Origin of the sequence: Pseudomonas sp. CYM-20-01 (genome assembly GCF_023169845.1) — a bacterium.
Lineage (GTDB): Bacteria > Pseudomonadota > Gammaproteobacteria > Pseudomonadales > Pseudomonadaceae > Aquipseudomonas > Aquipseudomonas azotoformans.
This window is the reverse complement of the sequence record NZ_AP025169.1, coordinates 5094736-5151220: the sequence shown is the minus strand read 5'-3', so window position 1 is coordinate 5151220 and position 56485 is coordinate 5094736. Positions and strand designations below refer to the sequence as shown.

The window sequence follows — 56485 nt, the reverse complement described above, 5'->3', positions numbered from 1 at the left end:
GGCGCGTGCCGAGGCCCTCATTGACCGCATCTACCACCGCCGCAGGTTTGATCCGCAAACCCAGGCCTGGGTCCAGGCGTTTGCCCGCAGTGCCTTGAGGACTATCGGCAAGCAACTGATTGTCCGCCCGTCAACCTACGCTCCCCTGGATCGTGACAAGCATGCCGTGTTGATCCTCGACCATGGTGATGGGGAGTTTTCGCCCTATGATCCGGGCAGCCAGGGCGCCGGCGTGCAGCAGGGTGGCGCGCATGCGTTTTTCCGGGTGCTACTGAGCCAACTCTCCGATCACGATCGCGCCCGGTTCGGCGCCGATATGCCCGCGGCCATCACTGGGTTTCGTCATCAAGTGGCCCAGGCGATGCTGCGCAATCGTGCACCGCAAGGCACGTTCTACCCGGTGCTGCGCGACATCGCGCAGTACGCGAGTGACGTCGACACCCGGCGCATTGCACCCGAGCCCGATGCCTTGGGGTTGTACTCTCTGGAGTCGGACCGCTATTTGTTCATCGATAGCCAATATTTCAAAGTGACCCAGGAGGATCAAACCCGCCCCTGGTGCATCCGCCATCCGGCCCTGGACGACGCGTATGCGCCGCTGCTGAGCCATAACGGCGCGGGCGCGTGGCGGCATGAATGGGAGAACCCGCTGACCTGGAACGGGCATAAACCCTTTTACCGCCTGGGTCCCAGGTTTCGCACATTGACCCCCGATGCCATCGACAAGGTCCAGCAGATCAGCGGCGTGACGCCGGACATACTGCGCAAGGTGCATATGCGCAGCGAACCGCCGCCGGTGCTTTTGGTGGAGACGTTCGAACGCTTGAATATCTTTGAGCGGGTCAAGCAAGGACTGGAGATGGGGTCGGAGTTTATTGTCCAGGTGCTTGATGAAATAACCCCCGACAGTGCCGATGCGCTGGTCGGGCTGCCTGGGGCTGCACGTGAAGACCAGGTCACGGCTCTGCAAGCCAAGGTGAAGATGGAAAAACTGCAGATGCATGCTCAGTTTTTTGATGTGCTGCGCCTCAAGCATCAACAGTCTGAAGACCCCCTGGCTCAGCTGATACTGCGCCAGTTCCCTGGGTTGACGGTGGGGATAGCACAGGACTGGGTACAGCATGCCACGCCGTCGGACCTGGCGCGCTTGAGGGAAGGGCGGGTACCTGCCTCCCTGCTGCAAGAGGCGCGCTGGTGGACCCGCTGGTTGCGCGTCTGCCGCGCCTTGGAAGGCGTGCACCTTTCCCCATTGGCGAATGATGACAGCTCACGGTTGATGCTGCATGAGATGGCTCGTCGTGAGGGATGGCCAGCCCATCTGCGAGTCGAGATCTGGGACGCCCATCGGATGATCGACAGCGTTGGTCCGCCTGATGGGGCTCTGCGGCGAGTGTTGAAGCCGAACGCGGGCCAATACCAAGCGTACTCCCCGCGACCTAGTGACGGCTTGCAGACTGTGGGCGCTCGGGCGCCGTTTCTGGAAGCCTTGCTCAGCGCATTACCATCTGCCGAGCGACAGACGTTGGGCTACACCCATATGGGCGGGGTGGCTGAGTTGAGGGCGGAGATAGGCAGCCGGCTTAGTGGCGACTGGCCGGGCATACAAGCGATTCTCAAGATGCAGCGTGTACCCGAAACGAGCGTGTCAAAGCGCCTGGCAGACGGGCGTGTGGGGTATCCGTTGAGTGGTGGTACCGAGTTGGGGCCGGTGGACCGCCAACAAGTGGCCCGCATGCGCGAGTTGTTTCCTGACAGGACGGACCGAGAAGTCTTCGAGATGCTGGAGAATATCAGTGACTCCGTGGCCCAACGTGAGGAGGCTATCGACTTCAAGTTCAGGGAGCGGGGGCGTATGAATCGGATGCTGGATCACTGGTGTCGCCAGGGAGAGGCGGCGGACACCCTCAGGCGAAATGAAGTCGCTGAGCGGATTCGGCGTTGCTGGCGTAAAGAAGTCTCCACACGAGGCGTAGACTTCGAGCTCAATCTGGATGATTTGCAGGTCAGTGACCTACCGCCATTAGGTGCTCTTATGGCACATGTCCAATTGATGAGTTTAAGGAATAATCAACTGGCAAGCTTGCCGACTCACTTCCTCAGGTGTTTCCCGAGCGTGCGCTGGCTGTGTGCGAGTGGCAATCGTCTGGAGCGCCTGCCCTCAGGTTTGAATTACCTACCCTATCTAGTGAAGCTGGATCTTGCTGACAATCGGCTCAAGTTCAACCTGGGTGACGTAATCGCCCTATCCGAATTGACTCAACTGACAAGCCTTGATTTGTCCGACAACCCGCTTAGGTTGGGCAAGCGGCTCAATCTTTATCCGCTGAAGCATTTGCGGGTATTGAAAATGCGGAACACGCAACTTGAGAACCTTCCACAGGGTGCCGTCACCTTGCGTCACCTGAGGGTGTTCGACCTTCGCGATAACCGTATATCCATACTTACCAGCAGTGATCTGTTTATTTTCCCCCATGTCAGTCGTGCGATGAATCTACGCGGAAATCCACTTTCGGACGGAACGCTGCAAATGATACGCCGCCTGCGCGAGCAGCCTGATCGATCGGATATCCACTTTGGACTCGGCCCACAACATCTATCGCAGGCGGACCGTTGGCTGGCGGTGCTGCCATTGCAGGAGGTAGCTGCGCGTCACGAACTCTGGGGCTTTATGCAATCACAACCGCGATTCGAGAATTTTTTCTCACTGTTGGCATTTGTGAGTAATGACCCCAATTTTACGTCGGTCGGCTATCGGGCTTTTAGAGAAGACCTGACTGCGCGAGTCTGGTCATTGATCGAGCGTGCGGAGGTAAACCGTTCGCTGGCTAATTTCATGGCCGAACAAGTGTATGAAATGGACTACGGTAGGGATGGATGGGTGCTGGCGCTGAACCGTTTGGAGCTCAGGTTTCAAGCCGTCGAACTATTTTTGAGTGGAGGCAATGGAAGTGGTGCGTCTCTCATCCACTGTCTTCGTACCTTGAAGCGGCTGGACACTATCACGGAGATAGTGGTGAAGGTATTACCGTCCCAATCTCCCAGAGCGGCAGGCAACCGTATGTTGGCTTTCGCAATTTCGTTGGCCCAGGAATTGGAATTGCAACTTCCGTTGAAGGAACGCTTGGACAGAGAGTTGACCGTCAGCACAGCGGAGGTCGCTGCTATGCATCAAAGAGTGCTGATGGAGGAGGCGCAGGCGTTGTGGCCGTCGCCCTTGCTGGATAAGGAAGAGACGCTTTGGAGAGCCTTTCTGGAACATAAGTACCGAGGGCGCTTTAAGGAGACGATTGACTATCAGCGTTATGAGCATCGGATGAATGATGCAATGGATAGGCAGGAAAGCGGGGCGCTCAGCGAAGGTGAGTATCTACGGGAGGTGGGCGGGCTACTGGCGGCAAGGAATCAGGAAGAAGAGACGCTGTTTACCCAGTTGACCGAGGAAGAATGGAGCGCCTTCCTGGCTGCTTATTCTATTGGGCAATAAGCACCACACTTTGCGTGATATGGCCCGCCAGCCTTTCCCGGTATGATGTGCGCCCCGCAGTCTGGATTGCGAATACGCCATGACCTTGCAGTACCCTACAATCGCCGATTGCGTCGGCAACACGCCCCTGGTCCGCTTGCAACGCATGGCGGGTGAAACCAGTAATACCCTGCTGCTCAAGCTCGAAGGGAATAACCCGGCCGGTTCCGTGAAGGACCGCCCGGCGCTGTCGATGATCACCCGCGCCGAGTTGCGCGGGCAGATCAAGCCCGGCGACACGCTGATCGAGGCCACCTCGGGTAACACCGGGATCGCCCTGGCCATGGCCGCCGCGATCAAGGGCTACAAGATGATCCTGATCATGCCCGACAACGGCAGCGCCGAGCGCAAGGCGGCGATGACGGCCTATGGCGCCCAGTTGGTGCTGGTCACCCAGGAAGAAGGCATGGAAGGCGCGCGCGACCTCGCCGAGCGCATGGCCGCCGAAGGCCGTGGCCTGGTGCTGGACCAGTTCGCCAATGGCGACAACCCCGAGGCGCACTACACCAGCACCGGCCCGGAAATCTGGCGCCAGACCCAGGGCACCATCACCCACTTCGTCAGCTCCATGGGCACCACCGGCACCATCATGGGCAACTCGCGCTACCTCAAGGAGCAGAACCCGGCGATCCAGATCGTCGGCCTGCAACCGATGGAAGGTTCGGCCATCCCGGGGATCCGCCGTTGGCCCGAGGAGTATCTGCCGAAGATCTACAACGCCACGCGTGTGGACCGCATCATCGACATGGCCCAGCGCGAGGCCGAAGACACCACCCGCCGCCTGGCGCGTGAAGAAGGCATCTTCTGCGGCGTGTCTTCCGGTGGCGCGGTGGCGGGCATGTTGCGCCTGTCCAAAGAAGTGGAAAACGCGGTGATCGTCGCGATCATCTGTGACCGAGGCGACCGCTACCTGTCGACCGGCATCTTCGACGAACCCAACTGATGGCCAAGCACGAGAGAGGCCTGCGCTTCCAACCGACGGGCGGCAGCCGGGCCCCGCAGATTCCGGTGGGCAAGAAACAACGCCTGACCATCGAGCGCCTGGCCAATGATGGCCGTGGCATCGTGTTCTTCGAGGGCCGCACCTGGTTTGTGAACGGCGCGCTGGCTGGCGAAGAAGTCGAGGCGCGAGTGCTGGGTGCCCACGGCAAAATCGTCGAGGCACGCACCGAGCGCGTCTTCAAGGCCAGCGAACTGCGTCGCCCGGCACCGTGCGCGCACGTTGGTCGTTGTGGCGGTTGCAGCGTGCAGCACCTGCCCCACACCGAACAGCTTGCCCTGAAACAGCGCATGCTCGCCGAGCAACTGTCCCGCGTGGCCGGTGTCGAACCGCAAGAGTGGGCCGCGCCGTTGAGCGGGCCGGAATTCGGCTACCGTCGCCGCGCCCGCGTGGCGGTGCGTTGGGATGCCAAGGCGAAACACCTGGACGTCGGTTTTCGCGCCGTGGCCAGCCAGGACATCGTCGCCATCGATGATTGCCCGGTGCTGGTACAGGCCTTGCAACCGATCATGCAGCGCCTGCCGAACATGCTGCGCCGCCTGAGCAAACCCCAGGCCCTGGGGCATGTGGAATTGTTCAGCGGTACATGCGTTGCGGTGTTGCTGCGGCATATGGCGCCGTTGTCCGAAGCGGACCTGCAGGTGTTGAGAGAATTCTGCACTTTCCATGAGGCTCAATTGTGGCTGCATGGCGAGGGCCAGCCGGAGCCGGTCGACACCGATGCTGTGTTGGGCTTTCAACTGGAACAGTGGAATCTGGAGCTGGCTTACCGGCCAGGAGACTTCGTGCAGGTCAACGCCGGCGTCAACGCGGCGATGGTCGCCCAGGCCCTCGAATGGCTGGCGCCACAACCCGACGAACGGGTGCTGGACCTGTTTTGCGGCCTGGGCAATTTCGCCCTGCCACTGGCGCGCCAGGTGCGTGAAGTGGTGGCGGTGGAAGGTGTGCAGACCATGGTGGACCGGGCGGCCGTGAATGCCGTCAGCAACGATTTGCATAATGCGCAGTTTTTTCAGGCCGATTTGTCCCAGCCTTTGATTGACGCAGAATGGGCCAAACAGGGCTTTTCTGCGGTACTCTTGGACCCACCCCGTGACGGTGCCCTGGAGGTTGTGCGCAAGCTTGCGACCTTGGGCGCCAAGCGTCTGGTGTATGTGTCCTGCAACCCGGCCACGCTGGCGCGGGACACGGTTGAGTTGGTCAAGCAAGGCTACCGGCTAAAACGTGCCGGGATCCTCGACATGTTTCCGCAAACCGCGCATGTCGAGGCCATGGCGTTATTTGAAGCGGGCTAGGATGCCCGTTTAATCCGACTGGCCTGCGTTCTCCAGGGCCTGTGATCTGCCAGGGAGTTCGCAGTAAACGTCGGCGATGATTTTGGCGCATCGAAGGTGCGTCGTAGGGAAGGTAAGCAAGATGGTACAGGTGAGAGCACACCAGCCGATCAACACCGACGGCAGTATCAATCTCGAGGCATGGCTGGACCATGCCATCAGTGTCGACCCGGCACTGGACCGTGAAGCCTTGAAAGCCGCCTGCGAGTTCGCTCGTGAGTCCGAGCAGCAAGACAATGCGGCCAAGAACCTGTGGGCCGAAGGCACTTCCAGCTTTCGCACCGGGTTGGAGATCGCCGAGATCCTCGCCGATCTCAAGCTGGACCAGGATTCGCTGATCGCCGCCGTGCTCTATCGCGGCGTGCGTGAAGGGCATATCCCGTTGCCCACCGTCAGCCAGCGTTTCGGCACCGTGGTGGCCAAGCTGATCGACGGCGTGCTGCGCATGGCCGCGATCAGCGCCAGCCTCAGCCCGCGCCAGTCCATGGTGCTGGGCACCCAGGGCCAGGTCGAGAACCTGCGCAAGATGCTGGTGGCGATGGTCGATGACGTGCGCGTCGCCCTGATCAAGCTGGCCGAGCGTACTTGCGCGATCCGTGCGGTGAAGACCGCCGACGACGAGAAGCGCAACCGCGTCGCCCGCGAGGTCTTCGACATCTATGCGCCGCTGGCGCACCGCCTGGGCATCGGCCATATCAAGTGGGAGCTGGAAGACTTGTCCTTCCGCTACCTCGAACCCGATCAATACAAACAGATTGCCACGTTGCTGCATGAGCGGCGGCTCGACCGCGAGCGCTTTATCGCCGACGTGATGAACCAGCTGCGCTCCGAATTGCAGGCCACCGGCGTCGAAGCCGACATCAGCGGCCGCGCCAAACACATCTATTCCATCTGGCGCAAAATGCAGCGCAAGGGCCTGGCCTTCAGCCAGATCTACGACGTGCGTGCGGTGCGCGTGCTGGTGCCGGAAATGCGCGACTGCTACACCGCGCTGGGCATCGTCCACACCCTGTGGCGGCACATCCCCAAGGAGTTCGACGACTACATCGCCAACCCCAAGGAAAACGGCTATCGCTCGTTGCACACGGCGGTGATCGGCCCCGAGGGCAAGGTGCTGGAAGTGCAGATCCGCACCCACGCCATGCACGAAGAGGCCGAGCTGGGTGTATGTGCGCACTGGCGCTACAAGGGCACCGACGTAAAGGCGGGGTCCAACCAGTACGAAGAGAAAATCTCCTGGCTGCGCCAAGTACTGGAATGGCACGAAGAACTCGGCGACATCGGCGGCCTGGCCGAACAGCTGCGCGTGGATATCGAGCCGGACCGGGTCTATATCTTCACTCCGGACGGCCATGCCATCGACTTGCCCAAGGGCGCCACGCCGCTGGACTTCGCCTACCGCGTGCACACCGAGATCGGCCACAACTGCCGGGGCGCCAAGATCAACGGGCGCATCGTGCCCCTCAACTACAGCCTGCAGACCGGTGAACAGGTCGAGATCATCACCAGCAAGCACGGTACGCCGAGCCGCGACTGGCTGAACCCGAACCTGGGCTACATCACCACGTCGCGGGCGCGGGCGAAGATCGTCCACTGGTTCAAATTGCAGGCGCGCGACCAGAACGTCGCGGCCGGTAAAACCTTGCTCGAGCGCGAACTGGCGCGCCTGGGCCTGCCCCAGGTGGACTTCGACAAGCTGGCCGAAAAGGCCAACATGAAGATCGCCGAAGACATGTTTGCCGCCCTCGGTGCCGGCGATTTGCGCCTGGCCCAACTGGTCAACCTGGCCCAGCAACTGGTCGAGCCGGAACGCGGCAGCGAACAGCTGGAACTGATCCCACGCAAGGCCACCGGCTACAAGCCCGGCAAGCGTGGCGATATCCAGATCCAGGGCGTGGGCAACCTGATGACCCAAATTGCCGGCTGCTGCCAGCCGCTGCCGGGGGACGCCATCGTCGGCTATATCACCCAGGGCCGCGGCGTGAGCATTCACCGCCAGGATTGCGCCTCGGTGCTGCAACTGGGCGGGCGTGAGCCGGAGCGGATCATCCAGGTCAGTTGGGGGCCGGTGCCGGTGCTCACTTACCCGGTGGACATCGTCATCCGTGCCTACGACCGTTCCGGGTTGCTGCGTGACGTGTCGCAGGTGCTGCTCAATGAGCGGATCAACGTGCTGGCGGTCAATACCCGCTCGAACAAAGAGGACAACACCGCGCTGATGTCCCTGACCATCGAGATTCCGGGGTTGGACGCACTGGGGCGGTTGCTGGGGCGGATTTCCCAGTTGCCGAATATCATCGAGACGCGGCGTAACCGTACCCCATGATGTATTCGCTCGAAGACCTGCTGCACCTGATGAACCGCCTGCGGCACCCGCAATACGGGTGCCCGTGGGACATCAAGCAAACCTACGCCACCATCGTCCCGCACACGTTGGAAGAGGCCTACGAAGTCGCCGATGCCATCGAGCGCGGCGACTTCGATCACCTGCAGGGTGAGCTGGGCGACCTGTTGTTCCAGGTGGTGTATTACAGCCAGTTGGCGCGAGAAGAAGGGCGCTTCGAATTCGCCGGGGTGATCGACAGCATCACGCGCAAGCTGATCCGTCGTCATCCCCACGTGTTTCCCACCGGCGACCTGTATGCGCCGCTGGATATCCCACAGCTGAGTGAAGAACAGGTCAAAGAGCGCTGGGAGCAGATCAAGGCTGAGGAGCGTGCGGAAAAGTCCGACGCGCCGGAGCAACTCTCCCTGCTGGATGACGTGCCCACGGCGCTGCCGTCCCTGTCCCGCGCCGCCAAATTGCAGAAGCGCGCCAGCCAGGTTGGCTTCGATTGGCCGTCGGCCCTGCCGGTGGTGGATAACGTGCGCGAAGAGCTCGATGAAGTGCTCGAAGCCATGGCCGACAACGATTCTGCGGCGATTGCCGATGAGGTCGGTGATCTGCTGTTCGCGGCGGTCAACCTGGCCCGTCACCTCAAGGTCGACCCGGAAACCGCGCTGCGTGGCGCCAATGCCAAGTTCGAGCGACGCTTCCGATTTATCGAACAGGCATTGCGCGATACGCACCAATCCATAGAAGATTGCACCCTCGAAACGATGGACGCCCTGTGGGGCGAAGCCAAACGTCAGGAAAAGAATGTGTCCAGCTGCGGTTGAGCAGTTGCCTAAGTGAGTAAGCACCATGAGCCTTTCCCTTCGCGACCAGTTGCTCAAAGCAGGTCTGGTCAACCAAAAGCAGGCCAAGCAGGTCGGCAAAGAGAAACAGAAACAGCAGCGCCTGGTTCATAAAGGCCAGATCGAGGCAGACGACACCCAGGCCCGCCTGGCGGCTGAAGCGCAGGCCGAGAAGGTCAAGCGCGACCAGGAACTGAACCGCCAGCAGCAGGAAAAAGCCGAGGCCAAGGCCCGCACGGCCCAGGTCAAGCAACTGATCGAGACCTCGCGCCTGCCCAAGCTGACCACCGAGGACTATTACAACTTCGTGGACGACAAGAAGGTCAAGCGCCTGTCGGTCAACACGCTGATGCGCAACAAGCTGAGCAACGGCTCCCTGGCGATCGTGCACCACGGCGGCGGTTATGAGGTGATCCCGCGTGAAGCGGCGCTGAAAATCCAGGAGCGCGCACCGGAGCGTATCGTCCAGCTCAATATCCTGACGGAAAGCCAGGTGCCGGATGAGGATGATCCGTACGCCGCCTACCAGATCCCGGATGACCTGATGTGGTAAGGCTGCAGCCTTAATTGTAGTGAGCAGGCTTGTTGTGGCGAGCGGGCTTGCCACAGGGTACTCATCGCCTGTTCTACCTAAAGACCTTGAAAGGGCCGACCCTGAAAACCAAACGCCGCATTCTCCCAGAAAGAATGCGGCGTTTTTAGTGGGGCGGCTTCGCCACCCAGTGCGGGGCAAGCCCGCTCACTACAAGGTATCTTCAGGAGCTTTCTGACTGGCGTCTCATCTCAAGGGCTTCGAGCTCGTTTTTATAATTATGAGCGTCGCTCTCGTTGTGAAACATGCCGACCAACAGGTCTTGCTGGTGTACATCCCAGATGTGAATCCCATGGCCCAGTGCTTCGTGGGACATATGTTCGTCGTCGCGTTCAGTTACTTTTACAGTCATCTGCTTGCTCCAATCTCTGGTGGATCTGCGGCAAGTCGTCGCAGGCCTTTGTTATATGATTTGTTAGCTTGCTAAGTAAACCGACTTTTCGCGCAACAATTCATTGCGGTAAATGCAACAGTGCTGCAGCCCGCGAAAACCGCGACATTGCGCCGCAGGGCCCTGAGTTTTATGACAAAAGTTTCATGTTCGTGTCAGGCGAAACCCAATCGACAGGCGAAAAAAAGCCCCGCATTCGCGAGGCTCTCTGTTCCAGCTACCGATCAGCTACCTTTGACAGCCTTACCGTCAACGGTGCCGTCCTGCAGCATGATGTTGTATTCCTTGCCGTCGGTTTCTACCTGGCGCAGGGCAACCAGAATGCCGCCCTGGTCCTTGGCAAACCACATCTGGGTGATGCGCTTGCTCTGCGTCGGGTCACGCACGCGCTCGACCTTGATCGCGTCGATGGAGCCGACCTTGGTCTGGACCTTTTCCGGGCCGATCACGCGGAAGTCGTAGGTGTCGACGTCGGTGCCTTCGACCACGTTGTAGCTCATGCTCTTCTTGCCGGCAGCCACGTCGCGCTGCAGGGCCAACTGGTAGGTCGACTTGTCGAGCATGCCGCTTTGCAGGGGCACGTTGACCGGGTCTTTGTTTTCAAACCCGGTGACTTTCTTGGCGGTCTGGTCGAAGTCCAGATTGATCTTCTTCGCCTTGCCCAGGCCACCGCGTTCGAAGGTGTAGCTCTTCGGTTGCAGGGTGTCCTTGTCAAACAGGATCACGCTGGTTTCGGTGAGGCTGGCGATCATCATGGAAGCCTTGAAATTCAAGGTCCAGGAGCCGTCGCCGTTCTTGGCCAGGCTGCGTTCGGCCGAACCACTCATGGGCAACTGTTTCCAGTCGGCGGTGTAGCTGACGGAGAAGGGGTGAAGGTCTGCTGCTTGCACGGCTGGCAAGGCGAACAGCGCAAAAGCGAAGAGCAAGGCGCGACGCATAAAATCTCCTAGGTTCGAATCAAGTGGCCGCTGGCCGCGAGTAACTGACCGTCCAATAATGCACCCTGGTCACCAAGAATCAACCGCCCCTCGGCAAACCAGCGAACGGCCAGCGGGTAAATCCTGTGTTCCTGGGTGTGAACCCGTTGCGCAAGCGTCTGCGCCGAGTCGTCAGACTCTACCGGAACCACTGCCTGTACGACCAGAGGCCCGCCATCGAGTTCCTCGGTGACAAAGTGCACGCTGCAGCCATGCTCGCGGTCGCCGGCCTCGAGCGCACGCTGGTGCGTGTGCATGCCTTTGTACTTGGGCAGCAGGGAAGGGTGGATATTCAACAGGCGCCCGGCGTAATGCCGCACGAAGTCAGCGCTGAGGATGCGCATGAAGCCGGCGAGTACCACGAGCTTGGGGTTGAAGGCGTCGATCAGTTCGATCAAGGCGCGGTCGAAGGCCTCACGGCCCTCGAACGCCTTGTGATCCAGGGAGCGGGTGTCGATACCCGCGTCCCTGGCGCGTTGCAGGCCGTAGGCGTCGCTGCGGTTGGAGATCACCGCAGCAATGCGCACCGGGTTGTCGCCGGTGCGCGTGCTGTCGATCAGGGCCTGCAAGTTACTGCCGGTGCCGGAGAGCAGCACCACGACATCACAGGTCTGAGACATTAATGAGCCTTGAGGTTCTTCAGCTCAACCTGAGCCGCGCCTTCGGCAGCGGTGGCGATCTGGCCGATGACCCAAGGCTGCTCGCCGGCTTCGCGCAGTACGTTCAGCGCGGTTTCAACGTGCTCCTGAGCCACGCAGATGACCATGCCGACGCCGCAGTTCAACACGCGGTGCATTTCGGTTTCGTCGACGTTGCCTTTCTCTTGCAACCAGTCGAATACCGCAGGACGCTGCCAGCTGGCGACGTCAACGATGGCCTGGGCGCCTTTTGGCAGAACGCGCGGGATATTGTCCAGCAGGCCGCCGCCAGTGATGTGGGCCATGGCCTTGACTGCGCCGGTGTCCTTGATCAGCTTGAGCAGTGGCTTGACGTAGATGCGGGTCGGGGCCATCAGCAAATCAGTCAGCGGCTTGCCGTCGAGCTGGGTGTTCTCGATCTCGGCACCGGACACTTCGATGATCTTGCGGATCAGCGAGTAACCGTTGGAGTGCGGGCCGGAGGACGGCAGGGCCAGCAGGGCGTCACCGGCAGCAACTTTGGAGCCGTCGATGATCTCGGCTTTTTCCACGACGCCGACGCAGAAGCCGGCCAGGTCGTAGTCTTCGCCTTCGTACATGCCTGGCATTTCAGCGGTTTCACCGCCGACCAGGGAGCAACCCGACAGTTCGCAACCGGCACCGATACCGGTGACCACTTGTGCCGCGGTGTCCACGTTCAGCTTGCCGGTGGCGTAGTAGTCGAGGAAGAACAACGGCTCGGCGCCGCACACCACCAGGTCGTTGACGCACATGGCAACCAGGTCGATGCCGATGGTGTCGTGTTTGTTCAGGTTCAGTGCCAGGCGCAGCTTGGTGCCCACGCCGTCGGTGCCGGATACCAGGACAGGCTGCTTGTAGCCGGCCGGGATTTCGCAGAGGGCGCCAAAACCGCCCAGGCCGCCCATGACTTCGGGGCGCGCAGTGCGCTTGGCGACGCTCTTGATGCGTTCGACCAATGCTTCACCGGCGTCGATGTCTACACCGGCGTCCTTGTAGCTCAGGGAGGGTTGCTTGCTCATGATCCAGGCCTTTAGGGGGGATTCAGGGGTAACGACCGAGCGGGCAGGCGCTTTTGGTAAAAGGCCCAGCCGGTGACGGTCTGCGAAGGCGCGCGATTTTATCAGGCTTGAGGGGCAGCGGCCATCCTCGGGCCGACGGGCAGGGCCATATAGGTAAAAAAAGCCGGTTAAAAAATGCTGATGGCCCCTGCCATGGCGCGTATTAAGGTATAGCCTTTAAACCGCTATCGTTATGACAGTACAAAAACTGCCAGGACCCTGTGAATGTTTTACCGGTCGCTGTGGTCACAGCCTTGCCAAGCCGAGTTCACGCGGTCTGTTCCAGCCGCTAAATTTGTCGTTCGGGAATCTTTCATGCGTTTGTTCAAGTTCTTCTTTGTAGGCTGTTTGTCGTTGGTCAGCCTGGCGAGTCATGCCGAAACCCTCAATGGCCTTTATCAAGTACTCGAGCCCGTCAGCAGTCAGTCGCCGCAAGAGCGCGACCAGGCGACCCAGCGCGCCGTGCAGACCCTGGTGATCCGCTTGACCGGCGACGCCAAGGCCGCCGATGGCCCGGGCCTGGCGGCCGTTCGCAAGGACCCGCAACAAATCATCAGCCAGTACGGCTACGACGCTGGCCCGCCGGAAAGCCTGCAAGTGGATTTCGACCCGGTGAGCACCGATCGCGTGCTGCGGGAAGCGGGCCTGTCGATCTGGGGCAGCAATCGGCCGTCGATCCTTGGCTGGTGGCTGAACGACTCCACCGAAGGCAGCAGCCTGGTGGGCGATGGCCAGACCGTTGCCCAGGCGCTGCGCCGTGCCGCGCAACACAGAGGCCTGCCGTTGCGCCTGCCGCTGGGTGACCTGGATGAACAGGTGGTCGCCACCGCACCGAATCTGGAAAGTGCCGACGCCACACCGCTGCGCGCTGCCTCCGAGCGTTACGGCGCCGACGCCTTGCTGGCGGTGCATGCGCGTCAGGAAGGCAGCCAGTGGCAGGCCAAATGGCGTCTGTGGCTGGGCGACAAAAGTGAGCAAGGCACGGCGCAAGGGCCCGACACCGGCGCCGTGGCCGATGCGGTGATGCTGGCGGTCAGCCAGAAGCTGGCGCCGCGCTTTGCGGTCAAGCCCGGCGTGAGCACCGAACAATTGCTGGAAGTGCAGGGCATGACCCTTGAGCGTTATGCCGCGCTGGGTCATCTGCTGGAGCCTTTCGGCGGTCAGCCGCAGTTAGTGGATGGCAATCGCATCGTGTACCGCGTCAATGGCAGTGCCGATCAGTTGCGTACTCAGTTGAGCCTGGCCAGGTTGCAGGAAATTCCTGCGGGTGAAGCACCGGTCCAGCAACCCGTGGCGGAGGGTGCGCAGCCTGCTGCTGCCCCAGAACCTCAGGCGCAACTGCGTTTTCGTTGGTAGTAGTTTTCTTCTTTATATAGATGGAGTGGTTTATGGCGGATACGCGTCGTTGGGTGTGGCTTGGCGGGTTTGTCCTGCTGTGCGTTTTTGTGTTCCTGCTGCATTCGATCCTGACGCCGTTCCTGGTCGCGTTGCTGCTGGCTTACCTGTTCGATCCGGTGGTGGATCGTCTGGAGAAGGCCGGGTTGTCGCGGACCTGGGGCGTGGTGGCGGTGTTCGCCCTGTTTACCTTGATCATCACGGCGTTGGTGCTGGTGTTGGTGCCGATGCTGGCCAAGCAGTTGTTCCGCTTGTATGAGCTGGCGCCGCAGATGCTCGATTGGCTGCAGCACACGGCGATGCCATGGGCCCAGGCCAAGCTGGGGCTGGCGGATGGCTTCTGGAAGTTCGACAAGGTCAAGGCGGCCATCAGCGAACATATGGGCCAGACCACCGACATCGTCGGGGTCATCCTCAGCCAGGCGACTGCGTCCAGCCTGGCGCTGATCGGCTGGCTGACCAACCTCGTGCTGATCCCGGTGGTGGCGTTCTACTTGCTGCGCGACTGGGACATCATGATGGCCAAGATCCGCAGCCTGCTGCCGCGCAACCGTGAGGAACGCATTGTTTCACTGGCTGAGGAATGCCATGAGGTGCTCGGCGCCTTCGTGCGCGGGCAGTTGCTGGTGATGCTGGCCCTGGGGATCATCTACGCGGCCGGCTTGATGGCTATCGGCCTGGAACTGGGCCTGTTGATCGGCCTGATCGCCGGCCTGGCCGCGATCGTACCTTATATGGGCTTTGTGATTGGGATCGGCGCGGCGCTGGTCGCGGGCTTGTTCCAGTTTGGCGGCGACCTGTACCCGATGCTGGGGATCGTGGCCGTATTCATGGTCGGCCAGGCCCTTGAAGGCATGGTGCTGACGCCGTTGCTGGTCGGGGATCGGATTGGCCTGCATCCGGTGGCGGTGATCTTTGCGATCCTGGCGGGCGGTGAGCTGTTCGGCTTCACCGGTATCCTGCTGGCATTGCCGGTGGCGGCGGTGATCATGGTGCTGGTGCGCCATGTGCACGATCTGTACAAGGATTCGGATGCGTATACGGGGGTTGAAGATCCCGACTTGTAACCCTTTCTTCACAAACCCGGCCAACGCCGGGTTTGTCTTTTCTGGGAGCGGTCCGTCAAACAATCTGCACAAATCCAACAAGTTAACGCAAACCTTTGATTTTGCTTGGGGTCTGTTGCATTGTGCGCCCGGCGTCACGGGTATAAACTTTGCAAACTTTACACAGAGGCCACTAACGGTTCGTTTGGAGCCGTTCAGTCAGCATGAAACCGATTCAGCTGCCCTTGGGTGTGCGTCTGCGTGACGACGCCACCTTCATCAACTACTACCCAGGCGCCAATGCCGCTGCACTCGGCTATGTCGAGCGGCTCTGCGAAGCCGACGCCGGGTGGACCGAAAGCCTGATCTACCTGTGGGGCAAGCACGGCGTAGGGCGTACCCACCTGTTGCAGGCCGCGTGCCTGCGGTTCGAGCAGATGGGCGAACCGGCGGTGTACCTGCCGTTGGCCGAGTTGATGGACCGCGGTATCGGCATCTTCGACCATCTTGAGCAATACGAACTGGTGTGCCTGGACGATCTGCAAGCGATCGCCGGCAAAGCGGAATGGGAAGAAGCGCTGTTTCACCTGTTCAACCGCTTGCGTGACAGCGGTCGGCGCCTGTTGATTGCCGCGTCGACTTCGCCCCGCGAGTTGCCGATCAAGCTGGCCGACCTCAAGTCGCGCATGACCCTGGCGCTGATCTTCCAGATGCGCCCGCTGTCCGACGAAGACAAATTGCGTGCCCTGCAACTGCGCGCATCCCGTCGCGGCCTGCACCTCACCGACGAGGTCGGGCACTTTATCCTTACTCGAGGCACCCGCAGCATGAGCGCATTGTTCGATCTGCTCGAACAGCTCGATCAGGCCTCCTTGCAGGCCCAGCGCAAGCTGACCATCCCCTTCCTCAAAGAAACCCTCGGCTGGTAGCTAGCCCGCTGTTTTCGCGGCTTTCGGCAAATTACAGGCGCCAGAAAACCTGCGTTTGAGCCGGTTTGGCCACGCAAAAGGCAGGTACAGGGTGTTAAGGGCTTAGATGTCATAGTCCAAACAAGAAGTCACATAGACCACGATTGAATTTGCAAATCGATGTGATAGAAGGCATAGTCTCGACTTCTTTACATATCAGCCACGGTCGTGCCCATGCTAAATCGCTTCGCACCCCTCGTGCCCCTCGCACTCGTTACCCTGTTGTTTGGTTGCGCCTCCCACCCTCAGCAGGTGGCAGATCAGCAAAAACCACAGGTTCAAAATCAGGCAAAATTCGTTGCTGCTCAATCTGCCTCTGTTTATGAGGAAGAAGTTGCAACGGAAAAGGAACTGGCCGACTTCGCCGGCAACAAGCCTTACCAGCTTCCAGTCCTGGCCGACAGCATCCTCGAACGCGGCATGTCCCTGATCGGTACCCGTTACCGTTTCGGTGGTACCTCTGAAGCCGGTTTCGACTGCAGCGGTTTCATCGGCTATCTGTTTCGCGAAGAAGCCGGCATGAACCTGCCGCGCTCCACCCGTGAAATGATCAACGTGAATGCACCGTTGGTCGCACGCAACAACCTCAAGCCCGGTGATCTGCTTTTCTTCAGTACGGCAGGCCGTGGTCGTGTCAGCCACGCCGGTATCTACTTGGGCGATAACCAGTTTATCCACTCCAGCAGCCGCCGCAGTGGTGGTGTCCGGGTCGATAACCTGGGTGACAGCTACTGGAGCAAAACCTTCATCGAAGCCAAGCGTGCACTCGCCATGGCCCCGACGACGGTTACCGCTAGCAAGTAAACTTAAAGTGATACTTGAAGTTTGACGTGTAAGCGCTAGAATCCCTGGATATTGTTGTAATCCGTTCGCGCGAGCTTTGCTTGCGCGTTCTGGTTTTCAGCGTTCGGCAGCGAAAGCCGCATCCAGACCAGGATTGTTCTGCACATGTCGACCTCGGCCCGCCTTATTCTCATTGTCTGCGCCGCGCTCCTCAGCGCCTGCGCAAGCCGCACACCGCCGCCCGCTCCCGTAGCGGTGAAGCCCAAGCCGGTGTTCAACTATTCCACCCAGAATTTCTCGCCTGCGGCCGAAGACGTACTCTTCCGGGCGCTGGGCCTGGTCGGCACGCCTTATCGTTGGGGTGGCAATACGCCGGACTCCGGGTTTGATTGCAGTGGCCTGATCGGGTTTGTCTTCCGCGATGCCGCCGGGATTTCCCTGCCGCGTACCACCCGCGAGCTGATCGTAATGCGCGCGCAGGACGTCAGCGAGCAGAACCTGCAGACCGGTGACCTGCTGTTCTTCGCCACCGGTGGCGGTTCCCAGGTCAGCCACGCCGGGATCTACGTGGGTGAAGGGCGCTTTGTGCATGCGCCACAAACCGGCGGTACGGTGAAGCTGGATACACTGTCCAAGGCCTATTGGCAGAATGCCTACCTGAGCGCCAAGCGCGTGTTGCCGGGCAACCTGGCACGCAATCCTTAGCGCCAGACTCGAATCAAAATGTGGGAGGGAGCTTGCCCCCGATAGCAGTGTGTCAGCTAACGATCAATGGGCTGATCCACCGCCATCGGGGGCAAGCCCCCTCCCACAGTTGTTTTGTGGCAGCTTCAAGTACAGGTGAGGCAGTTGCTTTAATTGACGCTCCACCCCCAACCTACTACCCTTCGCCGCTTGTTCCAGGTGCTCTGTGACCCACGGGTCGACGGAGTGAAACAGGGAAGCCGGTGAGTGAGCGCACTTCTACACAGTGCCGCCTCGATTCCGGCGCTGCCCCCGCAACGGTAAATGAGTCAAGACGCTGCTTTTTGCCACTGTATCGCCTGCGATATGGGAAGGCGCAGCGTTGGCCTGCCTTCAACCCGCACACCACTCATGAGCCCGGAGACCGGCCTGCAACATCCAACAGCATCACGGTGGGCGATGCTTGGCTGTCTGTTGTTCTTTTTTTCCTGCCCGCCGTTTTTGTCCAGCCCCAACGGAGAGCTGCCATGACCGATTCCCCCGACCGCGACGAACGCCACCTGGCGCGCATGCTGCGCAAAAAAGCCGTGATCGACGAGCGCATCGCCAACTCCCCCAACGAATGCGGCCTGCTGCTGGTGCTGACCGGCAATGGCAAAGGCAAGAGTAGCTCCGCGTTCGGCATGTTGGCCCGAGCCATGGGCCATGGCATGCAGTGTGGTGTGGTGCAGTTCATCAAGGGGCGTAACAGCACCGGTGAAGAACTGTTCTTCCGCCGCTTCCCCGAGCAAGTGCGTTTCCATGTGATGGGCGAAGGTTTCACCTGGGAAACCCAGGACCGCCAGCGCGACATCGCCGCCGCCGAAGCCGCCTGGGCGGTCTCCCGCGAATTGCTGCAAGACCCCTCCATCGGCCTGGTGGTGCTGGACGAGCTGAACATCGCGCTCAAGCACGGCTACCTTGACCTGGACCAGGTCCTCAGCGACCTGCAAGCCCGTCCCCCGATGCAACACGTGGTGGTCACCGGCCGTGGCGCCAAGCCCGAGTTGATCGAAATGGGCGACACCGTCACCGACATGGGCATGCTCAAGCACGCGTTCCAGGCCGGTATCAAGGCACAGAAGGGCGTCGAACTTTGAATCAGCCCCGTCATTGCCCTGCCGTATTGATCGCCGCTCCGGCGTCCGGCCAGGGCAAAACCACCGTCACCGCCGCGCTTGCCCGTTTGCATCGCAACCTGGGGCGCAAGGTGCGCGTGTTCAAATGCGGCCCGGACTTCCTCGACCCAATGATTCACGAGCGCGCCAGCGGTGCGCCGGTGTATCAGTTGGATATGTGGATGGTGGGCGAGCAGGAAAGTCGCCGTTTGCTCTGGGAAGCGGCGGGGGAGGCAGACCTGATCCTGATCGAAGGCGTGATGGGCCTGTTCGACGGCACACCGTCCAGCGCCGATCTGGCGCGGCACTTCGGCGTGCCGGTGCTGGGGGTGATCGACGGCACGGCCATGGCGCAGACCTTCGGTGCGTTGGCATTGGGCCTGGCGCGCTATCAGCCGGACTTGCCATTCGCTGGCGTACTGGCCAACCGGGTCGGCACCCTGCGTCATGCGCAACTGCTCGAAGGCAGCCTCACCGAGGGCCTGCGCTGGTATGGCGCGTTGTCACGCGAGACCGGTATCGAACTGCCCAGTCGCCACCTCGGCCTGGTGCAGGCCAGCGAACTGAATGACCTGGATGTGCGCCTGGACGCTGCCGCCCAAGCCCTGGGCAGCAGTTGCGAAGTCGCCTTGCCGCCACCGGTGACATTTGCTGCGCCGCAAGTGATCGAGGCCGAACCCTTGCTCAACGGCGTGCGCATTGCCGTGGCCCGCGATGAGGCCTTCGCTTTTACCTACGGTGCAAGTCTCGACCTGCTGCGCGCGATGGGCGCTGAGCTGGTGTTCTTCTCGCCGATTCACGATAGCCAGTTGCCCGACGCCGACAGCCTCTACCTGCCCGGCGGCTACCCGGAATTGCACCACCAGGCGCTGTCGGAAAATACCCCGATGCTCGACGCCATTCGCGCTCACCACGCGGCCGGCAAACCCTTGCTTGCCGAATGCGGCGGCATGCTCTACCTGCTGGACTCGCTGACCGATGTCGACGGCGTCCGCGCCGAACTGCTTGGCCTGCTCCAGGGCGACGCGGTGATGCAAAAGAAACTGGCGGCCCTGGCCCTGCAAAGCGTCGAATTGCCGGAAGGCACCCTGCGTGGCCATACCTATCACCATTCCCTGACCACCACTGAATGGCAGCCGATCGCCCGTGGCCTGAGCCCCAACGGCGGGCGCGGTGCCGAGGCGGTATACCGGCAGGGGCGGATGACGGCGTCCTACGTACATTTCTATTTCCCATCCAATCCCCAGGCGGTGGCCGCATTGTTTGCGCCCGATTCAGCACTATGACTGACAACGCCTTCCCCGAGGCCGACCGCCAGGCTGTCTACCGTGCCATCGCCGAACGCCGCGACATGCGCCACTTCAGCGGCGGTACGGTCGCCCCGCAATTGCTCCACCGCCTGCTCCAGGCCGCACACCAGGCGCCCAGCGTCGGCCTGATGCAGCCCTGGCGCTTTGTCCGCATCAGCGACCGCCAGCTGCGTGGGCAGATTCAACAATTGGTGGAAGAAGAACGCGTACGCACTGCCGAAGCCCTGGGCGAGCGCTCCGATGAGTTCATGAAGCTCAAGGTCGAAGGCATTCACGACTGCGCCGAAGTGCTGGTGGCGGCGTTGATGGACGATCGCGAGCGGCACATCTTCGGGCGTCGCACCCTGCCGGAAATGGACATGGCGTCATTGTCCTGTGCTATCCAGAATTTGTGGCTGGCGGCGCGGGTCGAAGGCCTGGGCATGGGCTGGGTCTCGTTGTTCGAACCGCAGGCGCTGGCCGATCTGCTGGGTTTTCCGCCCGGCGCGAAACCCCTGGCCGTGCTGTGCCTGGGACCAGTGGCCGAGTTCTACCCGGCACCGATGTTGCAGCTCGAAGGCTGGACCGAACCACGGCCGTTGAGTGACATGTTGTATGAGAATGCGTGGGGAGTGAGTCAATGAGTGTGGCCTTGCTGTGTGTCGCTGCAGTCGCGCTGGATGCGCTGCTGGGCGAACCCAGGCGCTGGCATCCGCTGGTGGCGTTCGGCAATTTCGCCGGGCGCATCGAGCAGCGTTTCAATACCGGTGGCCGTGGCTGGCGCAGCCATGGCGTGACCGCGTGGTTTATCGCCGTGGTGCCGCTGACGCTGCTGGCCACGGCCTTGTCGTGGGCGCCGTACATCGGCTGGGTGCTGGAGATCCTGGCGTTGTACTGCGCCCTCGGCATGCGCAGCCTCGGCGAGCATGTGATTCCGGTGGCCCAGGCGCTGCGCAGTGATGACCTGGAGGAGGCGCGCAACCGCGTGAGCTACCTGGTCAGCCGCCAGACCAGCGAGCTGGACCGCACCGAAGTTGCCCGTGCCGCTACCGAATCGGTGCTGGAGAACGGCAGCGATGCTGTGTTCGCTGCGATTTTCTGGTTTGTGGTGGCCGGTGTGCCGGGCGTGGTGCTTTACCGCCTGAGCAACACCCTCGACGCCATGTGGGGTTATCGCAACGAGCGCTTTGAGCGCTTCGGTTGGGCGGCGGCAAAAATCGACGACGTGCTGAACTACATTCCCGCACGCCTGGTGGCGTTGACCTACGCGCTGCTGGGCAAGACGCGCCTGGCGCTTAAATGCTGGCGGATCCAAGGCCCGACCTGGGACAGCCCCAACGCCGGTCCGGTCATGGCCGCGGGTGCCGGCGCCCTGGGCGTGGAGTTGGGCGGTGCCGCGATCTATCACGGTGAAGTGCACCATCGTCCGCAACTGGGCGAAGGCCCGGCGGCGGATGCCGATTCCATCGACCGGGGCTGGCAACTGGTGCAGCGCGGCGTATGGTTGTGGCTGCTGATCCTATGCGCGGGGGCGCAATTCTATGCTTGAGCACGGTGGCCGGTTGCGCAAGGCCGCGATTCAATACGGGATAGCCGAAGCCGACTGGCTCGACCTGTCCAGCGGCCTCGCGCCCTGGCCTTGGCCGATCCCCGAGATCCCGTTGCGCGCGTGGGCGCGCCTGCCGGAAACCGACGACGGCCTGGAGCAGGCCGCCAGCGAATACTATGGCGCTGCGCATCTGTTGCCGGTGCCGGGTTCCCAGGCGGCGATCCAGTTGCTGCCGCGGCTGCGTCGCGCGGGCAAGGTCGGCGTGCTGTCGCCGTGCTATGCCGAACACGCCGAAGCCTGGCGCCGTGCCGGTTACGTGGTGCGCGAAGTGCAGGAGCAGGAAGTCGACTTCTTCCTGGATGGCCTCGACGTACTAGTGGTGGTCAACCCCAATAATCCGACCGGCCTGAGCCTGAGCCCGCAACGCTTGCTGGATTGGCACTCGCGGCTGGCCCAGCGCGGCGGCTGGTTGGTGGTGGACGAAGCCTTCATGGACGTGACCCCGCAACTGAGCCTGGCCAGCCAGGCGCATCAGGTCGGTTTGATCGTGCTGCGCTCGTTCGGCAAATTCTTCGGCCTGGCCGGCGTGCGACTGGGTTTTGTGTTGGCCGAGCGCAAGTTGCTCAAGTTGCTCGCCGAGCAGGTCGGCCCCTGGGCGGTCAGCGGGCCGACGCGGGTGCTGGGCCAAGTGTGCCTGCGCGACACGGCCGGGCATGCGCTGCAACGCACGCGTTGTGTCGAGGCGGGCCAGCGTTTGTTCGCGTTGCTGGAGCGCCACGGTTTTCCACCCCACGGTGGCTGCGCGCTGTTCCAATGGCTGATCACGCCCCACGCTGAGCGTTTGCACGAATTCATGGCCCAGCGCGGCATTCTGCTGCGCCTGTTCGTCCACGACAGCAGCCTGCGTTTCGGCCTGCCCGACACCGAGGCCGACTGGCAGCGCCTCGACGAAGCCCTGGCCGCCTATAAGGACGCAACATGAGTACGCTGATGGTGCAGGGCACCACCTCCGATGCCGGCAAGAGCACGCTGGTGACCGCATTGTGCCGCTGGCTGGTACGCCAGGGCGTGGCCGTGGTGCCGTTCAAACCGCAGAACATGGCGCTCAACAGCGCCGTGACCGCCGAAGGTGGTGAGATCGGCCGCGCCCAGGCAGTACAGGCCCAGGCCGCCAACCTGGCACCCCATACCGACATGAACCCGGTGCTGCTCAAGCCCAACAGCGACACCGGCTCCCAAGTGATCATCCACGGCCGTGCCGTGACCACCATGAACGCAGTGGCCTATCACGACTACAAAGCCATCGCGATGCAGGCGGTGCTGGCCTCCCATGCGCGGTTGAGCCAGGCCTATCCCGTGGTCATGGTGGAAGGCGCTGGCTCCCCGGCGGAAATCAACCTGCGTGCCAATGACATCGCCAATATGGGCTTCGCCGAGGCGGTGGATTGCCCGGTGTTGCTGATCGCCGATATCAATCGCGGTGGGGTATTCGCCCATCTGGTTGGCACCCTGGAGCTGCTGTCACCCACGGAGCAGGCGCGGGTCAAGGGCTTCATCATCAACCGTTTTCGCGGTGACATCGCGCTGTTGCAGCCGGGCCTGGACTGGTTGGAAGCGCGCACCGGCAAACCGGTGGTGGGCGTGTTGCCCTACGTGATGGACCTGCACCTCGAAGCGGAGGACGGTATCGACCAACGCCAGATCGACAAGGCGGCCCAGGTGCTCAAGGTGGTGGTGCCGGTGTTGCCGCGCATCAGCAACCACACGGATTTCGACCCGCTGCGCCTGCACCCCCAGGTGGATTTGCAATTCATTGGTCCGGGCCAGTCGATCCCGGCCGCCGACCTGATCATCCTGCCCGGCTCGAAAAGTGTGCGCAGCGACCTGGCCTATCTGCGTGCCAACGGTTGGGACACCGCCGTGGCGCGTCACTTGCGCTATGGCGGCAAGGTGCTCGGCATTTGTGGCGGCTTGCAGATGCTCGGCGAGCAAGTGCACGACCCGTTGGGCCTGGAAGGGCTTGCCGGTTCCAGTGATGGCCTGGGGCTGCTGGCGTTCAGCACCACGCTGGAAGAAGAGAAGCAATTGCGCAATGTGCGCGGGCGTTTGTTGTTGGAGAATGCCGAGGTCAGCGGTTATGAGATCCATGCGGGCGTGACCTGCGGCGATGCTTTGTCGAATGCCGCCGTGCTGCTGGATGATGGCCGCAGCGATGGCGCACAAAGTGCCGATGGGCAAATTCTTGGCACCTACTTGCATGGCTTGTTTGAAAGCCCGGCCGCGTGCAGCGCCCTGTTGCGCTGGGCCGGTTTGCAGGACGTGCAGGAAGTGGATTACCACGCCCTGCGCGAGCGCGATATCGAGCGCCTGGCGGACTTGGTGGAGAACCACTTGGATACTGAGTTGTTACGCAAACTATGTGGGATTTGACAGTGAGCGAATGCGCTGAGTATTCAACTGCTGCACTGCAACCCAAAGGTGGGAGGGGGCTTGCCCCCGATGGCGGTGTGTCAGTAGCCAATGGGCTGACTGGCGCCACGCCATCGGGAGCAAGCTCCCTCCCACAGGGAACCGTGCCAGCTTCGAGGGTCCCACTGGCCAAACGAGGTGTTATGTCATGCTCCAACTGATCCTCGGTGGCGCCCGTTCCGGCAAAAGCCGCCTCGCCGAAAAGCTCGCCACTGACAGCGGTTTGCCCGTCACGTACATCGCCACCAGCCAACCTTTGGATGGCGAGATGAACGAGCGCGTCGCCCTGCATCGCCAGCGTCGCCCCAACCATTGGGGGCTGATCGAAGAACCCGTCGAACTGGCGCGTGTACTGCGTGAAAACGCAGCAACCGAGCGCTGTCTGCTGGTGGATTGCCTGACCTTGTGGCTCACCAATCTGCTGATGCTTGAGGACTCGGATCGTCTGGCCGCCGAGCGCGATCAACTGCTGGAAACCCTGGCCGCGCTGCCGGGTGAAATCATTTTTGTCAGCAACGAGACCGGTCTGGGTGTCGTGCCGCTGGGCGAATTGACTCGCCGCTATGTGGATGAAGCCGGTTGGCTGCATCAAGCCTTGGCCGAGCGGTGTCAGCGTGTTGTCCTGACCGTCGCCGGCCTGCCCCTGACTTTGAAAGGTACTGCGTTATGACTGACACCTGGTGGCTCAACCCGTGCAAGGCGATTGACACTCAAGCGTACGAACATGCCCTGGCACGCCAGCAGCAACTGACCAAACCGGCCGGCTCCCTCGGCCAGTTGGAAGCGCTGGCGGTGCAATTGGCCGGCTTGCAGGGCCAGGTCAAACCGTCGGTGGACTCGCTGTGGATCGCCATCTTCGCCGGTGACCATGGCGTAGTTGCCGAAGGCGTGTCGGCGTTTCCCCAGGAAGTCACCGGGCAGATGCTGCACAACTTCGTCAGCGGTGGCGCGGCCATCAGCGTATTGGCGCGGCAGTTGGACGCCCAGTTGGAAGTGGTCGACCTCGGCACGGTGACCCCGTCCCTGGACCTTCCCGGTGTGCGGCACCTGAATATCGGCGCGGGCACCGCCAACTTCGTCAACGGCCCGGCCATGACCCAGGCACAGGGGCAACTCGCCCTGCAAGCCGGTCGTGACAGTGCGCGGCGTGCGTTGGCAGGTGGTGCACAGCTGTTTATCGGCGGCGAGATGGGCATCGGCAACACCACCGCCGCCAGTGCGCTGGCGTGTGCCTTGCTCGACTGCCAGGTCAGTGACCTGACGGGGCCAGGCACCGGCTTGAATGCCCAGGGCGTAAGCCACAAAGTGGCCGTGATCGAACGCGCACTGGCGTTGCATGCCGCTCAGCGCGGTGATGCCTTGCAGACCCTGTTCAATCTCGGCGGCTTCGAGATTGCAGCGCTGGTGGGGGCATACCTCGCCTGTGCTCAGGAGGGCATTGTGGTGCTGGTGGATGGGTTCATCTGCACCGTCGCTGCGCTGGTCGCCACGCGCCTGAACCCTGCGTGCCGTGAGTGGCTGGTGTTCGGTCATTGCGGCGCCGAGCCTGGCCATCGTCATGTGCTGCAACACCTCGACGCGCAGCCACTGCTGGAACTGGGCCTGCGCCTGGGCGAAGGCAGTGGTGCTGCGTTGGCGGTTCCGTTGTTGCGCCTGGCCTGTGCATTGCACGGGCAGATGGCGACCTTTGCCGAAGCCGCCGTGGCAGACCGCCCGGCATGACCTTGCACCTGGACCTGTTGCGCCATGGCGAAACCGAGCTGGGCGGCGGCCTGCGTGGCAGCCTGGACGACGCACTCACCGCCAACGGCTGGGCGCAGATGCGCGAGGCCGTGGTGGGGCAGGGGCCGTGGGACCGCTTGATCAGTTCGCCGTTGCGACGCTGCGCGCGATTTGCCGAAGAATTAGGCGCCCGGCTCGAGCTGCCGGTGACGCTGGAGAAGGACCTGCAAGAACTGCACTTCGGTGCCTGGGAAGGGCAGAGTGCAGCGGCCTTGATGGAGACCGACGCCGAAGGGCTGGGGTTGTTCTGGGCCGATCCTTATAGCTTTACCCCGCCGGACGGGGAGCCGGTCAGCGCCTTTTCCGAGCGGGTTATGGGGGCTGTCTCACGCCTGTATCAGGCGTATGCCGGTGAGCGGATGTTGTTGATCAGTCACGGCGGCGTGATGCGCCTGTTACTGGCGCAGGCGCGTGGTTTGCCCCGGGAGCAGTTATTGAATGTCGAAGTTGGTCATGGTGGGCTGTTCAGCCTCCAAGTTGCAGCTGACGGCACGCTGAAGGAAGGGGCGTAGACATGCTGCCCTTCTGGATCGCCCTGCAATTTCTCAGCAGCCTGCCGATTCGCCTGCCCGGCATGCCGCAGCCTCAGGAGCTGGGGCGTTCGCTGCTGTTTTATCCGGTCGTGGGCCTGTTGTTCGGCGTGCTGTTGTGGGCGCTGAACAGCCTATTGATGGGCGCGCCATTGCTGCTGCACGCCGCACTGTTGCTGACGGCCTGGGTATTGCTCAGTGGCGGCCTGCACCTGGACGGCCTGGCGGACAGCGCCGATGCCTGGCTGGGCGGCTTCGGTGATCGCGAGCGCACGCTCACCATCATGAAGGACCCGCGCAGCGGGCCGATTGCGGTGGTGACGCTTGGCTTGGTGCTGCTGCTCAAGTTCACCGCGTTGGTGGCGTTGATCGAACAACACAACGGCGCCGCGCTGATTCTGGCCCCGCTGATCGGCCGGGCATCGATGCTGGCGTTGTTTCTGACCACGCGCTACGTGCGTGCCGGTGGATTGGGCCAGGCATTGTCGGATCATTTACCGAGGATCGTCGGCCAACAGGTACTGATCCTCAGTGGTCTTGCCTGCATCCTGATCGGTGGCTTCAGCGGCGGGGTTGCGGTATTGCTCGCGGCGATCGCCTTTGTGGGTGTGCGCCAACTGATGGTCAATCGCCTCGGTGGCACCACCGGCGACACCGCAGGGGCCTTGCTGGAACTGCTGGAAGTCGTGGTGTTGGTCGGCCTGGCGCTGTAACACTTTCTTGCATTTCCTTAATCGCGGGTATATACACGTTCCATGCTTGCCTCCCAATGTTTGTGTACCAACCTGCGACGTGCCGCCCGTGGCGTCAGCAGGCATTACGACGGCGCTCTCGACGGCTTCGGGATCAACGTCGCCCAGTATTCTTTGTTGTGCAACCTGCAACGGCTCGACCAGCCGAGCATTTCCAGCCTGGCGGAAGCCATGGGCCTGGATCGCAGCACCCTGGGGCGCAACCTGCGGGTGCTGGAAGGCGAGGGCCTGGTGCAACTGGTGGAAGGCGACGACCTGCGCAATCGCCTGGTGATGTTGACCAAAGAGGGTGAGGCGCGACTTGCCGCCGCATTACCCGCTTGGGAGGCAGCGCAACAGAAATTGATCGATCAACTGGGCGCGGAAAAACGCGAAACCTTGTTGGCCTTGCTGGACGAACTCGCCTGAGCGCGGGTTGGTTCGAATATAAGCGGGTATATACCCGCGAGCGGAGAATAAGAAATGACCTCGATGTGGCGCACCAGTGGCTGGATTCTTGTGGGGAGTGCGCTGATCCTGGCGTTGTCGTTGGGCGTGCGTCACGGTTTCGGCCTGTTCCTGGCGCCGATGAGCAGTGAATTTGGCTGGGGCCGTGAGACCTTTGCTTTTGCCATTGCCCTGCAGAACCTGATCTGGGGCCTGGCGCAGCCGTTCACGGGTGCGCTGGCGGACCGTTTTGGTGCCACCAAAGCGGTGTTTGTCGGCGGTGTTCTTTACGCCGTTGGCCTAGTGTTGATGGGCATGTCCGATTCGGCGTGGTCGTTGTCCCTCAGTGCGGGCTTGCTGATTGGTATCGGCCTGTCCGGCACTTCGTTCTCGGTCATTCTCGGTGTGGTGGGTCGCGCGGTGGCGCCGGAAAAACGCAGCATGGCGATGGGCATCGCGAGTGCTGCCGGTTCGTTCGGCCAGTTTGCGATGGTGCCGGGCACGCTGGGTTTGATCAGCTGGCTGGGCTGGTCCGCGGCCCTGCTGGCGCTCGGCCTGATGGTGGCGTTGATTCTGCCGCTGGTCGCCATGCTCAAGGATCGGCCATTACCGGCGGTGGCGGGTCAGCAAACCCTGCGGGAAGCCTTGAAGGAAGCCTGCTCCCATTCCGGCTTCTGGCTGCTGGCGTTCGGCTTTTTTGTCTGCGGTTTCCAAGTGGTGTTTATCGGCGTGCACCTGCCGGCCTACCTGGTGGACCAACACTTGCCGGCCACCGTCGGCACCACGGTGCTGGCACTGATTGGGCTGTTCAATATCTTCGGGACCTACACCGCCGGCTGGCTCGGCGGGCGCATGTCCAAACCGCGCCTGCTGACGGGCTTGTACCTGCTGCGTGCGGTGGTGATCGTGCTGTTTCTGTGGGCACCGGTCACCGAGATCACGGCCTACCTGTTTGGCATGGCGATGGGCTTCCTGTGGCTATCCACGGTGCCGCTGACCAACGGTACCGTAGCGACACTGTTTGGTGTGCGAAACCTCTCCATGCTCGGTGGCATCGTGTTCCTGTTCCACCAGTTGGGTTCGTTCCTGGGTGGCTGGCTGGGCGGGGTGGTCTATGATCGAACCGGTAACTACGATTTGATCTGGCAGGTGGCGATTCTGTTGAGCCTGCTCGCCGCCGCCCTTAACTGGCCGGTACGTGAGCGGCCGGTGGCGCGCTTGCAGGCGCAGATGGAGGCGGCATGAATGTAGCGTTACGCGGTGTGATCCTCGTTGCGGGGCTGATCCTGGTGCTGCTGGCCTGGTGGGGCTGGCAGCATGGCGGGCTGGCGTTGATGCAACTGGGTATGTCGATCTGTTAAGTTGGTGGCTTGAATACTTTCAAGGACACACGACATGCAGATGCGTTGGCTCGCTGTACCCGTCCTGATGGCCATTGGCAGTGCCGCCCTGGCCGCCAGTTGCCCGCCGCTGCTGGAAGGCCAGTTGCCCAAGCTGCGCGCCAAGGAATCCATCGACCTGTGCCAGCGCTTTGCCGGCAAGCCCCTGGTCATCGTCAACACCGCCAGCTTCTGCGGGTTCGCCCCACAGTTCAAAGGCCTTGAAGCCTTGTATCAACGTTACAAGGGCCAAGGGTTGGAAGTGATCGGCGTGCCGTCCGATGACTTCAAGCAGGAAGCCAAGACCGGCGAAGAGACTGCCAAGGTCTGCTACGTGAATTACGGCGTGACCTTCACCATGACCGAACCGCAGAAGGTCAAGGGGCCGGACGCGGTGCACCTGTTCAAGGTACTGGCACAGCAGACCGACACACCGCCGAAGTGGAATTTCTACAAGTACGTGGTGGATCGGCAGGGCAAGGTGATTGCCAATTTCTCCAGTTTGACCAAGCCGGACAGTCCGGATCTGATCAAGGCGGTGGAGCAGGCGATCGCCTCCAAACCTTGAGGGCCAGCCATTAAAAAGCCCCGCTTCCTTTGCAGGAGAGCGGGGCTTTTTCATACGGTGTCAGATCAGAACTTGTACGTTACGCCCAGGCCAAAACCATTGGCGCTGTTCTCGTACTTAGCATTGTAGGACTGGCCCAATGCGTTGGCGCGAGCGACCTTGACTGGTTCTTCCTTGAGGTAGGAGTAAGCCAGATCAACGGTCATGTTCGGCATTACATCGTAACCAAGGCCGAGACTGAAGATAGTCCGGTCACCGGTTGGGATACGTGGCGAACGGTCTTTGTTGTTGGTAGGCGACTGGTCGAAGGTCAGGCCGGTACGCAGCACCACTTGCTTGGTGACGCGATACGAGGTACCCAAGGCATAGGCCCAAGTGTCGTGCCAGTTCTGGTCTTCTTTGATGGTGCCGACAATTTGCGGAGCCAAAGCACCGCTACCGGCTGCGGCCGATACACCTTCGTTGTTGACGGTAATGTCTTTCAGTCGGCTCCAACGGGTCCATGTAGCGCCTGCGTAGAGTTTCCACGCGTCGCTCATGTCTTGAGTAACCGAGAGGTCCCAGGATTCAGGCGTGTCGATCTTCAGCGACGCGTCGTAGCGGCCATTGTTCAGCAGCGCAGCCGGAACGTTGGTGCCTTTGGTCACTTCAGTATGGCCTTCGAGCTTGTATTTCACTTTCGAGTGGTAGGTCAGGCCCACGCGAGTTGTATCAGTGGCTTGAACCAGCAGGCCGGCATTGAAGCCGACGGCGGTGTCATCTCCCTTGATCTTGATGTTGTTGGCGCCGGTACCAGGGACTGGTAGGTTGATATCGGACTCGAGCGTACCAGCGATACGGTTGATAGTCGGGCCAAAACCAATGGAAACCCGATCGTTGAAGGCGTAGCTCACCGTAGGCTGGAAGGTGATGACCGTCACTTCGCTTTTGCTGCCAAAAGCTTTGCCTTGGAAGCCACTTTCGTAGTCTGTCACCAGGCCAAACGGAGCATAGACGCCGAAACCGACAGCCCATTGTTCGTTGAGTTTATTGGTGTAGAACCCAAAAGGAACGGCAGTGAAAGGCACCATATCGCCTTTGTTCGTGCCTGTGGAGCGGCCGCTGACATCCTTGATGTTGCTTGAGGCATCAATCGCTGCAACACCGCCAGTGACTTGCTGGCCTTCAAGGCGAGCCATACCGGCAGGGTTACCATAAACGGTACTTGCATTTTCGGCAGAAGAAGAGCGGCCTGCGAAACCCGTTCCCATTCCTGCGACGTCTTGTTCGTTAAGGGCAAAGCCACTTGCGAACACGTGGGAAGAGGCCATGGCAACGGCGAGGCTAAGTGTGGTCTTGAGCATTACTTTTTTCATTATTAGAACTCCGTGGTGATCACCGCTGCGGAAAGTAACAATAAATTTAACATCGCGCTATAGGCTGTAATGCAGGAGATAGAGCGGTTTTGTAGGACAATCCGACCAAAATCCTGGTTTTTTGGCGAATCTTGCAAATTGCCCGGTCAGCAAACCACCTGATTCATGGGTGAAACACAGGTTTGCCAAGCTTGAGTGAAATCGCGCAGCCTTCCTTGTGGATGAAAAATTTCTTTCCAGATACGTGCCATGGCCAGCACATCACCGGGCGGGGGCAGTGCAGGGGTGTGCTGTTCCACCAGGAGCCAGGCGATGGCGGTGGCGTAACGCAGGTTGACCGTGAGCTCAAGTTGCGGTGCGCTGAGGAACGCGTGTTGGCTAGCGAGGCCGCGTACCAGGCTGGCGCGCTCGGGGTCCAGCGCCAGGTAGCTGTCCCACAAGGCACGGTGGCGCGGTTCGGTGATGCTGTACAGGCCGTGGCCACGCCGGTCGTGCAAGGCGGAACCCAGTTCCGACTGGCTGGCGGCGATGCCCAGCAGCAGGGACTCGGCCGTCGGGTTATGTCGGCCGAGGTACATCAACGTCGGCCTGATCACATAACGACACAATTCGCTGGCAGCGATACCCATACACGCCTCAATCCGTGAAAGTGGTCGACGAAGCCTGAGAAGGTGGGGGCTTGGCAGCAGTGGATCGGATCTCAGGCTCGCCGGAAGCGGATCATGCCGCTTGAGTTGAAGTGTAGTGTCATATTTACGATGTAAAGGACTGTTTTTAAAACATCTTCTTCATTTAGTTATAACGTTTATATCTATTTGAACTTAGTGCAATAGCTCAGCCGGTAAATTCAGGGCAATAAAAAACCCTGCTGTTCAAGCAGGGTTTTTGTGTTTCAGCGACTCGGGTCGGTCAGGCGGTCAGTGCCTGACGGGTACGCTCGATCACGGCCTGCAGCGGTTCTGCGCTGGAGTATTGATCGGGATACAGGCGTTCGCTGTGACGAGCGATGCCGTGTTCGTTGACCAGGGTGAAGCTGAAGCAGCCTTTGCGCGCAGCCATGATCAGGCAGTTCATTGGAGCAAAAGCGTTGGTGAGGGTGCGAATGGCATCCTGAGTGTGGATTTGAGCGTTCATATTATGGGTGTTCCTACAAATGACACGAAATGAGATCCGTGCCGTATTAAAACGTTCCAGTAACGTTGATCACCATTGATCAAACGAAGAACCCGACTGGAACAAAGCAGCCAGTTTGAAGCGCTATTAAGTTAGGCGCGCTTGGGCTGGCAGGTAGGTACTTAGGAGGGCAGGCAACACAACAGGGGCAAAGGTTCTGGGCCCAGGGTGAAGATCCTGATCAATTTGCAGGTTGGTTCGGTCAGAGTATGGAAACTTCGCGGCACCCTTTGCTTGTTCAAAGGCAGTGTCGTCGCAAGTGATACCTGGAAACCATCGAGGTGGTCGATCCCGTGTTGTGCAGGGGAATTGTTCGACCAGAATTGACTTTCAGCTTGGTACTAACGCCGCGGATAGTAACGGATTGAAACAGGTAAGGGAAGTGTGTTAGCCAAAAAACTTCAATCAGCTGCCCAGCAGGCCTCGATAGACCAGCACAGTGGCTGCTGCTGCCAGCGAGCAACCCAGGCCATAGGCGGCGAGGGTCAAGCGCAGGGACTGGCCGGTCTCGACCACTTTCATCACATCACCCATATCGTTGATCCGGCCTTCGCCGAGCTCAATGCACAAGCTCACAGCCGTGAACGCCGCCGACAGCAGGATGGCGATGGCGAACAGTGCCCCATCCGGAGAGGGCAGTGCCGCATTGATCCCCAATGAAATGGCGCAGATGGCCAGCAGCAGCACCGCGAACAACAGAATTCCTTTCATCGACCCCTCCACCGTTGCGCTGTAGGTCGGGGAGTGTGGCGAGCCAGGAAAGATTTGAAAAGTCCCTGTTTTGCCCCGGCGGTAACATCTTTGCAGCAAGTTGCTTCAAAAAACGCCAGCGATATAACCGTCGGATGGGTACTTGTGCACATTAGTTGTGGGAGGTGTAACCGCGCTGTCAACTGCTCTACCGGGCCGCCATTTGCCTGCAATGGAAATTTAAGTCAATGAAAAATCTGGCTTTTTTTTATTGGTGAAAAAATCGTCAGTTTGACTGCGACCCCCATTCCATGGGGCTTTGCGCGAGTTAAAGGGGGGTTGTCCACTGAGTTATCCACAGCTTCTGTGGATTGTCCCGAGCGCTTGCTCTAGAACGGGCGTGCAGAGTTTTTTCAGCTTTACCTGTACGAAAAAAAGAGTAGAGTGGCGCGCCTTCCGATCTGTCCCACAGTGCTTTATGAAGTTTCGCTCAGTATCACCTTCTGTTACCGATACCCCTCAAACTGTTACCGCCCCCAAGCGCTTCTCCTTGAAAGTTGCCTTGTGGCTGCTCGACAGTCCGCGCCTGGGTCATAACACCAACATCAAACACTTTGCCGGGCGCTTGCTCAAGCAGCCCGCCCGTGAAGGCGTGGTCGCTGCCCAAAGCCGCCTGGGCCAACTGATGTGCCGTGAGTGCGGGAATGCCCGTGACCGCCGCATCGGCCACGACCTGTTGCGCCTGGCGGCTCGCGCCGGTGACCGTCGCGCCCAGCGTGAACTGGGCCAGGTCGAAGACTGAGCTGTCCTCAGGCCCTGGGCTCCGCTAACCTTGCTTTTTTTCGGTGATGGCAGACATGTCTATGGTTTTTGACTGGACCAGTATTGCCCTGGGCCTCGCAGGCGCTGCCGTGCCTTTATTGGCGGTGTGCTGGCAGCTTCAGCGGCGACTGACCGCGCGCATGACCGGCTGGGAGCTGCTCGAAGAGCGCCTGGCCACTGCGCAACTGGCCCAGGAGGGCCTCGCCGCACAGTTGGATGCCAGCCGCGACGAGATCAGCGATCTGAGCCAGGCGAATGCTGCCAAACAGGCCGACCTGGCGGCCGTACGCCGCGAAGTCGAACTGCTGCAGATCGACCGCGACAATGCCCGCGACGCCGCCCACGCCTGGAACCTCGACCGCAGCGCCAAGGAGACCGAGCTGCGCCGCCTCGACGCTCTGTCAGCGGCCTTGCGCGCCGAACTGCGCGAACAACAGGACAGCCATCAACAGCGCCTCACTGACCTGCAAGGCTCACGGGATGAGCTGCGCGCGCAGTTCGCCGAGCTGGCCGGCAAGATCTTCGATGAGCGCGAACAGCGCTTCGCCGAAACCAGCCAGGAGCGCCTGGGCCAATTGCTTGATCCGTTGAAAGAGCGCATCCAGTCCTTCGAAAAACGCGTGGAAGAAAGCTACCAGAACGAGGCCCGCGAACGTTTTTCCCTGGCTAAAGAGCTGGAGCGCCTGCAGCAACTGAACCTGCGTCTGTCGGACGAAGCCACCAACCTGACCCGTGCTTTGAAGGGCCAGAAAACCCAAGGCAACTGGGGCGAGCTGATTCTTGAGCGGGTGCTGGAGCATGCGGGCCTGGAAAAAGGCCGTGAGTACCAGACCCAGGTTAGCCTCAAGGGCCCGGATGGCGAGCGCTTCCAGCCGGACGTGCTGATCATGTTGCCCGGTGACAAGCAGGTGGTGGTGGACTCCAAGGTCAGCCTCACCGCGTACCAACAATACGTGGCGGCGGATGATGAGGTCATCGGCCAGGCGGCCCTGAAACAGCACGTACTGTCGCTGCGCAATCACGTCAAAGGTCTGGCGAGCAAGGATTACAAACGTCTGGAAGGCCTGCACAGCCTGGATTTCGTGTTGCTGTTCGTGCCTATTGAAGCAGCGTTTTCCGCTGCGTTGCAGGCCGAGCCGAACCTGTTCCAGGAAGCCTTCGACCGCCATATCGTGATCGTCAGCCCGACCACGTTGCTGGCCACCCTGCGTGTGATCGACAGCCTGTGGAAGCAGGAGCGCCAGAGCCAGAACGCCCGGGAAATTGCCGAGCGCGCCGGTTGGCTCTACGACAAGTTCGTGTTGTTTATCCAGGACCTGGATGAAGTGGGTAACCGTTTACAGCAGTTGGATAAGGCTTACAGCGCAGCGCGTAACAAGCTGACAGATGGACGCGGAAATCTGGTCAGCCGGACTGAGCAATTGAGGTTGCTCGGTGCTCGAGCCAGTAAGAGCCTTCCCGCTGATCTGCTGGAGCGGGCGATGACCGACTCCGATGGCGTGGCCCATCTGCCCGAGTAATTGTAGGCGCCGGCTTGCCGTCTCCTACAACGGCAGGTGCCGGCTCAGCAACGCCCTCAAGGCCGCCGGCTTCACCGGCTTGGCCAGGTAATCCAACCCCGCCGCATGCACCTCGGCCACCATCTCCGGGCGACCGTCAGCACTGATCACCACACCGGGAATCGGCTCCGCCAATTGCGCGCGCAGCCAACCCATCAGTTCAGTACCGGTTTCGCCATGGTCCAGGTGGTAGTCCACCAGCGCCAATTGAGGGCGCACGCCATCAGCCAGCAATGCCGCGCATTGCGCCTGGTCGGTGGCGGTCCAGACTTCGCAGCCCCAGCGCGTCAACAAGCTGCGCATGCCGATCAGGATGCTCTCTTCGTTATCCACGCACAGCACCTGCGCACCGCTCAGCGGCAAGCCGGTTTCCTGCGGCGTCTTGACCTGCGGGCTGGCCTGGTTGCGGGCCAGCGGCACGCGCACGCTGAAGACGCTGCCCTTGCCGGGCCATGAACGCACACTCAGGCGGTGGCCCAGCACGCGGCACAGGCCGTCGGCGATCGCCAGGCCCAGCCCCAGGCCTTTCTCGGCGCGGGTCTGGTGGCTGTCCAGGCGCTTGAACTCTTCGAAGATCACCTTTTGTTTATCCAGCGGGATCCCCGGGCCACGGTCCCATACTTCCAGGCACAGCTCGCCTTTGCGTCGGCGTACGCCGAGCAGCACCGGGCCGTCGGCATAGCGGAAGGCGTTGGTAAGAAAGTTCTGCAGAATCCTGCGGAGCAACTTGATGTCGCTGTCCACGCGCAAACGACTGCCGCGCAGGCGGAAGCGCAGACCTTGCTCCTGGGCCAGCGCCTTGAACTCGGCGCCCAGGGTGTCGAACAGTTCGTTAAGCACAAAAGGCTGGCGCTGTGGGTTGATCTTGCCGTTTTCCAGGCGCGAGATATCCAGCAGGTCGCTGATCAGGTCTTCGGCGGAACGCAGTGAGCTGTCCAGGTGCTGCACCAATTGCCGGGCCTCGTCGGACAGGCCGTCGTTCTGGTGGGAGAGGGCGGCGGAGAACAGGCGTGCGGCATTCAGCGGTTGCATCAGGTCATGGCTGACCGCCGCCAGGAACCGCGTCTTCGACTGGCTGGCGGATTCGGCCACGCCCTTGGCGTCGGTGAGCGCCACGTTCAGCTGCGACAGTTCGTGGGTGCGCTCGGTCACCCGTTGTTCCAGGCCTTCGTTGGCCTCGGTGAGGGCCTGTTCGGCTTCGCGGAACGCGGTGATGTCGGTGAAACTCATCACGAAGCCGCCGCCGGGCATCGGGTTGCCGATCAGCTCGATCACACGACCATTGGGAAACAAGCGTTCAGAGGTGTGCGCGCGACCCTGGCGCATCCAGTGCAGGCGTCGCGCCACGTGCACTTCGGCCTCACCTGGCCCGCACAACCCACGTTCGGCGTTGTAGCGGATGATGTCGGCAATCGGCCGGCCGACGCTGATCAGTCCGTCCGGGTAGTTGAACAGCTCCAGGTAACGCCGGTTCCAGGCCACCAGCTTGAGGGACTGGTCGACCACGCTGATGCCCTGGGTGATGTTCTCGATAGCGCCTTGCAGCAATGCGCGGTTGAACTGCAGCACTTCCGATGCTTCGTCGGCGATGCGTACGACGTCCTCCAGCTGCATTTCGCGCCCTTCAATGGCGGCTTTCACCACTGCGCGGGTCGAGGACGCCCCGAGTACGCCAGCCAGCAAGCGCTCGGTGTGCGCGATCCAGTCGTTGTCGGCATTCTGGTTGGGGTTGAAGCCTTTGCCCTGGCGATAGGCGAAGCGGATAAAACTCTGCTGGGCGCGTTCTTCACCCACAAAGCGCGCGGCCAGGCTGAGCAAATCACTGATCTGCACCGATAGCATCGAGCGGGCGCTGGCGCGTTGGCTGATTTCCTGGCCAATAAAACGCCCGGCTTGCCAGTGTTCGGAAACCCGCGTGCGCGACAGCATCGACACCCACACGAACAGCGTGAAGTTACCTGCCAGAGAAAACACGGTACCCAAGGTCAACGACGTGACGGATAGACCCAGTGGGTGGGAATGCATCCACGTCAGTCCTGGGAAAAGGCTGAGGGACCAGCCCAGGCTTTTCGCCGTTACCGGTAGGACCAAGGTGTAGAACCACAGGAAAGTGCCCGCTGCCAGCCCGGCAAATACGCCGCGTCGGTTGGCCTGCTTCCAATACAGCGCGCCGAGCATCGCCGGTGCCAGCTGGGTCACGGCGGCAAAGGCGATCTGGCCGATGGTTGCCAGGCTGGCGGACGAGCCCAGCAGGCGGTAACTGACGTAGGCCAGCAACAGGATGATCACGATGCTGACCCGGCGTACCGACAGCATCCAGTGGCGGAACACTTCGAACGGGCGCTCGGCGCTGGAGCGGCGCAGCAACCACGGCAGCAGCATGTCGTTGGAGACCATGGTCGACAAGGCGATGCTTGCCACGATCACCATGCCGGTGGCCGCCGAGGCACCGCCGATAAAGGCCAGTACCGCCAGCGCCGGATGGGCTTCGGCCATGGGCAGGCTGATTACGTAGGAGTCTGGCAGCACCGAGCCCGGCAGCATCATCTTGCCGCCCAAGGCGATCGGTACTACAAACAGTGCGGCCAGAATCAGGTAGGCGGGGAACACCCATTTGGCCAGGCGCAGGTCCTGAGGGTCGATGTTTTCCACCACCGTGACATGAAACTGCCGAGGCAGGCAGATGATCGCCATCATCGCCACGCCGGTCTGCACCACCATCGACGGCCAGTTGACGGTCTCCTTCCAGAACTCCTCCAGGCGTGGTGCCAGCATGGCCTGGCTGAACAAATCGCCGAAACCGTCGTACAGGCCGTAGGTCACAAACGCGCCCACCGCCAGAAACGCGAACAGCTTGACCAGCGATTCAAACGCAATCGCCAGCACCATGCCACGGTGGTGCTCCGTCGCGTCGAGGTTGCGCGTACCAAATACGATGGTGAACAGTGCCAGCACCAGCGACACGATCAGCGCGGTGTCCTGGGCGCGGGTGCCGGTGGTGTCGGCCCCAGCGCCGATCAACAGGTTCACCCCGAGCACGATGCCTTTGAGCTGCAGGGCGATATAGGGCAATACGCCGACCAGGCAGATGAGTGCGACCACCACCGCCAGCGATTGGGATTTGCCGTAGCGCGCGGCAATGAAGTCGGCGATGGAGGTGATGTTTTCCTGCTTGCTGATCAGAATCATCTTCTGCAGCACCCAGGGTGCCAGCACCAGCAGCAGCACCGGTCCCAGGTAGATCGGTAAAAACGCCCACAGCTGTTCGGCGGCCTGGCCTACGGCGCCAAAGAAGGTCCAACTGGTGCAGTAAACCGCCAGCGACAGGCTGTACACCCAGGCACGCATGCGCGGCGGCAGTGGCGCACGGCGGCGGTCTCCGTAGAAGGCGATGGCAAACATAATGGCCATATAGGCCAGGGCAACGGCGGCGATCAGCCCGCTGGACAGCGACATGGTAACTCCGAGCATAGGAACACCCGGGCATTCCAGGCCCGGTTGGACAGTCTCGCATGATGCTTGGGGTTAGTCAGTGTCGACCAAGGTCGTGTGGGATCGAATGTCGCAGGTCATTCAGCGCGGTGGCAGGGTTTTCTGGCGCAGGATGTAGATTGTCACCAGCACGGCGCTGGTCAGCATGAAGCCGCGCGCCCACGGTAATGGCACTAAATAGCAGGACACGCCGATGCTCAGCCACATCAAGCCGATGGCGTAGACCTTGCCTTTGAGCGGGATGCCGTTGCCGTCCAGGTAATCACGGATCCACGGGCCAAGGCGCGGGTGCTGCACCAACCAGTGGTAGAAACGTGGGGAGCTTCGGGCGAAGCAGGCGGCGGCGAGCAGCAGGAAGGGCGTGGTCGGCAATACCGGTAGGAAAATGCCGATCACCCCCAGCGCTACGCTCAACCAACCAATGGCCAGCAGCAGGTAGCGCAGGAGCAGCGGACGGTTGCCCATGGGTGTCACGGGCAAGCGACTCAGTGGTGACGTGGCTTGAGGATCGCCGGCTTTTCGTCAGGGGCGTTGCACAGCAGGTACAGCGCGGTGAGGGCTTCCGGGATCTGCACGATCATGTCGTCCATCAGGTTGGCGTCGGCGGCGATGTCGGAGAACTCCGGCTGGTCGTCGAACAGACCCGAACCGACCATGATCGGCAGCAGCATTTCGCTGACTTCTTCCTCGGCGGTTTCGAACCAGGCGGCTTCACGCAGGAACACGCCTTCCATGAAGCCAATGCACCAGCCGCGCAGGTCGGAATCATCCGGCTCTTCGCCAAGGTCCAGTTCGCACGGCAGCTCGAACTCTTCGTCGGAGGCCAGTTGGCGACCGATGTGGGCCTTGAGGGCCAGCAGGGTGGCTTCGATTTCTTCGCGTTGGGCGGCGTCGGTGTAGTGCGGCTCTTCGGCGAACAGCGCATCGATCCATTCACGGTCAGGCACGACCTCGGAGCAGATCGACAAGGCGGTCAGGTAGCCGTGGGCGGCCACGTAGTCCAGCGCCTCGTCATGCAGCTCATCGGCGTCGAGGAAGGCTTGCAGGCGGGTTAGTTGCTCAGCGAAGGACATTGAAGAGTTACCTTGGGAATAAACGATGCTGAATTCTAGGCTTTCTTGAGCGCCCAGGCCAGCCGCACGGCATTTTAGATCGCGGCCGCTATTCGTCAGTGATGCCCTGTGCCGGGGATCGCTCGGGTATACTGCCGCGTTTTGTGATGCCCTTGCAGGCCAAGCGCCAGCCCGCGAAAACTTCGCTTACGGATTATTTCCCGTGAAAGCGTGTTTTTTCGGCCAGCCTGTACAGAGGGATTTCGGCACCATTTTGGAGTTTTACATGCTCGAGCAGGCTCAACGCGTCCTCAAGGACATCTTCGGCTACGACAGTTTTCGTGGCCGCCAGGGTGCGATCATTGAGCGCGTGGCCAGTGGCGGTGACGCACTGGTCCTGATGCCTACCGGTGGCGGCAAGTCATTGTGCTTCCAGGTGCCTGCGCTGTTGCGCAATGGCCTGGCGGTGGTGGTATCGCCGCTGATCGCGTTGATGGACGATCAGGTCGCCACCCTCGAAGAACTTGGGGTTGCCGCGGCGTCATTGAATTCCACCCTCAGTGCCGAGCAGCAGCGCGACCTGGCGGCGCGGATCAAGCGCGGTGAAGTGAAGATGCTCTACCTGGCGCCCGAGCGCCTGGTGCAGCCACGCATGCTGGCCTTTTTGCAGAGCCTGGAAATCGCCCTGTTCGCCATCGACGAAGCCCACTGCGTATCGCAATGGGGCCATGACTTCCGCCGCGAGTACCTGCAACTCGGCCAGTTGGCGGAGCTGTTTCCCGATGTGCCGCGCATTGCGTTGACCGCGACTGCCGACAAGCGCACCCGCGAAGAAATCGTCGAGCGCCTGCATCTGCAGAACGCCGAGCGCTTCCTCTCAAGCTTCGACCGACCGAATATCTTCTATCGCATCGTGCCCAAGGAACAGCCGCGCAAGCAGTTGCTGGCGTTTCTCTCCGAACGGCGCAGCGATGCGGGCATCGTTTATTGCCTGTCGCGCAAGAAAGTCGATGAAGTCGCCGCATTCCTCTGCGAGCAAGGCTACCCGGCGTTGCCGTACCACGCCGGCCTGCCCAACGAAACGCGTTCGGCGCACCAGAAGCGTTTCCTCAACGAGGAAGGCCTGATCATGGTGGCCACCATCGCGTTCGGCATGGGCATCGACAAATCCAACGTGCGCTTCGTGGCGCACATGGACCTGCCCAAATCCCTCGAGGCGTACTACCAGGAAACCGGTCGCGCCGGCCGTGATGGCCTGCCGGCGGATGCCTGGATGGTCTATGGCCTGCAGGACGTGGTGATGCTCAAGCAGATGCTGCAGAACTCCGAGGGCGACGAGCGTCACAAGCGCCTGGAACAGCACAAGCTCGACGCGATGCTCTCGCTGTGCGAGGAAACCCGCTGCCGGCGCCAGACCCTGCTGGCATATTTCGATGAAGACATGCCCGAACCTTGCGGTCATTGCGATAACTGCGTCGATGGCGTGCAGACCTGGGATGCCACCGAGCCGGCGCGCCAGGGCTTGTCCGCCATCTACCGCACCGGTCAGCGTTATGGCGTGGGCCACTTGGTGGATGTCTTGCTGGGCAAGGACAACGAGAAAGTGCGCAGCTTTGGCCACGAGAAACTTTCGGTGTATGGCGTCGGCAAGGCCCGCGCAGAAGGCGAGTGGCGCTCGTTGTTCCGACAGATGGTTGCGCGCGGCCTAGTGGACATCGATATCGAAGGCTTCGGCGGCCTTCGCTTGAATGACAGTTGCCGGCCGTTGCTCAAGGGTGAGGTCAGCCTGGAGTTGCGCCGCGACCTCAAGCCGCAGACCACCGCCAAGACCAGCACCAGTCAGGCCAGCCAACTGGTGCGTGGCGAGGAGCGCGAGCAGTGGGAAGCTTTGCGCACCCTGCGGCGCAAACTGGCACAGGAACACAGCGTGCCGCCGTACGTCATTTTCCCCGACTCGACGCTGTTGGAAATGTTGCGCGAACAACCCACCACCATGGCGGAGATGGCGCGGGTCAGCGGCGTGGGTGCGCGTAAGTTGGAGCGTTACGGCCAGGCGTTCCTCGAAGTGCTCGGCGGCCAGGCCGAAGCGCCGAAGGAGGTCGCTGATATCCGCCACGAACTGATCAGCCTGGCACGCGCCGGCATGACCCCGATGCAGATCGCCGGTCAGCTGCAATGTTCAGAAAAAAACGTCTACACCTTGCTTGCCGAATCCATCGGCAAGCAGCAATTGTCGTTGGAGCAAGCCCTTGATTTACCGGAGGATCTGCTCGGCGAAATCCAGGATGCGTTCCTCGACGGAGAGGGCGAATTGCCACCTGTTGCGGAGATAGCGCCGCTGTTCACCGGGCGTGTTCCAGAGGGGGTTTTGTACTGCGTGCGCGCGGCTTTGCAGTCCGAATTCGAAATTTAGTGTGCCAATTACGACAATGTAACGAATCAGTACATAGCAACTCTTGCCTACGGGCAAAGCTCATGCTTAGCTGACTAATAATTAGCCACACTTTATTTTCAGTCTAAACATTGAGTTTTTTATGTCGTTAACCGATCAACATCGTTTTGGCATGCAGCTGGCGCAAATGTCCCGTGGGTGGCGCGCCGAGCTGGACCGCCGTTTGGCGGGGCTTGGTTTATCCCAGGCGCGCTGGCTGGTTCTGCTGCACTTGGCTCGTTTTGAAGAAGCACCCACCCAGCGTGAGCTGGCGCAAAGCGTTGGTGTCGAAGGGCCGACACTGGCTCGCCTGCTGGACAGCCTCGAAGGCCAAGGCCTGGTGCAACGCCAGGCCGTGGTGGAAGACCGTCGTGCCAAGCGCATCGTGCTGTGTGATACCGCCCGGCCCTTGATCGAACAAATCGAAACCATCGCCACCGCCCTGCGCCACGAACTGTTTGTGGGGGTAGACGAAGCCGACTTGAGCGTGTGCATGCGCGTGCATGGGCACATCCTGGCGAATCTGGAAAAGTCCTGAAGAAACCACTGTGCTGTCTTACTGTGGTGAGTAGGGCTGTTGTGGTGAGCGGGCTTGCCCCGCGTTGGGCTGCGAAGCAGCCCCACTAAAGTCACCGCGTTTTTTCAGTTAGAAATCAGTCGTCTGTTTTTGGGGCCGCTGCGCACCCCAGCGCGGGGCAAGCCCGCTCGCCACAACAGCGCCGCTCTACGCAATCGGGTTCTGAGCAAAACGCTAAAACGTCTGCCCCAGGTTCAGATACACCGCCTTCTGGTTATCATCGTTGAACCCATAGCTGAAGTTCAGCGGCCCCAACGGCGTATCGAACCCCAGGAAGATACTCGCCGCATTGATATAGCCGCTGTCGAATTCATTGTCGTTGTTCCATGCCCGGCCGCGCTCCAGTGACGCACCCAGGTACAGCGGGAAATCCAGCGGCAAGTACGAGCGAGGCGTGAGCCTGCGGTAGTACACCGCCCGCATCAGGCTGATGTTCTGCCCCGAGATCGCATCCTGGCGGAAGCCTGAGAGCTGCCGCGCGCCCCCCAGCAGGAAGCTTGAAATCACCACATCCGAATCATCCAGGGTGCGCCCGTAGCGTCCACCCAGCACCAGGGTGTCCGGGCCGTGGCTCATGGCTTTGTCGAGCTTGAACTCCCATTGGCGGTAGCGCTGGTCCGAGCCCAGCCCAGGTTCGAATTCGCGCAAGGCCAGGCCGATGTCTTCGCCGCTGTGGGGGAAGTACACGTTGTCCAGGGAGTCGAAGGAGTATTTCAATTCATAGAACCCTTCGCTGAAACTCACACTGGGCGAATCCCGGTCGCCGATGCGCACATCCGCCTTGCCCCAAGCTTCGCCGACGCCGAAGCGGATCTCGCCGCTGTTGCCGATCTGCCGCCCGACGTTCAAGCCGAAACCGTAGCGCTCCAGGCGGTATTCGGAGATCGGGTCGTTGTCCAGGGTCAGCTCGACGTTCTGCGCCTGGGCCCTGATGTACGGTGCGACAAAGTAGCGCGAGCCGGTGTCCATCGGCTGGTAGAACTCGCTGTACAGCTCCTGGCGGTCACCGATCTGCACCCGCGTCAGCCATTCCGCACCGAGCCGGTTGATGCCATTCATGCGGTAGCTGGCGCCGAGGTTGAAGGCGCTGTCGCCGCGCATGTCATCCGACAAGTTCAGGCCCAGGCGCAGGTAATCGGTGCCGCTGCGCTTGCCCCGCGCGCTGATTACCAGGGTGTTGTCCTGGCCTTTCTTGACCACGCGGTATTGCACCTGCTCGAAATAATCCAGGCCGTACAGGGTGCCCATGTCGGTTTGCAGGCGGCCCAGGTTGAGCGGCTCGCCCAGGGGCTGGCGAATGTAGTAGCGGATCACGTCGTCGCTGACTTTCGAATCGTTCTCTACGCTGATCGCGGTGATCACCGGGGTGCGTTCGCCCGGTGTGCGGGCGGCCACCAATTGCGGGTCGACCGGCTCGGCAGGGCGCAGGTGGGCCAGGCGTACGTCAAGGGCGCGGGTGGCGCGGTAGCCGGCGTCGATCATGTCCTTGGCGCGGCCGAAGTCGGTCACGCCATAGGCGGCGAGGGGCGGCTGGATCAGAACGTCCTTGGGGTGCAGGTCCTTGAGTTGTTCCTCGGAATTGCGGCGGGTCATCAGGGTGATGGACTGGTTGAGCACATCCACCACCGTGGCCAGTTGCTTGCGCGAACGCAGCGGGGTGCCGATGTCCACGACAATGGCGATGTCCACGCCCATCTCCCGCGCCACATCCAGCGGGATGTTGTCGGTCATGCCGCCGTCCACTAGCAGCCGGCCGTCCAGTTCCACCGGGGCGAATACCGCCGGGATCGACATGCTGGCGCGGATCACCTGGGGCAGGTGGCCCTTGTGGAACACCACCTTTTCACCGGTGGTGATATCGGTGGCCACCGCGCGGAAGGGGATAGGCAGCTTGTCGAAATTGCGCGTGTTGCTGGTGTGGGCGAACATGCTTTCCAGCAGCAGCGCCAGGTTCTGGCCCTGGATCACACCCAGTGGCAGGCCCAGGCTGCCGTCGTCGCGGAAGCTGAGTTTCTGCTTGACCAGGAAGTCCCGGTCATCCTGCTTGCGTCGGAACGGTACGTCTTCGCGGGGTGGTGCGTCGGACAAGGCCTGTTGCCAGTCGATACTCAGCGCCAGTTTTTCCAGCTCATCGATCTTGTAGCCCGACGCATACAGCCCTCCGATCACCGCGCCCATGCTGGTGCCGGCAATCGCGTCGATCTGGATACCTTGCTCTTCCAGCGCCTTGAGCACGCCGATATGGGCCAGGCCACGGGCGGCGCCGCCGGACAGCACCAGGCCGATTTTCGGGCGGGGCGCTTCAATGGCGTCGGCAAGCAGAGGGAGCAGGCACAGCAACAGGCAGGACAGCAGGCGGCGCATCAGGAATCTCGGGGCTGGGCGATAAAGGCCGGTATTATAGCCACTCGATCCGCCGAGCCCGTTATGCCAGGAGCTTCTCAAGTTATGTCCACAAGCAAACCCGAGATCGTCATCACCTATTGCACCCAGTGCCAGTGGCTGCTGCGCGCCGCGTGGCTGGCGCAGGAGCTGTTGAGTACATTTGCCGATGACCTGGGCAAGGTCTCACTCGAGCCGGCCACCGGCGGCGCGTTTCGCATCACCTGCGATGGCGTGCAGATCTGGGAACGCAAGGCGGACGGTGGTTTCCCCGAAGCCAAGGTGCTCAAGCAGCGCGTACGCGACAGGATCGACCCGCAGCGTGACCTGGGGCACAACGACCGTACGCAGTGAAAGTCACCGCCTTATTAGGGGCGGTGACCCTCTAGTGCAGCCCTATTTGGCGGCCATCTTGTGTTTGATGAAGCCAACCAGCCACGTCAGTATGAGGCCGCCTATCCCACCCCCCACAATGTTGCTGCCAACTGCCGCTACATCCAGCGCTTCACCGCCCGAGGTGCCCGTGAATGCCGCGGCGACCTGACCCAACACCAGTCCGCCGACACCACCGATCAGTGTATTGAGCCCGGTCCCGAGGCTCTGTTTGGTCATGCCGGCGACGTTGCCGCCGACCGCCCCGCTGATGATCTGTACCAATAAGCTGATGAGCATTTCCATGGTAAAGCTCCCGCATCGCGTTGAGGTTGTGACCACTCGCTTGCAGCAACTTCAGAACACACCCTGGCTGTCGTCGAGCTGTCGGTTATCCGTTGAACGACTGCTGACTGTTGCGGATATTGAAAGTATAGATCAGGCCGTTGCAGTGGGCTGTTTGGCCTGGCTGGCGCTGCCCATCAACCCCGACAGCACAATGGCGACGATGATCAGCGCGCCACCCAGCAGCATGCGCAGCGTCGGCGTTTCGGCAAACAGCAGCCAGGCGGCGGTGATGCCGTAGACCGGCTCCATGGCGAACACCACCGAGGCGGTGCGTGCCTTGATCACCGCGAGGCTGGCGACAAACAGGCTGTGGGCCAGGCCGGTGCAGAACACGCCGAGCAAGCCGATCCACAGCCAGTCGATTGCCCGTACTTCGGTCAGCCCCGGTGCCGCCACCGGCAACAGGCAAACAGCGACCACCACGTTCTGGCACAACGCCGCCTGCACTGCGGGGATGCGGCCGGAGCTGGCGCGGTTGTTCAGCGATAACAGTGAAAACAACAGCCCCGAGGCGATCCCCCAGAGCAAGCCGCCAGTGGCTTCGCTGGCGAGGTTGAAGTCTGGGGTGACCAGCACCAGCCCGACGCTGACCAGCACCACCAGCACGATTTCGTTGGGGCGGATCCGCTCGCGGAAAATCAACCCTTCGAGGATCACGGTAAACGCCGGGAACGCGGTGAAGCCCAGTGTCGCGACGGCCACGCCGGCCACCTTGACGGCGATAAAGAAGGTCACCCAGTGCGCTGCCAGCAACACGCCGCTCACCAGCAGCCGGCGCCAGTCGCGCAGTTCCAGTGTCTTCCACGCCGTGTTGCTGGCGAACCGGGCAAACACCGCAAGAGCCACCACGGCAAACACCGCGCGACCAAACACGATGATGGCCGGCGAAGCGGCCGCGAGTTTGCCGAATACGCCGGTAAGGCCAAACATCAATGCGCCGATATGCAGGGCGCCGAGGGCTGAGCGGGGAGTCATTGCGATCCTTGAGACAAGCGGGTGGCAAGTGCGCAGTCTAGTGGGGCGCCGGTGTGGATGTCTGTCGTGCGGCTCGCGTTTTTTATCGCAGGACTCTTCCTACGCGTTGCGGCGCAATGCCCCCGGTGATGCGCCGAACTCACGCAGCATCGCGGCGGCAAAGGCGCTTTGCGAGGTGTAGCCGACGCGATCGGCGACTTCACCGATGGGTAGCGGCGTTTTGCGCAGCAGGTCCAAGGCCATCTGCAGGCGACGGCTGCGGATGTAGTCCATCGGCGTTTGCCCGCATTCGGCGATGAAGCGTGCATGCAAGCGTGCCACCGACAGGTCGGCGATGCGCGCCAGGTCCGCTACCTGCAGCGGGTGCGCAAGGTGACGCTCGATGTGCGCATTGAACGCCGCGTACGGCAGACGCCGTCCCGGCAGGGGTTGGGCCCGGGGATGATTGAGGCTGGCCAGCAACAGCACCGCGCCTTGCTGGACGATCAGCGGGTCATGCACCGGGCTTTGCGCCAGCCATTGCACCAACTGGCTCTGCCGCGTATCCAGGGCCAGCCGCGCCGGTTGGTCGAGCAGGCGGCGGCTGGCGTCGGCATGTTCGCCCAGCGATTGCAGCACCCAATGCTCGGTGGGCACATCCAGCACCAGGCACCGGCTGCCATCACGGCTGCCGCACGCATGGTGGGCCGAGAAGGGCAGCACCATCACGCTGCTTTCGCGGACCTGGCTGCCACGCCCATCGACTTCCAGGTCCAGGTGCCCGGACAGGCCGAACACCAACTGCGCATGATCATGGCTGTGGGCGAGGGGCGCTTCGAGGTAATGGCGCAGGGTGAGGGCGGGTCCCATAGTGATCTCCGGGGCGGCAAGCCGGCAGTCTACAACGCTTTGCGGCCGGCAGGCGCTGTCATCAGACTGACGCACAGTTGTCATGGGCTATTAATCGCCAGGGCGCAAGCTCGCGAAAACACCGTCGAGGGATGCCCATGACCAGTGCCGAGTTCACCAAGCCCAGCCGCAAGCAACGGGTGCGTACCCTGTGGATTTCCGATGTGCACCTGGGCACCCGGGATTGCCAGGCTGAGCATCTGTCGCAATTTCTCAAGGGCTATCACGCCGACAAGGTCTACCTGGTCGGCGACATCATTGACGGCTGGAAACTGCGTGGCGGCATGTATTGGCCCCAGGCCCACACCAACGTGATCCGTCGCCTGCTGACCATGGCCAAGCGCGGCACCGAGGTCATCTATGTCACCGGTAACCATGACGAATTCCTGCGCCGTTATTCCAAACTGATCCTGGGCAATATCCAGCTGGTGGACGAAGCCGTTCACGTGACGGCCGATGGTCGGCATCTGTTGGTGATCCACGGCGACCAGTTCGACGTGATCACCCGCTATCACCGCTGGCTGGCGTTCCTCGGCGATTCGGCCTACGAATTCACCCTCACGCTCAACCGCTGGCTGAACCATTGGCGCGCGCGCTATGGCTATGGCTATTGGTCGCTGTCGGCGTACCTCAAGCACAAGGTCAAGACGGCGGTGAACTTCATCAGCGATTTCGAAGAAGCCATCGCCCACGAGGTGACCAAACGCGAGTTGCATGGAGTGGTGTGCGGGCATATTCACCATGCGGAGATTCGCAAGGTGGGCGAGGTGGATTACCTCAATTGCGGGGATTGGGTGGAGTCATGCACGGCGTTGATCGAGCACTGGGATGGGAGTATCGAGTTGTATCGGTTGGCGGATGCGCAGGCAAAAGAGGCGCAGCTCAAGGCCGAGATGGTCGCCGGCTGAAGTTGCACACAAGCCAAATGTGGGAGGGGGCAAGCCCCCTCCCACATTTATTCCGGGTTTCGTCAGCGGGAAACGTCGGCGATGGCTTCGGCCAGCAGCGTCAACCGCGTGGCATCAATCCCGGCCACGTTAGCCCTTCCCGAACTCACCATATACACACTGTGCTTCTCACGCAGTTGCTTCACCTGCTCGGCACTCAAGCCGGTATAGGAAAACATCCCACGCTGCGCGCCGATGTGCGCAAAACGCTCCGATAGACCGTGTGGCGCCAACGCCTCCACCAAGCCGGAGCGCAGGTGTGCGATCCGCGAGCGCATGGCTTCAACCTCATCGCTCCACTGCTTTTTCAGCTCGGCATCACCGAGGATCGTTGCCACCACCGCCGCACCATGGTCCGGCGGCGTCGACCACAGGTTGCGCGCTGTGTTCGCCAGTTGGCTGCGCACGTCTGTCAGTTTCTCGGCATCCGCCGCGCAGACGATCAGCGCGCCGACACGGTCGCTGTACAAGCCGAAGTTTTTCGAGCAGGAGCTGGTGACCAGCACTTCCGGCAACTCGGCCGCAAATAGCCGGACCGCCCAGGCGTCCTGTTCCAGGCCGTCGCCAAAGCCTTGATAGGCGAAGTCGATCAGTGGCAGCAACTGGCGCTCGCGCACGATCTGCAGCACCCGGCGCCAGTCATCCTGGGACAGGTCGAAACCGGTCGGGTTGTGGCAGCAGGCGTGCAGCAGCACGACATCGCCCTGGGGCACGTTGGACAAGGCGGCGAGCATTGCCGCTACGTCCAGGCGATTGTCAGCGCCCACGTACGGGTAATGGCTGACCGGGATCCCGGCCTTGGCGAAGATGGTTTCGTGGATCGGCCAGGTCGGGTTACTCAGCCATACGCCACGGCCCGGCAGGTTTTGCGCGATAAAATCGGCGCTCAAACGCAGGGCACCGGTGCCGCCTGGGGTCTGGGTGGCGCCGGCACGCCGGTCGCGCAGCAGCGGGGAGTCGGCGCCGAGCACCAGCTCGCTGATCAGCTTGCCGAACGCGGCATTGCCGTGGCCGCCGATGTAGGTCTTGGTGGTCTGTGTGTCCACCAGGCGTTGCTCGGCCAGCTTCACCGAGTGTGGAATCGGCGTCAGGCCCTGGTCATCTTTATAGACGCCCACGCCCAGGTCGAATTTGTTCGGGTTGGCGTCCTGGGCGTACAGGTCCATCAGCCCGAGGATCGGGTCGCCGGGCACGCGACCAATGGCATCGAAGTGCATTACTTGCGGCCCTCGGCGTCCTTGGCCACTTCGTCGGTGCGCGCGGCCATGATGAAGTCGTTGCGATGCAGGCCCTTGATGGAGTGGCTCCACCAGGTCACGGTGACCTTGCCCCACTCGGTGAGCAGGCCTGGGTGATGGCCTTCGGCTTCGGAGATTTCACCCATGGCGTTGGTGAAGGCAAGGGCGAACTTGAAGTTCTTGAACAGGAAAACCTTTTCCAGTTGCATCACGCCGTCGCGCACTTCGATGTTCCAGTCAGGGATCTGCTTGAGCAGTACCGGCAGTTCTTCGTCGCTGACTTGCGGGGCATCGGCGCGGCAGGCTTCGCAATGGGCTTGGTTCAAGGTGGTCATGATGGTGTCCTGAATTCGAGTGTTTGAAGATCAGTAGCGTCACCCTAAAGCAACGCGCGGCCAGGGAACAGACTCACCTGGCCTGAAGATGTAAGGTTCAAGCCGCTTTGGGTTTCGGTGGAAACTTCGGCGCGTGCAGACCCAACTGCATGCCGCGCTCGACCATGCCCATGATGTCCTCCTGTGCCACTTCAAACAGGCGCTTCAGATTGGGCAGCACGAAGTACAGCGGTTGCAGGATGTCGATGCGGTACGGCGTACGCATGGCTTCCAGCGGGTCGAACACCTGGTGTTCGGGCTCGGACGACAGGCTGTACACCGTTTCCTTGGGCGACGACAGAATGCCGCCACCGTAGATGCGTCGACCTTCGGGGGTGTCCACCAGACCGAATTCGATGGTCATCCAGTACAGGCGCGCCAAGTACACCCGTTGCTCCTTGGTGGCCGCCAGGCCGAGCTTGCCGTAGGTGTGGGTGAATTCGGCGAACCAGGGGTTGGTCAGCAACGGGCAGTGGCCGAAGATCTCGTGGAAAATATCTGGCTCTTGCAGGTAGTCCAGTTCTTCGCGGGTGCGGATAAAGGTCGCCACTGGAAACTGCTTGCTGGCGAGCAATTCGAAGAAGGTCTGGAAGGGGATCAGCGCCGGCACACGGGCGACCTGCCAGCCGGTGGTGTCGGCCAGCACTTTGTTGATTTCGCCCAGTTGCGGGATGCGATCGTGGGGCAGGTCGAGTTTATCGATGCCGTCCAGGTATTCCTGGCAGGCGCGACCCTCGATCACTTTCAACTGGCGAGTGATCAGGGTGTTCCACACCGCGTGTTCTTCCGGCGGGTAGTGGATAAAACCTTGCGCATCGGGCTCGCGGGCCACGTACTGGGTCTGCTTCATACGGCTCTCCTGCTAGGCATTCGTTCTTGTTATGTCCTGCGATGAGCCTATTGATAACCCGTGCGGGGCCAGATTCCATCTGTTTAAAACGCCTCTATGTAGGAAAAATTACTGCTTTTCGTAAACTATTCGTTACGCTTGTGAGGTTGACCGCTGCATTGGGCTGGGAAAGTCGCTGTGGCTGTCACATAATCTTGACGACTATCTGCGCCCAGCGACAAAAAGACGCGGCGCCTCCCCACTTTTCGGGCCTCTTCATGCGTATCAAAGTGCACTGCCAGAACCGCATCGGCATCCTGCGGGACATCCTCAACCTGCTGGTGGAATACGGCGTCAACGTCGCCAAGGGCGAGGTCGGCGGTGAGCATGGCAATGCCATCTACCTGTTTTGTCCGAATCTGGTGAACATGCAGTTCCAGGCGCTGCGCCCGCAATTCGAGGCGATTGCCGGGGTGTTTGGCGTAAAGAGGGTAGGGCTGATGCCCAGCGAGCGCCGGCATATGGAGCTCAATGCACTGCTGGGTGCCCTGGAGTTTCCGGTGTTGTCCATCGACATGGGCGGTTCCATCGTCGCCGCCAACCGCGCCGCGGCGCAGTTGCTCGGCGTGCGGGTGGATGAGGTGCCGGGCATTCCGTTGTCGCGCTACGCCGAGGACTTTGACTTGCCGGAGCTGGTGCGCGCGAGCAAGTCGCGAATCAACGGCCTGCGGGTCAAGGTCAAGGGCGACGTGTTCCTGGCGGACATCGCGCCGCTGCAATCCTCCGAGCATGACGACAGCGAGGCCATGGCCGGCGCTGTGCTGACCCTGCACCGCGCCGACCGCGTCGGTGAGCGCATCTACAACGTGCGCAAGCAGGAACTGCGTGGCTTTGACAGCATCTTCCAAAGCTCCAGAGTCATGGCCGCCGTGGTGCGCGAAGCCCGACGCATGGCACCGCTCGATGCGCCGCTATTAATAGAAGGCGAAACCGGCACCGGCAAGGAGCTGCTGGCGCGGGCCTGTCACCTGGCCAGCCCGCGTGGGCAATCACCGTTGATGGCGCTCAACTGCGCCGGCCTGCCTGAGTCGATGGCCGAGACCGAGTTGTTCGGCTACGGCCCTGGCGCTTTCGAGGGTGCCAGGGCTGAAGGCAAGCTGGGCCTGCTGGAGCTGACGGCGGGCGGTACGTTGTTTCTCGACGGTGTAGGGGAAATGAGCGCGCGCTTGCAGGTGAAACTGCTGCGCTTTTTGCAGGACGGCTGCTTCCGTCGCGTCGGCAGCGATGAAGAGGTGTACCTGGATGTGCGGGTCATCTGCGCCACCCAAGTGGATTTGTCCGAGCTGTGCGCCCGTGGCGAATTCCGCCAGGACCTCTACCACCGCCTCAATGTGCTGTCCCTGCATATCCCTCCATTGCGCGAATGCCTCGATGGCCTGGCACCCTTGGTCGAGCACTTTCTAGACCAGGCCAGCCGGCAGATCGGTTGCCCGCTGCCCAGGTTGGCGCCCGCCGCGATGGAGCGCCTGAGTCACTACCACTGGCCAGGCAACGTGCGGCAGTTGGAAAACGTGCTGTTCCAGGCGGTGTCGTTGTGCGACGGCGGGACGGTCAAGGCCGAGCATATCCGGTTGCCGGATTATGGCGTGCGTCAGCCGCTTGGCGATTTTTCGCTGGAGGGTGGCCTGGAAGACATTGTCGGGCGGTTCGAGAAGGCGGTGCTGGAAGCCTTGTATGCCGAGCATCCCAGCAGTCGGCAGATGGGCAAGCGTCTGGGGGTGTCACACACCACCATCGCCAATAAGCTGCGCGACTACGAAATCCTCAAGACCGATAAATAACCCCATGTGGGAGGGGGCTTGCCCCCGATGGCAGAGTGTCAGCCAGCTGTGATGTGGCTGATCCACCGCCATCGGGGGCAAGCCCCCTCCCACATTTGATCTTTGTCGTTTTCAAGGACGGGACTTGCCGCAGGCGGCAGTAGTCCGCCGTTTTTTCGACTCACGCTCAACCCTGAAATCCCCCCACCTCACGGCAACCCCCCGCCCCGCCTGCACTTCTCCCTCTTTTCAAAAGTTGGTTCGCAAATTGCTTAAGCCTCATCAGTACAGCGGTGGGCGGCAAGCGTCCGTCAGAAAGAGGAAGAAGCGTGGACAAGTACCTTTATGTGGCAATGACCGGCGCCAGCCAGAATGCTCTGGCGCAGAAGGCCCATGCCAACAACCTGGCGAACATTTCCACCAATGGTTTCCAACGTGACCTGGAGCAGGCGCGTTCGATGCCGGTGTTCGGCGACAGCTTTCCGGCGCGGGCGTTTGCCATGACTGAGCGTCCGGCCACCGACTTCACCCCTGGCGCAATGATCGAGACCGGTCGTGACCTGGACGTGGCCGTCAACGGCGATGGCTGGATGGCCGTGCAGACCCCTGATGGCAGCGAAGCCTACGTGCGCAGCGCCAGCATGAACGTTGATGCATTGGGCGTGCTGCGCGCCGGCAACGGTATGCCGATCATGGGCAATGGTGGCCCGATTGCCGTGCCGCCCCAGCAGAAAATCGAAGTGGGTTCCGACGGCACCATCAGCATCCGCGCCATGGGCGAAGGCCCGCGGGTGATGGCTGAAGTGGACCGCATCAAGCTGGTCCAGCCGGACCTGAAGAACATGAATAAAGGCCTCGACGGCACCATCCATACCAAGGATGGCCAGCCAGCCCAGGCCGACGCGAACGTCAAGCTGACCTCGGGCTTCCTGCAGGCGAGCAACGTCAATGCCGTGGAAGAAATGACTGCGGTGCTGGCGCTTTCCAAGCAGTTCGAGCTGCACATCAAGATGATGAACAGCGCTAAAGAAGACGATCAGGCCATGACGCGCGTCATGCAGATGAGCTGATCCAACACACTAATTTTGCGGCGCAGCGCCAACAAACAGGCGCACGAAGGAGAACAGCATGCTTCCGGCTCTATGGGTTGCCAAAACAGGCCTGTCCGCCCAGGACACCAACCTGACCACCATTTCCAACAACCTGGCCAACGTGTCGACCACGGGGTTCAAACGTGACCGTGCCGAGTTCCAGGACTTGCTCTATCAGATCAAGAAGCAGCCAGGCGCACAGTCGACCCAGGACAGCGAACTGCCGTCGGGCCTGCAATTGGGTACCGGTGTGCAGATCGTCGGCACCCAGAAGAACTTCAGCGCCGGTAACCTGCAGCAGACCGGCCAGCCGCTGGACATGGCCATCAACGGCCGCGGTTTCTTCCAGATCCTGCAACCGGACGGCACCACCTCCTACACCCGTGACGGTACTTTCCACCTGGACTCTAACGGCCAGATCGTGACCGCCAACGGTTTCGCCCTGGAGCCGGCCGTGATCGTTCCAGCCGACGCCAAGACCTTCACCGTCGGCAACGACGGCACCGTGTCGATCACCGTGGCCGGCAACCCCGCGTCGCAAGTGATCGGCAATCTGCAGACCGCTGACTTCATCAACCCGGCCGGCCTGCAAGCCATGGGCAACAACCTGTTCCTGGAAACCGCCTCCAGCGGCGCGCCGCAAATCGGCACCCCTGGCCTGAACGGTTTCGGCACCACGCTGCAAAGCACCCTGGAAACCTCCAACGTGAGCACGGTTGAGGAGATGGTCAACATGATCACCACCCAGCGCGCGTACGAGATGAACTCCAAGGTGATCTCCACTGCCGACCAGATGCTTTCGTTCGTAACGCAGAATCTGTAATCAAGTCTATGGGGCGCTCTTGAGGGCGCCTGCAACACCGTGAGGTAAGGGTCATGAATCGCTATGTTTCTGTTCTGGCATTGAGTGGGATTGCCGTGCTCGCGGGCTGTGTCGCCCCGACGCCAAAACCCAATGACCCGTACTACGCGCCGGTGTTGCCACGCACGCCGTTGCCGGCGGCCGCCAACAATGGCTCGATCTACCAGGCCGGTTTTGAACAGAACCTGTACAGCGACCGCAAGGCGTTCCGGGTCGGTGACATCATCACCATCACCCTGAACGAGAAGACTCAGGCCAGCAAGAACGCCAACTCCCAGGTGGGCAAGACCAGCAAGACCGGTATCGGCCTGACCTCGTTGTTTGGTGCCGTGCCTAACACCAACAACCCGTTGGGCAGTGGTGACTTGAGCCTGAGCGCCGGCTACAGCGGCGACCGTGCCACCAATGGCAAGAGCGCGGCGGGGCAGGGCAACAGCCTGACCGGTTCGATTACCGTGACCGTTGCCGATGTATTGCCCAACGGCATCATCGCCATTCGCGGTGAAAAGTGGATGACCCTCAACACCGGCGATGAGCTGGTGCGCATTGCCGGCATGGTCCGCGCCGATGACATCTCCACCGACAACACCGTGCCGTCGACACGCATTGCTGATGCGCGCATTACCTACTCGGGTACGGGTTCGTTTGCTGATGCGAGTCAGCCGGGCTGGTTCGACCGTTTCTTCCTTAGCCCGCTGTTCCCTTTCTAGGTGGCAACTTTGAACTTCAAACAGCTGATGGCGGCCGCACTCCTGCTTTCCTTGAGCGCTGTCGCCCAGGCCGAACGCCTGAAGGACATCGCCAGCATCTCCGGCGTGCGTTCCAACCAGTTGATCGGCTATGGCCTGGTGGTGGGGCTCAACGGTACGGGTGACCAGACCACCCAGACCCCGTTCACCCTGCAGACCTTCAACAACATGCTCTCGCAGTTCGGTATCAAGGTGCCGGCGGGCTCGGGCAACGTGCAGTTGAAGAACGTCGCGGCGGTGTCGATCAGCGCCGACCTGCCAGCGTTCTCCAAGCCGGGCCAGGTGGTGGATATCACCGTGTCGTCCATTGGTAACTCGAAAAGCCTGCGCGGCGGCACCTTGCTGATGACGCCTCTTAAAGGTATCGACGGTAACGTCTACGCCATCGCCCAGGGCAACCTGGTGGTGGGCGGGTTTGACGCCGAAGGTCGCGACGGCTCGAAGATCACCGTCAACGTGCCGTCGGCCGGGCGTATCCCGGGTGGCGCCACGGTTGAACGGACCGTGCCAAGTGGTTTCAACCAAGGCAACAGCCTGACCCTGAACCTCAACCGCTCCGACTTCACCACCGCCAAGCGCGTGGTCGACAAGATCAACGACATGCTCGGCCCAGGCGTGGCCCAGGCCATCGACGGCGGCTCGATCCGCGTGACGGCACCGCTGGACCCGAGCCAGCGCGTCGACTACCTGTCGATCCTGGAAAACCTTGAAGTCGACCCGGGCCAGGCCGTGGCCAAAGTCATCATCAACTCGCGTACCGGCACCATCGTGATTGGCCAGAACGTCAAGGTTTCGCCGGCCGCCGTGACCCACGGCAGCCTGACCGTGACCATCACCGAAGACCCGATCGTCAGCCAGCCAGGGCCATTGTCCAACGGCCAGACGGCGGTGGTGCCGCGTTCGCGGGTGAATGCCCAGCAAGAAGCCAAACCGATGTTCAAGTTCGGCCCCGGCACCACCCTGGATGAGAT

53 protein-coding genes and 1 riboswitch (2 of these 54 running past the window's edge) are annotated in these 56485 nt (G+C 61.4%); of the genes, 35 read left to right on the top strand and 18 right to left on the bottom strand.

All coding sequences use genetic code 11. The features are described from left to right. The 6 genes from M2497_RS23270 to M2497_RS23245 form a co-directional block, all read left to right on the top strand. Window positions 1-3484 carry the 3' portion of a leucine-rich repeat domain-containing protein gene (locus tag M2497_RS23270; protein WP_248483484.1) on the top strand. It extends 2438 nt beyond the left edge of the window, so the window shows 3484 of its 5922 coding nt (coding positions 2439-5922); its start codon lies off the left edge, out of view; the stop codon is at window positions 3482-3484. A 79-nt stretch (window positions 3485-3563) separates the two neighbouring features. Further along, a complete protein-coding gene (gene cysM, locus M2497_RS23265) occupies window positions 3564-4466 on the top strand; it encodes a cysteine synthase CysM (protein ID WP_248483482.1) in 903 nt (300 codons plus the stop codon). Next, window positions 4466-5818 (top strand): 23S rRNA (uracil(1939)-C(5))-methyltransferase RlmD, encoded by a 1353-nt coding sequence (rlmD, locus tag M2497_RS23260; protein ID WP_248483480.1) that lies wholly within the window; start codon window positions 4466-4468, stop codon window positions 5816-5818. The genes cysM and rlmD overlap by 1 nt, the downstream gene beginning before the upstream one ends. Window positions 5819-5939: 121 nt before the next feature. After that, window positions 5940-8183, top strand: a complete 2244-nt coding sequence (gene relA, locus M2497_RS23255; RefSeq protein WP_248483478.1) for a GTP diphosphokinase — start codon at window positions 5940-5942, stop codon at window positions 8181-8183. After that, complete coding sequence (mazG, locus tag M2497_RS23250; protein WP_071493797.1) at window positions 8183-9016, top strand: nucleoside triphosphate pyrophosphohydrolase; 834 nt, start codon at window positions 8183-8185, stop codon at window positions 9014-9016. The genes relA and mazG overlap by 1 nt, the downstream gene beginning before the upstream one ends. Before the next feature lie 25 nt (window positions 9017-9041). After that, window positions 9042-9587, top strand: coding sequence for a DUF2058 domain-containing protein (locus M2497_RS23245; protein ID WP_010208656.1), 546 nt, complete (start codon window positions 9042-9044; stop codon window positions 9585-9587). A gap of 202 nt (window positions 9588-9789) precedes the next feature. Here M2497_RS23245 and M2497_RS23240 read toward each other — a convergent pair whose 3' ends face one another. From M2497_RS23240 to purM, 4 genes are all read right to left on the bottom strand, one after another. Then, window positions 9790-9978 (bottom strand): hypothetical protein, encoded by a 189-nt coding sequence (locus M2497_RS23240; RefSeq protein ID WP_248483476.1) that lies wholly within the window; start codon window positions 9976-9978, stop codon window positions 9790-9792. A 263-nt stretch (window positions 9979-10241) separates the two neighbouring features. Beyond that, on the bottom strand, window positions 10242-10955 hold the full coding sequence (locus tag M2497_RS23235) for a DUF3108 domain-containing protein (protein ID WP_058424959.1): 714 nt from the start codon (window positions 10953-10955) through the stop codon (window positions 10242-10244). 8 nt (window positions 10956-10963) lie between these two features. After that, on the bottom strand, window positions 10964-11614 hold the full coding sequence (purN, locus tag M2497_RS23230) for a phosphoribosylglycinamide formyltransferase (protein WP_248483474.1): 651 nt from the start codon (window positions 11612-11614) through the stop codon (window positions 10964-10966). Continuing rightward, the gene (purM, locus tag M2497_RS23225) at window positions 11614-12672 is read right to left on the bottom strand and encodes a phosphoribosylformylglycinamidine cyclo-ligase (RefSeq protein WP_016976515.1); all 1059 of its coding nucleotides are present in this window, start codon (window positions 12670-12672) and stop codon (window positions 11614-11616) included. Before purM ends, purN begins: the two co-directional genes overlap by 1 nt. A gap of 354 nt (window positions 12673-13026) precedes the next feature. Here purM and M2497_RS23220 point away from each other — a divergent pair, with 354 nt between their 5' ends. The 18 genes from M2497_RS23220 to M2497_RS23135 all read left to right on the top strand — a co-directional run bounded on the left by M2497_RS23220 (window position 13027) and on the right by M2497_RS23135 (window position 29488). After that, window positions 13027-14067 carry a DUF2066 domain-containing protein gene (locus tag M2497_RS23220; RefSeq protein ID WP_248483472.1) on the top strand — a complete coding sequence of 347 codons (1041 nt, stop codon included), beginning with the start codon at window positions 13027-13029 and terminating at the stop codon, window positions 14065-14067. A 32-nt stretch (window positions 14068-14099) separates the two neighbouring features. After that, entirely contained in the window at window positions 14100-15173 is a 1074-nt protein-coding gene (locus M2497_RS23215) for an AI-2E family transporter (protein ID WP_058424955.1), read from the top strand. 203 nt (window positions 15174-15376) lie between these two features. Continuing rightward, entirely contained in the window at window positions 15377-16081 is a 705-nt protein-coding gene (gene hda / locus M2497_RS23210; RefSeq protein WP_010208669.1) for a DnaA regulatory inactivator Hda, read from the top strand. A gap of 213 nt (window positions 16082-16294) precedes the next feature. Continuing rightward, complete coding sequence (locus tag M2497_RS23205; protein ID WP_058424953.1) at window positions 16295-16924, top strand: NlpC/P60 family protein; 630 nt, start codon at window positions 16295-16297, stop codon at window positions 16922-16924. A gap of 144 nt (window positions 16925-17068) precedes the next feature. Then, entirely contained in the window at window positions 17069-17608 is a 540-nt protein-coding gene (locus M2497_RS23200) for a C40 family peptidase (protein ID WP_071491318.1), read from the top strand. Window positions 17609-17787: 179 nt separating this feature from the next. Continuing rightward, window positions 17788-18035: riboswitch (cobalamin riboswitch) on the top strand. Between the two features lie 79 nt (window positions 18036-18114). After that, window positions 18115-18726: a cob(I)yrinic acid a,c-diamide adenosyltransferase gene (gene cobO / locus M2497_RS23195; RefSeq protein ID WP_248483470.1), complete on the top strand. Its 612-nt coding sequence runs from the start codon at window positions 18115-18117 to the stop codon at window positions 18724-18726. Then, window positions 18723-20030, top strand: a complete 1308-nt coding sequence (locus M2497_RS23190) for a cobyrinate a,c-diamide synthase (protein WP_248483468.1) — start codon at window positions 18723-18725, stop codon at window positions 20028-20030. Before cobO ends, M2497_RS23190 begins: the two co-directional genes overlap by 4 nt. Beyond that, window positions 20027-20677: a 5,6-dimethylbenzimidazole synthase gene (bluB, locus tag M2497_RS23185; protein ID WP_248483466.1), complete on the top strand. Its 651-nt coding sequence runs from the start codon at window positions 20027-20029 to the stop codon at window positions 20675-20677. Before M2497_RS23190 ends, bluB begins: the two co-directional genes overlap by 4 nt. Further along, window positions 20674-21582 carry an adenosylcobinamide-phosphate synthase CbiB gene (gene cbiB / locus M2497_RS23180; protein ID WP_248483464.1) on the top strand — a complete coding sequence of 303 codons (909 nt, stop codon included), beginning with the start codon at window positions 20674-20676 and terminating at the stop codon, window positions 21580-21582. The genes bluB and cbiB overlap by 4 nt, the downstream gene beginning before the upstream one ends. Next, complete coding sequence (gene cobD, locus M2497_RS23175) at window positions 21575-22564, top strand: threonine-phosphate decarboxylase CobD (RefSeq protein ID WP_248483462.1); 990 nt, start codon at window positions 21575-21577, stop codon at window positions 22562-22564. Before cbiB ends, cobD begins: the two co-directional genes overlap by 8 nt. Then, the gene (locus M2497_RS23170) at window positions 22561-24012 is read left to right on the top strand and encodes a cobyric acid synthase (RefSeq protein ID WP_248483460.1); all 1452 of its coding nucleotides are present in this window, start codon (window positions 22561-22563) and stop codon (window positions 24010-24012) included. The genes cobD and M2497_RS23170 overlap by 4 nt, the downstream gene beginning before the upstream one ends. A gap of 187 nt (window positions 24013-24199) precedes the next feature. Beyond that, complete coding sequence (gene cobU / locus M2497_RS23165; protein WP_248483458.1) at window positions 24200-24721, top strand: bifunctional adenosylcobinamide kinase/adenosylcobinamide-phosphate guanylyltransferase; 522 nt, start codon at window positions 24200-24202, stop codon at window positions 24719-24721. Continuing rightward, window positions 24718-25773, top strand: coding sequence for a nicotinate-nucleotide--dimethylbenzimidazole phosphoribosyltransferase (gene cobT / locus M2497_RS23160; RefSeq protein WP_248483456.1), 1056 nt, complete (start codon window positions 24718-24720; stop codon window positions 25771-25773). The genes cobU and cobT overlap by 4 nt, the downstream gene beginning before the upstream one ends. Then, complete coding sequence (gene cobC / locus M2497_RS23155; protein ID WP_248483454.1) at window positions 25770-26345, top strand: alpha-ribazole phosphatase family protein; 576 nt, start codon at window positions 25770-25772, stop codon at window positions 26343-26345. The genes cobT and cobC overlap by 4 nt, the downstream gene beginning before the upstream one ends. Before the next feature lie 2 nt (window positions 26346-26347). Beyond that, a complete protein-coding gene (locus M2497_RS23150) occupies window positions 26348-27076 on the top strand; it encodes an adenosylcobinamide-GDP ribazoletransferase (protein ID WP_248483452.1) in 729 nt (242 codons plus the stop codon). A gap of 42 nt (window positions 27077-27118) precedes the next feature. Beyond that, the gene (locus tag M2497_RS23145; RefSeq protein ID WP_248483450.1) at window positions 27119-27523 is read left to right on the top strand and encodes a MarR family transcriptional regulator; all 405 of its coding nucleotides are present in this window, start codon (window positions 27119-27121) and stop codon (window positions 27521-27523) included. A gap of 63 nt (window positions 27524-27586) precedes the next feature. Continuing rightward, a complete protein-coding gene (locus tag M2497_RS23140) occupies window positions 27587-28786 on the top strand; it encodes an MFS transporter (protein ID WP_248488250.1) in 1200 nt (399 codons plus the stop codon). Between the two features lie 150 nt (window positions 28787-28936). Next, window positions 28937-29488, top strand: a complete 552-nt coding sequence (locus M2497_RS23135; RefSeq protein WP_248483448.1) for a redoxin domain-containing protein — start codon at window positions 28937-28939, stop codon at window positions 29486-29488. Between the two features lie 65 nt (window positions 29489-29553). Here M2497_RS23135 and M2497_RS23130 read toward each other — a convergent pair whose 3' ends face one another. The 4 genes from M2497_RS23130 to M2497_RS23115 form a co-directional block, all read right to left on the bottom strand. After that, a complete protein-coding gene (locus tag M2497_RS23130; protein WP_248483445.1) occupies window positions 29554-30843 on the bottom strand; it encodes an outer membrane protein transport protein in 1290 nt (429 codons plus the stop codon). 146 nt (window positions 30844-30989) lie between these two features. Continuing rightward, the gene (locus M2497_RS23125; protein WP_058424939.1) at window positions 30990-31472 is read right to left on the bottom strand and encodes a hypothetical protein; all 483 of its coding nucleotides are present in this window, start codon (window positions 31470-31472) and stop codon (window positions 30990-30992) included. A gap of 280 nt (window positions 31473-31752) precedes the next feature. Further along, the gene (locus M2497_RS23120) at window positions 31753-31977 is read right to left on the bottom strand and encodes a hypothetical protein (protein WP_005790139.1); all 225 of its coding nucleotides are present in this window, start codon (window positions 31975-31977) and stop codon (window positions 31753-31755) included. 444 nt (window positions 31978-32421) lie between these two features. After that, window positions 32422-32727: a hypothetical protein gene (locus M2497_RS23115; protein ID WP_248483443.1), complete on the bottom strand. Its 306-nt coding sequence runs from the start codon at window positions 32725-32727 to the stop codon at window positions 32422-32424. A 457-nt stretch (window positions 32728-33184) separates the two neighbouring features. Here M2497_RS23115 and M2497_RS23110 point away from each other — a divergent pair, with 457 nt between their 5' ends. Continuing rightward, window positions 33185-33508 (top strand): sel1 repeat family protein, encoded by a 324-nt coding sequence (locus tag M2497_RS23110; protein ID WP_248483441.1) that lies wholly within the window; start codon window positions 33185-33187, stop codon window positions 33506-33508. A gap of 175 nt (window positions 33509-33683) precedes the next feature. After that, window positions 33684-35048 carry a DNA recombination protein RmuC gene (gene rmuC / locus M2497_RS23105; protein ID WP_248488249.1) on the top strand — a complete coding sequence of 455 codons (1365 nt, stop codon included), beginning with the start codon at window positions 33684-33686 and terminating at the stop codon, window positions 35046-35048. Between the two features lie 24 nt (window positions 35049-35072). Here the strand turns inward: rmuC and M2497_RS23100 are convergent, their stop codons facing one another. The 3 genes from M2497_RS23100 to M2497_RS23090 form a co-directional block, all read right to left on the bottom strand. Then, entirely contained in the window at window positions 35073-38543 is a 3471-nt protein-coding gene (locus M2497_RS23100; protein ID WP_248483439.1) for a PAS domain-containing hybrid sensor histidine kinase/response regulator, read from the bottom strand. Window positions 38544-38660: 117 nt separating this feature from the next. Continuing rightward, window positions 38661-39044 carry a YbaN family protein gene (locus M2497_RS23095; protein WP_071491302.1) on the bottom strand — a complete coding sequence of 128 codons (384 nt, stop codon included), beginning with the start codon at window positions 39042-39044 and terminating at the stop codon, window positions 38661-38663. Between the two features lie 20 nt (window positions 39045-39064). Continuing rightward, window positions 39065-39652: a YecA family protein gene (locus M2497_RS23090; protein ID WP_058424934.1), complete on the bottom strand. Its 588-nt coding sequence runs from the start codon at window positions 39650-39652 to the stop codon at window positions 39065-39067. Between the two features lie 265 nt (window positions 39653-39917). Between M2497_RS23090 and recQ the strand changes: the two genes are divergently transcribed. Both recQ and M2497_RS23080 read left to right on the top strand, forming a co-directional pair. Further along, window positions 39918-42044, top strand: a complete 2127-nt coding sequence (gene recQ, locus M2497_RS23085; protein WP_248483437.1) for a DNA helicase RecQ — start codon at window positions 39918-39920, stop codon at window positions 42042-42044. Window positions 42045-42165: 121 nt separating this feature from the next. Then, the gene (locus M2497_RS23080; protein WP_058424932.1) at window positions 42166-42600 is read left to right on the top strand and encodes a MarR family transcriptional regulator; all 435 of its coding nucleotides are present in this window, start codon (window positions 42166-42168) and stop codon (window positions 42598-42600) included. Window positions 42601-42813: 213 nt separating this feature from the next. Here the strand turns inward: M2497_RS23080 and M2497_RS23075 are convergent, their stop codons facing one another. Beyond that, window positions 42814-45003 (bottom strand): patatin-like phospholipase family protein, encoded by a 2190-nt coding sequence (locus M2497_RS23075; protein WP_248483435.1) that lies wholly within the window; start codon window positions 45001-45003, stop codon window positions 42814-42816. 84 nt (window positions 45004-45087) lie between these two features. Between M2497_RS23075 and M2497_RS23070 the strand changes: the two genes are divergently transcribed. Continuing rightward, entirely contained in the window at window positions 45088-45375 is a 288-nt protein-coding gene (locus tag M2497_RS23070; protein ID WP_058424930.1) for a SelT/SelW/SelH family protein, read from the top strand. Between the two features lie 42 nt (window positions 45376-45417). Here M2497_RS23070 and M2497_RS23065 read toward each other — a convergent pair whose 3' ends face one another. The 3 genes from M2497_RS23065 to M2497_RS23055 form a co-directional block, all read right to left on the bottom strand. Next, on the bottom strand, window positions 45418-45699 hold the full coding sequence (locus tag M2497_RS23065; RefSeq protein ID WP_248483433.1) for a hypothetical protein: 282 nt from the start codon (window positions 45697-45699) through the stop codon (window positions 45418-45420). A 132-nt stretch (window positions 45700-45831) separates the two neighbouring features. Then, window positions 45832-46716: a DMT family transporter gene (locus M2497_RS23060; protein ID WP_248483431.1), complete on the bottom strand. Its 885-nt coding sequence runs from the start codon at window positions 46714-46716 to the stop codon at window positions 45832-45834. A 99-nt stretch (window positions 46717-46815) separates the two neighbouring features. Continuing rightward, window positions 46816-47565: an AraC family transcriptional regulator gene (locus tag M2497_RS23055; RefSeq protein WP_248483429.1), complete on the bottom strand. Its 750-nt coding sequence runs from the start codon at window positions 47563-47565 to the stop codon at window positions 46816-46818. Between the two features lie 137 nt (window positions 47566-47702). Between M2497_RS23055 and M2497_RS23050 the strand changes: the two genes are divergently transcribed. Further along, the gene (locus M2497_RS23050) at window positions 47703-48512 is read left to right on the top strand and encodes a UDP-2,3-diacylglucosamine diphosphatase (RefSeq protein WP_025855848.1); all 810 of its coding nucleotides are present in this window, start codon (window positions 47703-47705) and stop codon (window positions 48510-48512) included. Between the two features lie 62 nt (window positions 48513-48574). Here M2497_RS23050 and M2497_RS23045 read toward each other — a convergent pair whose 3' ends face one another. From M2497_RS23045 to phhA, 3 genes are all read right to left on the bottom strand, one after another. After that, on the bottom strand, window positions 48575-49768 hold the full coding sequence (locus M2497_RS23045) for an amino acid aminotransferase (protein WP_248483427.1): 1194 nt from the start codon (window positions 49766-49768) through the stop codon (window positions 48575-48577). Then, window positions 49768-50124 (bottom strand): 4a-hydroxytetrahydrobiopterin dehydratase, encoded by a 357-nt coding sequence (locus M2497_RS23040; protein WP_010208721.1) that lies wholly within the window; start codon window positions 50122-50124, stop codon window positions 49768-49770. The genes M2497_RS23045 and M2497_RS23040 overlap by 1 nt, the downstream gene beginning before the upstream one ends. A gap of 97 nt (window positions 50125-50221) precedes the next feature. Next, complete coding sequence (gene phhA, locus M2497_RS23035) at window positions 50222-51013, bottom strand: phenylalanine 4-monooxygenase (protein WP_248483425.1); 792 nt, start codon at window positions 51011-51013, stop codon at window positions 50222-50224. Window positions 51014-51270: 257 nt separating this feature from the next. On the opposite strand from phhA, the gene M2497_RS23030 reads away from it, so the two are divergent. The 5 genes from M2497_RS23030 to M2497_RS23010 form a co-directional block, all read left to right on the top strand. Further along, window positions 51271-52833, top strand: a complete 1563-nt coding sequence (locus M2497_RS23030; RefSeq protein ID WP_248483423.1) for a sigma-54-dependent transcriptional regulator — start codon at window positions 51271-51273, stop codon at window positions 52831-52833. A 308-nt stretch (window positions 52834-53141) separates the two neighbouring features. Continuing rightward, entirely contained in the window at window positions 53142-53882 is a 741-nt protein-coding gene (locus M2497_RS23025; protein ID WP_248483420.1) for a flagellar basal body rod protein FlgF, read from the top strand. Between the two features lie 58 nt (window positions 53883-53940). Then, a complete protein-coding gene (gene flgG / locus M2497_RS23020) occupies window positions 53941-54726 on the top strand; it encodes a flagellar basal-body rod protein FlgG (RefSeq protein ID WP_025855853.1) in 786 nt (261 codons plus the stop codon). 53 nt (window positions 54727-54779) lie between these two features. Continuing rightward, on the top strand, window positions 54780-55475 hold the full coding sequence (gene flgH, locus M2497_RS23015; RefSeq protein WP_016976553.1) for a flagellar basal body L-ring protein FlgH: 696 nt from the start codon (window positions 54780-54782) through the stop codon (window positions 55473-55475). A 27-nt stretch (window positions 55476-55502) separates the two neighbouring features. Next, a protein-coding gene (locus tag M2497_RS23010; protein WP_033901075.1) for a flagellar basal body P-ring protein FlgI crosses the window boundary here: on the top strand, window positions 55503-56485 show its 5' portion. The gene runs 106 nt beyond the window's last position; only the first 983 of its 1089 coding nucleotides appear in the window; its start codon is at window positions 55503-55505; its stop codon lies off the right edge, out of view.

What these genes read in the sequence shown, in the direction of transcription:
- cysM (WP_248483482.1), top strand. Translation starts at nt 3,564, where the DNA reads ATGACCTTGCAGTACCCTACAATCGCCGATTGCGTCGGCAACACGCCC.
- rlmD (WP_248483480.1), top strand. Translation starts at nt 4,466, where the DNA reads ATGGCCAAGCACGAGAGAGGCCTGCGCTTCCAACCGACGGGCGGCAGC.
- relA (WP_248483478.1), top strand. Translation starts at nt 5,940, where the DNA reads ATGGTACAGGTGAGAGCACACCAGCCGATCAACACCGACGGCAGTATC.
- mazG (WP_071493797.1), top strand. Translation starts at nt 8,183, where the DNA reads ATGTATTCGCTCGAAGACCTGCTGCACCTGATGAACCGCCTGCGGCAC.
- M2497_RS23245 (WP_010208656.1), top strand. Translation starts at nt 9,042, where the DNA reads ATGAGCCTTTCCCTTCGCGACCAGTTGCTCAAAGCAGGTCTGGTCAAC.
- M2497_RS23240 (WP_248483476.1), bottom strand. Translation starts at nt 9,978, where the DNA reads ATGACTGTAAAAGTAACTGAACGCGACGACGAACATATGTCCCACGAA.
- M2497_RS23235 (WP_058424959.1), bottom strand. Translation starts at nt 10,955, where the DNA reads ATGCGTCGCGCCTTGCTCTTCGCTTTTGCGCTGTTCGCCTTGCCAGCC.
- purN (WP_248483474.1), bottom strand. Translation starts at nt 11,614, where the DNA reads ATGTCTCAGACCTGTGATGTCGTGGTGCTGCTCTCCGGCACCGGCAGT.
- purM (WP_016976515.1), bottom strand. Translation starts at nt 12,672, where the DNA reads ATGAGCAAGCAACCCTCCCTGAGCTACAAGGACGCCGGTGTAGACATC.
- M2497_RS23220 (WP_248483472.1), top strand. Translation starts at nt 13,027, where the DNA reads ATGCGTTTGTTCAAGTTCTTCTTTGTAGGCTGTTTGTCGTTGGTCAGC.
- M2497_RS23215 (WP_058424955.1), top strand. Translation starts at nt 14,100, where the DNA reads ATGGCGGATACGCGTCGTTGGGTGTGGCTTGGCGGGTTTGTCCTGCTG.
- hda (WP_010208669.1), top strand. Translation starts at nt 15,377, where the DNA reads ATGAAACCGATTCAGCTGCCCTTGGGTGTGCGTCTGCGTGACGACGCC.
- M2497_RS23205 (WP_058424953.1), top strand. Translation starts at nt 16,295, where the DNA reads ATGCTAAATCGCTTCGCACCCCTCGTGCCCCTCGCACTCGTTACCCTG.
- M2497_RS23200 (WP_071491318.1), top strand. Translation starts at nt 17,069, where the DNA reads ATGTCGACCTCGGCCCGCCTTATTCTCATTGTCTGCGCCGCGCTCCTC.
- cobO (WP_248483470.1), top strand. Translation starts at nt 18,115, where the DNA reads ATGACCGATTCCCCCGACCGCGACGAACGCCACCTGGCGCGCATGCTG.
- bluB (WP_248483466.1), top strand. Translation starts at nt 20,027, where the DNA reads ATGACTGACAACGCCTTCCCCGAGGCCGACCGCCAGGCTGTCTACCGT.
- cbiB (WP_248483464.1), top strand. Translation starts at nt 20,674, where the DNA reads ATGAGTGTGGCCTTGCTGTGTGTCGCTGCAGTCGCGCTGGATGCGCTG.
- cobD (WP_248483462.1), top strand. Translation starts at nt 21,575, where the DNA reads ATGCTTGAGCACGGTGGCCGGTTGCGCAAGGCCGCGATTCAATACGGG.
- M2497_RS23170 (WP_248483460.1), top strand. Translation starts at nt 22,561, where the DNA reads ATGAGTACGCTGATGGTGCAGGGCACCACCTCCGATGCCGGCAAGAGC.
- cobU (WP_248483458.1), top strand. Translation starts at nt 24,200, where the DNA reads ATGCTCCAACTGATCCTCGGTGGCGCCCGTTCCGGCAAAAGCCGCCTC.
- cobT (WP_248483456.1), top strand. Translation starts at nt 24,718, where the DNA reads ATGACTGACACCTGGTGGCTCAACCCGTGCAAGGCGATTGACACTCAA.
- cobC (WP_248483454.1), top strand. Translation starts at nt 25,770, where the DNA reads ATGACCTTGCACCTGGACCTGTTGCGCCATGGCGAAACCGAGCTGGGC.
- M2497_RS23150 (WP_248483452.1), top strand. Translation starts at nt 26,348, where the DNA reads ATGCTGCCCTTCTGGATCGCCCTGCAATTTCTCAGCAGCCTGCCGATT.
- M2497_RS23145 (WP_248483450.1), top strand. Translation starts at nt 27,119, where the DNA reads ATGCTTGCCTCCCAATGTTTGTGTACCAACCTGCGACGTGCCGCCCGT.
- M2497_RS23140 (WP_248488250.1), top strand. Translation starts at nt 27,587, where the DNA reads ATGTGGCGCACCAGTGGCTGGATTCTTGTGGGGAGTGCGCTGATCCTG.
- M2497_RS23135 (WP_248483448.1), top strand. Translation starts at nt 28,937, where the DNA reads ATGCAGATGCGTTGGCTCGCTGTACCCGTCCTGATGGCCATTGGCAGT.
- M2497_RS23130 (WP_248483445.1), bottom strand. Translation starts at nt 30,843, where the DNA reads ATGAAAAAAGTAATGCTCAAGACCACACTTAGCCTCGCCGTTGCCATG.
- M2497_RS23125 (WP_058424939.1), bottom strand. Translation starts at nt 31,472, where the DNA reads ATGGGTATCGCTGCCAGCGAATTGTGTCGTTATGTGATCAGGCCGACG.
- M2497_RS23120 (WP_005790139.1), bottom strand. Translation starts at nt 31,977, where the DNA reads ATGAACGCTCAAATCCACACTCAGGATGCCATTCGCACCCTCACCAAC.
- M2497_RS23115 (WP_248483443.1), bottom strand. Translation starts at nt 32,727, where the DNA reads ATGAAAGGAATTCTGTTGTTCGCGGTGCTGCTGCTGGCCATCTGCGCC.
- M2497_RS23110 (WP_248483441.1), top strand. Translation starts at nt 33,185, where the DNA reads ATGAAGTTTCGCTCAGTATCACCTTCTGTTACCGATACCCCTCAAACT.
- M2497_RS23100 (WP_248483439.1), bottom strand. Translation starts at nt 38,543, where the DNA reads ATGTCGCTGTCCAGCGGGCTGATCGCCGCCGTTGCCCTGGCCTATATG.
- M2497_RS23095 (WP_071491302.1), bottom strand. Translation starts at nt 39,044, where the DNA reads ATGGGCAACCGTCCGCTGCTCCTGCGCTACCTGCTGCTGGCCATTGGT.
- M2497_RS23090 (WP_058424934.1), bottom strand. Translation starts at nt 39,652, where the DNA reads ATGTCCTTCGCTGAGCAACTAACCCGCCTGCAAGCCTTCCTCGACGCC.
- recQ (WP_248483437.1), top strand. Translation starts at nt 39,918, where the DNA reads ATGCTCGAGCAGGCTCAACGCGTCCTCAAGGACATCTTCGGCTACGAC.
- M2497_RS23080 (WP_058424932.1), top strand. Translation starts at nt 42,166, where the DNA reads ATGTCGTTAACCGATCAACATCGTTTTGGCATGCAGCTGGCGCAAATG.
- M2497_RS23075 (WP_248483435.1), bottom strand. Translation starts at nt 45,003, where the DNA reads ATGCGCCGCCTGCTGTCCTGCCTGTTGCTGTGCCTGCTCCCTCTGCTT.
- M2497_RS23070 (WP_058424930.1), top strand. Translation starts at nt 45,088, where the DNA reads ATGTCCACAAGCAAACCCGAGATCGTCATCACCTATTGCACCCAGTGC.
- M2497_RS23065 (WP_248483433.1), bottom strand. Translation starts at nt 45,699, where the DNA reads ATGGAAATGCTCATCAGCTTATTGGTACAGATCATCAGCGGGGCGGTC.
- M2497_RS23060 (WP_248483431.1), bottom strand. Translation starts at nt 46,716, where the DNA reads ATGACTCCCCGCTCAGCCCTCGGCGCCCTGCATATCGGCGCATTGATG.
- M2497_RS23055 (WP_248483429.1), bottom strand. Translation starts at nt 47,565, where the DNA reads ATGGGACCCGCCCTCACCCTGCGCCATTACCTCGAAGCGCCCCTCGCC.
- M2497_RS23050 (WP_025855848.1), top strand. Translation starts at nt 47,703, where the DNA reads ATGACCAGTGCCGAGTTCACCAAGCCCAGCCGCAAGCAACGGGTGCGT.
- M2497_RS23045 (WP_248483427.1), bottom strand. Translation starts at nt 49,768, where the DNA reads ATGCACTTCGATGCCATTGGTCGCGTGCCCGGCGACCCGATCCTCGGG.
- M2497_RS23040 (WP_010208721.1), bottom strand. Translation starts at nt 50,124, where the DNA reads ATGACCACCTTGAACCAAGCCCATTGCGAAGCCTGCCGCGCCGATGCC.
- phhA (WP_248483425.1), bottom strand. Translation starts at nt 51,013, where the DNA reads ATGAAGCAGACCCAGTACGTGGCCCGCGAGCCCGATGCGCAAGGTTTT.
- M2497_RS23030 (WP_248483423.1), top strand. Translation starts at nt 51,271, where the DNA reads ATGCGTATCAAAGTGCACTGCCAGAACCGCATCGGCATCCTGCGGGAC.
- flgG (WP_025855853.1), top strand. Translation starts at nt 53,941, where the DNA reads ATGCTTCCGGCTCTATGGGTTGCCAAAACAGGCCTGTCCGCCCAGGAC.
- flgH (WP_016976553.1), top strand. Translation starts at nt 54,780, where the DNA reads ATGAATCGCTATGTTTCTGTTCTGGCATTGAGTGGGATTGCCGTGCTC.